Source organism: Kaistia sp. UC242_56 (genome assembly GCF_044452255.1).
GTDB classification, from domain to species: Bacteria; Pseudomonadota; Alphaproteobacteria; order Rhizobiales; family Kaistiaceae; genus Kaistia; species Kaistia defluvii_A.
This window is the reverse complement of record NZ_JBIOAN010000002.1, coordinates 20,001-76,910: the sequence shown is the minus strand read 5'-3', so window position 1 is coordinate 76,910 and position 56,910 is coordinate 20,001. Positions and strand designations below refer to the sequence as shown.

Here is a 56,910-nt window from a genome sequence, read left to right as displayed (position 1 = left end):
GACGAAGGCGGCCGTGCCCGAACCCAGGATGCGCCGGAACGCCTTGTCGAGCCCGTTGGCGTCGCCGAGTGCCACGGCATCCACCGCCTCGTCGGTCGCCGAGGCACCGGCATCGCCGACGACGGCGCGCACCGCCTCCACGTCGATCGAGGCCTCCCCCAGCGCATAGAGGCAGAGCTTGGCAACCTCCGAGCGGCTGGCGAGCCGGTCGGCGCCGAGCAGGCCGCGCAGCAGCGTGCGGGCATCCGGATCCATCTTGATGCCGGTTGATTGCAGCTCGGAATCGATCATGCGATCGAGTGCCGCGTCATTGTCGGCATAGCAGGCGAGCGCCGCCGCGCCGCGCGCATTCTCGCAGAGCTTGCGCAGCCCTACGCCCTTCTTGATGTCGCCCGCCTCCAGGATGATCCAGGCATCCTGCGGCGGGTTGGCTAGCACGGCCTCGACGGCGGCCTGGATCGGCCGGTTGCCGGCGACCTTGACCCAGATGGCACGGGTGCCGCCGAACAGCGCGATGGTGTTGGCCTCGTCGGCCAGGCGGCCGGTGTCGGAGGCGATCTCGGCCGAATCGATCCGGACCAGCGCAAAGGGATCGTCGCTCTTGCCCAGGATCGTCTTGGCGAAGGCGCTGGCGCGCTCGGAGATGAGGCCCGTGTCGCTGCCATGCAGCAGGACGACGCGGATGCCCGGATCCGGCTTGCTGAGGAAGCGGTCGGCGTCCTGGGGCTTGATCTGGACCATGGTGTTGCCGTCCGGGTGGATTGCCCTCTAGGGACTATGAAGTTTAGGCAGCTTGCGTCGTGGCGCAAAGGCCTCGTGTGGCGATGGGCTGAACGCGAGTGGTCTAAGCTGCGCTCCCGGCTAACGCCGCCCTCACCTTGCCGAGGCAAGCCCCAAGCGCGGTTTCGAAAACCGAAGGCCGGCAGGTCTGCGAGGAGAGTGGCCCCAAGGCTCTGCGTCCTTCGAGACGGCTTTCTGCGAAAGCCTCCTCAGGATGTTGAGGATGGGGCTGCTGCACGGCCGCTGTAGGCCACCGTGCAGCTTTATCCCGGGAAGCCGGAGCGCGCGCTAGCCCTTGGCCTCAGCTCGCCTTGCCGCTGGCGAGTGCCGCGGCGAGGCGGAGCTGGATGTCGTCGGCGACGGATTGCGCGGCGCGGTTCTCGGCGTCGATCTTGGCCCGCTGGTTGGCGAAGGCCTGGTTCGAGCGGTCATAGGAGGCGACGCCGCGGTTGAGCGAGCGCAGGATGACCTTGCCGGTTGCGATTTCCCGGAGTTCGTAGGCGACCGTGACGGTGACCGAATAGGCCGGCGCCGTCTCGTCGCGCTCGAAGCCGAGGCGCGCATCGGCGGAGGTGACCCTGAGCGACAGCTCGTAGCGCGGCGGCGCCGGGTTGCCGCCGCCGGTGAAGCCGAAGATCAGGTTGTTGCGGACTTCCTGGCCGACGCGGTCGCTGACGTCCTCGACCTGGACGGCCGAGAGGTCGGCCGCGACATTGGGGCCGTTGGCGATGGTCATGTAGACCGGCTGCACGGTGCAGGCGGAAGCCAGCACGCCGAGCGTCAGGGCGACGAGGCCGCCCCGCACCAGCCGCGACAGGCGCCCGGCGCCCGCCGAGGCGCGCGCCAAATCCAGTCCGCGATCAGACGACGACATTGACGATCCTCTTCGGCACGATGACGATCTTGCGGGGTGCGCGGCCTTCGAGCGCCTTGATGACGCCATCGAGCGCCAGCGCAGCCGCTTCGATCTCAGTTTCCGACGCCGTCGCCGAGATTGTCAATTCGGCGCGCTTCTTGCCGTTGATCTGGATCGGCAGGACCAGCTTATCCTCGACCAGCAGCGCCGGATCAACGGTCGGCCAGGCGGCCTCGGCGGCGAGGCCCTCGCGGCCGAGCACGACCCAGAGTTCTTCGGCCAGATGCGGGATCATCGGGCCGATGGCCGCCACCAGGAACTCGGCCGCTTCGCGCAGCGCGAAGGCGAGATCCGCGGCCGGCTTGCCGCTGCCGCTTTCAACCGACTTGCGGGCCGTGCCGATGGCTTCGGCGAAGACGTTGGCAAAGCCGTGGATGCGGGCGACAGCGACGTTGAAGCGCAGCCGGTCGATGTCTTCCTCGACATGGGCGGCGAGCTTGTGCGTGGCGCGGCGCAGCGCATCGGCCTCAGGGCCGAAGGCGTCCGGCCTGGCGACGTCGCCCTCCGAAAGCTCGACCGCCTCGCCGACCAGGCGCCAGAGGCGCTGGGTGAAGCGCCAGGCGCCCTCGATACCGGCTTCCGTCCATTCGCTGTCGCGCTCGGGCGGGGTGTCGGAGAGCATGAACCAGCGGGCGCAATCGACGCCATAGGTGTCGGCGACGATCTCGGGCGGGACCACGTTCTTCTTCGACTTCGACATTTTCTCCGGCGGGCCGACCGTCACCGGTTCATCGGTGCCGACCTTGACGGACGTGCCGTCGGCGCGCTTCTCGACCTCTTCCGGGAACAGCCACTTGCCGTTCTGGTCCTTGTAGGTCTCGTGGACGATCATGCCCTGGGTGAACAGGCCCGCGAAGGGCTCCTTCACCGAGACGCGACCGGTGTGCTGCAGGGCGCGGGTAAAGAAGCGCGAATAGAGCAGGTGCAGGATCGCGTGCTCGATGCCGCCAATATACTGGTCGACGGGCAGCCAGTGATCGGCCGCTTCCTTGGAAAGCGGCGCCTCGCCGGGTGCGCTGGCGAAGCGGGCGAAATACCAGGACGAATCGACGAACGTATCCATCGTGTCCGTCTCGCGCGTCGCCGCCCCGCCGCATTGCGGGCAGGTGACGTGCTTCCAGGTCGGATGACGATCGAGCGGATTGCCGGGCTGGTCGAAGGTGACGTCGTCCGGCAGCTTGACCGGCAGATCCGCCTTCGGCACGGCGACCGGGCCGCAGCTCGGGCAATGGATGATCGGGATCGGGCAGCCCCAATAGCGCTGGCGCGAAATGCCCCAGTCGCGCAGGCGGAAATTGACCTGGCGCTTGGCCTGCGGCGCATTGCCGAGCACCTGGCTCTCCAGCCGCTGCGCCACGGCTTCCTTCGCCTCGGGAATGGTCATGCCGTTCATGAAGTCGGAACGGAACAGCGTGCCGTCATCGGTATAGGCGACGTCGCCGACCTCGAAGGTGAGCGCATCAGCGCCCTCGGGCAGGACGACGGCCTTGACCGGCAGGTCGTATTTGCGGGCGAAGTCGAGATCGCGCTGATCATGCGCCGGGCAGCCGAAGACGGCGCCGGTGCCATAATCCATCAGGATGAAGTTGGCGACATAGACGGGCAGGTACCAGCCCGGCACCAGCGGGTGCTTGGCGCGGATGCCCGTGTCGAAGCCCTTCTTCTCCTGCGTCTCGATCGCCTCGGCCGAGGTGCCAGTGCGGCCGCATTCGACGATGAAATCGGCGAGCGCCGGATTGGTCTCGGCCACCTTGGCGGCGAGCGGGTGGTTGGCAGCGATGGCGACGAAGGAGGCGCCATAGAGCGTATCGGGACGGGTCGTGTAGACCTCGATCTCGGTCTCGCCGGTCGGGGCGGAAATCGCGTCCAGGCCGAAGCGGACCATCAGGCCCTCGGAGCGGCCGATCCAGTTCTTCTGCATCAGCCGGACCTTGTCCGGCCAGCGGTCGAGTTCGTCCAAGGCGCCCAGCAGCTCCTCGCCGAACTGGGTGATCTTGAAGAACCACTGCGACAGCTTGCGCCGCTCGACCAGTGCGCCGGAGCGCCAGCCGCGACCGTCGATCACCTGCTCATTGGCGAGCACGGTGTTGTCGATCGGGTCCCAGTTGACCTCGCTCTCCTTGCGATAGACCAGATTGGCCGCGAAGAAGTCGGTGAAGATGCGCTGCTGTTCGGCGTAGTAGGAGGGATCGCAGGTGGCGATCTCGCGGCTCCAGTCGAGCGACAGGCCGAGCAGCTTCAGCTGCGCCTTCATCGTCTCGATGTTTTCATACGTCCAGATCTTCGGGTGGCTGTTGCGCTCGATGGCGGCGTTCTCGGCCGGCAGGCCGAAGGCGTCCCAGCCCATCGGGTGCAGGACGTTGAAGCCCTTCATGCGCTTGAAGCGGGCCACCACGTCGCCCATCACATAATTGCGGCCATGGCCGATATGGATGCGTCCCGACGGATAGGGGAACATTTCGAGCACGTAGTATTTCGGACGCGGATCGTCGTTCTTCGTCTCGAAAATGCTCTGTTCGGCCCAGGCACGCTGCCAGCGCGGTTCGGCATCACGAGGGTTGTAGCGTTCTATGGCCATGGTCCGTCGTCGAAAAGAGTGGGAAAAGGGCAGCTTCATGCCGCCGGAACAGGGTGCGACCTTCACCAGAAACGCGCCGCCCGGTCAACCGCTATCGGCGACGCAGGCGCGATCCCAGGCTTCGCGCCGGCTTCGCTCGGTTGAGCGCCACCGCCGGCCATGCTAGGCGCAGCATCCATCTGCTCCGGAGGCGACATGCCCGTTCCCAAGACCGACGATGTCCAATCCCGCCTGGCCTCCGTCCTGGCCCGTATCGCGGCGAAGGAGGAACAGTCCGGCCGCGCGCCTGGCTCGGCCAAGCTGATCGCCGTCTCCAAGACCTTCGAGGTCGACGAGATCCGCCCCGTGATCGCCGCCGGCCAGCGCCGCTTCGGCGAAAACCGGGTGCAGGAGGCGCAGGCCAAGTGGCCGCTGCTGCGCGAGATGGCCGATGATATCGAGCTGCACCTGATCGGGCCGCTGCAATCCAACAAGGCGAAAGAGGCGATCGCGCTGTTTGACGCGATCCATACTGTCGATCGCGACAAGATCGCCGGCGCGCTTGCCGGCGAAATCCAGAAGCAGGGACGGACACCGCAGCTCTTCGTCCAGGTCAATACCGGGCTCGAGCCGCAAAAGGCCGGCATCGCGCCGCGCGAGGCGGCCGATTTCGTCGAGCGCTGCCGCACGGTGCATGGGCTCGCGATCAGCGGGTTGATGTGCATTCCCCCGGCGGGCGAGGCGGCGGGGCCGCATTTCGCGCTGCTGGCCAAGATGGCGGCCGAGATCGGCGTCGAAAACCTCTCCATGGGCATGAGCGGCGATTTCGAAACCGCGATCGCCTTCGGCGCGACGCATGTGCGCGTCGGCGGCGCGATCTTTGGATCCCGCCCGCCGATTGTGGCGGCGACGCCGGAGCCGGAAGCGCCGGCGGCGGCGCCCGAAGGCCCGGGCGAGACGGGCTGAGGATGGCGGCGGCTTGCGTCGGTCTTTCTTCTTTAAGGCAGGTCAGGGCGCCGCCTGCGCCAACCCTCCGGCGTCCCGGGCTTGACCCGTGATCCATTCAGCGGCGTTGGCGCCGCAGAGGATTCGACGGACAAGCTTGCGGAGGCGCGGATCCCTGCTTGCGCAGGGATGACGGCGAGGGTGTGTCGTCTTCCTTCGCCATGTGCATGCCGCCAAATTGCCGCGAGCGCAGCCGAGCCCCCCTACCGCTTGCGGGAGAGGGTTGGGGTGAGGGTCTTGCTTCGAGCGTCCTCCTGCCGACTTCTCCATCCAAAACCTCGACCCTCATCCTGAGGTGCCCGGCGAAGGCGGGCCTCGAAGGAGGGGCCAGGAATCTGATCTGCGTCATGGAGCCATGCTGGAGCCTCCTTCGAGGCTTCGCTTTCGCGAAGCGCCTCAGGATGATGGCGGAGGGGGTGGAGAAAGTTCACTGGTTTGGGGCCATCCCGCCCCTTCAACAGAACCTAACGCACCTCGATGGCCGCGCCGGGTTTCAGGCGTTGCAGGATCTTGCGCATGTCCGCCAGGCGGACGGCGACGCAGCCTTCGGTTGGAAGGAAGCCCGGGCGGGCAAGGTGGAAGAAGATGGCGCTGCCGCGGCCCTGGCTGCGGCGCGTGACGTTCCAGTCGAGGATGACCACGACATCATAGAGGCAATCGTCGCGCCACATGGTTTCGGCGCTCTTCGGATAGGGCATCCGCACCGGGCGGTTGTAGTTGCGGTCGCCGACGGCGTCGCACCAGCCATCGGTCGGGCGGGAACGCCGGAGCGGCAGGCGGGTGGCGGGGCGCGGGATGCGGTCAGGGCGGTAGCGGACATCAAGAATGGCGAAGCGCCCGGCGGGGGTGGCGCCGTCGCCCTCGCGCTTGTTGCGCGTGACGCCGGAGCGGCCGAGCGCGCACGGGAAGCGGCGATCGCCGAGGCGGAGAATTCCCTTCGTCGGCGCGCCGGGGCGTGGCTGGACGATCAACGTCTGGCGGTTGTGCCGCGATTCCGGACGATTTTGCTTCGGCATCCCTATTTTCCGTACATCGATCCATGGATTTGGTGGTGCGGGGCCCGCCTTGCATCTCGCCCTGAATGAGGTCTAAACCTTAGGCCAGCGATGCAGAAGCGTACTTCGGTTGTTCCCGCAGGAACCGAAGAAACCGTCAGGGGGCAAACGCCATGGCCGCACGGCGAATTCTGGTTGTGGATGATGACGATCTGTTGCGCGAAAGTCTCGTAGAGCAATTGTCGCTCTATGAAGAATTCGAACTGATGGACGAGGCGACGGCGACCAAGGGCGTCCAGCGCGCCCGGGCCGAGCCCACCGATCTGCTGATCATGGATGTCGGCCTGCCGGACATGGATGGCCGCGAGGCGGTGAAGCTGCTGCGCAAGGGCGGCTTCAAGGGTCCGATTATCATGCTGACGGGCCAGGATTCGGAATCCGACACCATTCTGGGCCTCGAGGCCGGCGCCAACGACTATGTCACCAAGCCGTTCCGCTTCGCCGTGCTGCTGGCGCGCATCCGCGCGCAACTGCGCCAGTTCGAGCAGAGCGAGGACGCCACCTTCTCGATCGGCCGCTACACCTTCCGCCCGAGCGCCAAGCTGATGCTGGACGAGCGCGGGCAGAAGATCCGGCTGACCGAAAAGGAGACGTCGATCCTGAAATTCCTGTATCGCGCCGGCGAGAAGGTGGTCGGCCGCGATATCCTGCTGCACGAAGTCTGGGGATATAATTCCGGCGTCACGACGCACACGCTGGAAACCCATATCTATCGTCTCAGGCAGAAGATCGAGCGCGAACCGTCGATTGCGGAGCTGCTCGTCACGGAAGCAGGCGGTTACAAGCTGGTTCCGTGATAGAGTCGCCGCGAGGCTGCTTCGTTCGCGGCCAGGGGCAGGAATATCGGCGTGACGCTTGAACAGGATATCGCTCTTCTCTCGACGGTGCCGCTCTTCGCGGAGCTTTCGACGGACCATCTGCGCCTGATCGCGTTCAGCGCGACGCGGCTGGAGCTGCCGGCCGGTCGCGTGCTGTTTCGCGCCGACAGCAAGGCGCTGTCCGGCTTCGTCGTGATGTCGGGCGAGATCGAGATGGCCGATGGCCATGGCGAGAACCACAGGCGACTGGGCCTGTTCGGCCCCGGCACGCTGCTGGGCGAAGTGGCGCTGTTCATCGAGACGCGCCGACCCGCGACAGCGACGGCCACCAGCGATGCGCTGGTGATCGAGATCGACCGCACGCTGATGCGGCGGATCCTGACGGAATATCCGGATGTGGCGGCGCGGATGCATACCCGCATCGCCGACCAGCTGATGGAAACCGTCGGCGCGCTCGGCAGGCTGGAAAGCCGGTTCGAGGGTATCAGCCTTTCCGCGCCGGGCCAGTAGCCGGACAAGCGCTTTTCCCGAAGCGGGTTTCGGTTGGCGTGCAGAAGACGCGAACCGTGAAAGACTTCAGACCGCCAGGCGGGCGATGACCGGCACGTGGTCGGACGGCTTGTTCCAGCCGCGCGCCTCGGTGATCACCTCGATGCCCTGCAGGCGCGCGCGCAGCGGCGGCGTCACCCAGACATGGTCGAGGCGGCGTCCGCGATTGGACGTTTCCCAATCCTTGGCGCGGTAGCTCCACCAGGTGTAGAGCTTCTCGTCCATCGGCACGAACTGGCGCATGGCGTCGATCCAGCCGCCGGCCTCGCGCACTTCTTCCAGCAGCTTCGTCTCGACCGGGGTGTGGCTGACGACGTTCAGCAGTTGCTTGTGCGACCAGACGTCATTCTCATACGGGGCGATGTTGAGATCGCCGACGAGGATCGCCGGCCCGCTGGTCTCGGCGCCGGTCAGCCAGGTCTTCATCTCCTCGAGAAAACCGAGCTTGTGTGCGAACTTTTCGTTGATCGCGGGGTCGGGCTCGTCGCCGCCGGCCGGAATGTAGAAATTGTGCAGCGTGATCGGCAGGTCGCGGTCGGTCAGCGTCACGGAGATGTGACGCGCATCTTCCTTGCCGAAGAAGCCGCGCCGCTTGGTTTCGATGAAGGGCTTGCGCGAGACGGTGGCGACGCCGTGATAGCCCTTCTGGCCGTGCACGGCCTGGTGGACATAGCCGAGCTTGCGGAATGCGCCGGACGGGAAATTGTCCTCGATGCACTTGATCTCCTGCAGGCAGAGCACGTCGGGACGGTGCGCCTCCAGGAAAGCGGTGACGAGGTCGATCCGGAGACGGACCGAATTGATGTTCCAGGTCGCGATGCTGATGGTCATGTGAGGCCCCGGCGGCAGGAGAACCGCGGCGCCCGCAATACGCAATCGCGCCGGATATCGCCAACGAAAAATCGCAGGGGTGGCCGTCCCGCAAGGTCGGCGTGGCCTGGGCGAGACACGGAGGCAGCGGGATGGAGTGGAGGAATCGCGAGCCCCAAAAAGGAACGCCCAGCTCCGGGGGGGAAGCTGGGCGTTGCGCTTTACAGCGCCTTGCGCCCGTCTATGACGCGGCGCTTCGCGGGACCATCTTCGGCGAGACGGGGGGCACTACCGATCGATGGAATGGCCCGCTGTCTATAGATTTGGTGCGCCCCTGAGCGAATTCAAGTCGGCGTGCCATTTCTATCGCACCCGCACGTTCACAAGCGCGCGAGCGGCCTATTTCAGGCTCTTGTTCGGCAGGTAGTAGTTGATCTTGAAATTTTTCGGGTCGGCCGGCTTGCCGATCTCGACGTCGTAGACGGCGACCGAGGTGTCGAGGCCCTGCGAATCGGTCACGACCCACTGGCGCAGCTCATAGGTGCGGGTGTCGAAGATCAGCTTCAGGCTGCCGCCGCCAAAGGCCGAGCCCTGTTCCAGCACCAGCGAGATCAGGTCCGGCTCCTCGATCAGCTTGCGCACGATATTGGAGGAGGTCAGGTCCATCTGGTCGGCAAGAAGATAGCGCAGCGGAGTCTTCTTCAGCGGATAGAGGTCCTGCGTCATCATCTTGTTGTCGCGGATCGCGACCTGGTTGCCGTCGGCGACCACGTCCATCTTGACCGGCGGGCTGTAGTTGAAGCGAATCTTGCCCGGGCGGGCGAGGAAGAACACGCCTTCCGATTGTTCGCCGCTCGGGCCGAACTGGATGAAGCGGCCCTGCATGGTGCGGATCGAGTTGAAATAGGCGTTGATCTTGCGAAGCGCCGCCATCTGCTGCGCGTTGAAGGCCGCTTCCGCGCGGCCGGGCAGGCCGATCGCGCCGAGCGCCACCGTGGCGCCAAGGCCGAGCGTGGTGGCCAGGAAGCGACGCCGGGTCAGGCCGGTCTCCGTATCGATCGTCACGATGGGCATCCTTCGCGTGGTTCGCAGTCTAGCGTCATTCGCGATCAAGGGTCGCGAGCGTCATGCGGTCGGGGCCGGACAGACCGGCGCTGGAAAACGTCTCGCCTCGCGACCTAGTTCCGCTTGATGGCGATTTCGCGACGTCAGAACCGGCTGGCTTCCTCGCCTTCGACGAGAATTTCGCGCTTTCCGGCATGGTTGGCGGCGCCGACAAGGCCTTCCTTCTCCATGCGCTCGATCAGCGAGGCGGCGCGATTGTAGCCGATCGACAGACGACGCTGGATATAACTGGTGGAGGCCTTGCGGTCGCGCAAGACCACGGCGACGGCCTTGTCGTAGAGGTCGTTCGATTCATCGCCGCCCAGCACCGAGCCGCCGGCCTCGCCGCCGCCCGACTCGTCACCCTCGCCATCGTCTTCGGTAATGGCGTCGAGATAATCGGGACGGCCCTGCAGCTTCAGGTGGTTGACGATCTTCTCGACTTCCTCGTCGCTGACGAAGGGGCCATGCACGCGCTGGATGCGGCCGCCGCCGGCCATGTAGAGCATGTCGCCCTGGCCGAGTAGCTGCTCGGCACCCTGTTCGCCGAGAATGGTGCGGCTGTCGATCTTCGACGTGACCTGGAAGGAGATGCGGGTCGGGAAGTTGGCCTTGATCGTGCCGGTGATGACGTCGACCGAGGGACGCTGCGTCGCCATGATGACGTGGATGCCCGCGGCGCGGGCCATCTGGGCCAGGCGCTGGACGGCGCCTTCGATGTCCTTGCCGGCCACCATCATCAGATCGGCCATCTCGTCGATGATGACGACGATGTAGGGGATCGGATCCAGCGGCAGGTCTTCCTGCTCGTAGATCGCCTCGCCGGTTTCCTTGTCGAAGCCGGTCTGGATCGTGCGGGTCAGGATCTCGCCCTTGGCCTTGGCCTGGCCGACGCGGGCATTGTAGCCGTCGATGTTGCGCACGCCGACCTTCGACATCTTGCGATAGCGGTCTTCCATCTCGCGGACGGTCCATTTCAGCGCGACGACGGCCTTCTTCGGATCGGTGACGACGGGCGTCAGCAGATGCGGAATGCCGTCATAGATGGAAAGCTCGAGCATCTTCGGGTCGATCATGATCAGGCGGCACTCTTCCGGCGTCAGCCGGTAGAGCAGCGACAGGATCATGGTGTTGATGGCGACGGACTTGCCGGAACCGGTAGTGCCGGCGACGAGCAGATGCGGCATGCGGGCCAGGTCGACCACGACCGGCTCGCCGCCGATGGTCTTGCCGAGGCCGATCGGCAGCCGCGCCTTCGACTGTTCGAAATCGTTGGCTGCCAGCATTTCGCGCAGGAACACCATTTCGCGGCGCGCATTCGGCAGTTCGATGCCGATGGCGTTCTTGCCGGGGATGACGGCGACGCGGGCGGCGATCGCGCTCATCGACCGGGCGATGTCGTCGGCGAGGCCGATCACGCGGCTCGACTTGATGCCGGGGGCAGGCTCGAGTTCATAAAGCGTCACGACCGGGCCGGGGCGGACATTGATGATGTCGCCGCGAATTCCGAAATCGTCGAGCACGCCTTCGAGCACGCGGGCATTCTGCTCCAGCGCCTCGGTGTTAATCTTGGTGCGCGGATCGACGGCGCGCGGGGCGGCCAGGAAGTCGAGGGTCGGCAGTTCGAACACGTCGTTCTGGCCGCGCGTCGGCTGCGCCTCGCGGGTTTGGCGCTTGCCGGGCCGGGCGCGGGCAGCGGGCTGGGCCGCACGGCCCGCCGGCATCGGCGCGGGGATCGGCAGGTCGTCGTCCTCCTCGTCCGCCCAATCGTCGGGATCCGCCTCGACCGGCGCGGTCTTGACGCGGCCGCTGACCTGGCCGGCGGCCATGCGCGGCTCGACCCGTCCGATGCGGCCCTCGGGGATGTCGGCTGCCGCGGCGCGGCGTTCCGCCTTGTCGGCATTGCCGCGTCCGAAAAGCCGGCCGAGGCTCGCCTTGGCCGAATAGCCGAAATGCGCCAGCGCACCGAGCGGCACGGTCAGGAAGTTGGAGCGATCCTCCTCGCCCATGATGTCGTCGGTGTCGAAATCCTCGTCGCGGCGCGAACGCTTGGGCGCGGCGCGGGTCGGCTCGCGGACCGGCAAGGCCTCTTCTTCCTCGCGGCCGAAGCGGATGAAGCCGGTGGCATGCAGGAACAGGACGATGGCGAGGAGCGCAAACAGCGCGCCGGCGACAAAGGTGGCGTTGCTGCTGACCGGCGTGCCGACCACGAGCGCGGGAAGGCGGGCGAAGATGTCGCCGATCACGCCGCCCATGCCGGTCGGCAGCGGCCATTTGGCCGTCACCGGCACCAGCGCCAGCAGCGCGGCGGCAAAGGCGCTGGCGCCGAGCCAGGAAAGCAGCATCGTCTTGCGGAAGCGGCGGCCGCCGAACAGGCAGCGCCAGCCCCAGATCACCGCCGGCAGCAGCAGCATCGCCACGGCGAGGCCGAAGAACTGCATCAGCAAATCGGCGATGATCGAGCCCGGCAGGCCCAGCATGTTGGCGGCCGGCTTGGACACCGCATAGGAGAGGGACGGATCGTCGACCGTCCAGGTGGCGAGCGCCGTGGCAATGGCCGCGATGCCGGCGAGAAGCGCCAGCCCGACCAGATGTCCCAGATGGCGGCGGACAAGCCGGCTCATGCCGTCCTCGTCCTCGGAGGGCATGGGCATTGAAACCGATCGTGTCGAACGCATGGTCCGGTCATGTCCTTTGCACGTCTAGCGCGGGGGCGCTTCGTGGGGTCGAAACGGTCCCGCACTGTCTCCGTCGTTGGATCGTCGGAGGGCCGAAGCCGGTTCCCCTCCATGGCGATCCGATTAGCCAAGAACCCGCGCCATGCGGGCCAGTGCTTCCTGCGTCGTCGCGAGGTCCTGGACCATGGCGACGCGGATAAAGGGTGTGCCGGGATTGCTCCCGTCCGGCAGCGGCAGCGACAGATAGGCGCCGGGGATCGTGCGTACGCCCGCCTCGCGCCAGAGCCGCGTTGCCGCCTCGACGCCGTCGCCGACCTCGAGCCAGAGGAAAAATCCGCCTTCCGGCCGCGTGGCGCGGACCCGGGGGCCCAGCGTTGCCAGCGCGGCATCATATTTGGCGTTGTAGAGCGCACGGTTCTCGGCGACGTGGCCTTCATCCGAATAGGCCGCCACCGCCACGGCCTGGATCGGGCCCGGCACCTGCGGCGCCGCGACATTGCGGAAGCGGGTCCAGGTCTCGAGGAAATCCGGGTTGCCGGCGACGAAGCCGCAGCGCAGGCCCGGCAGGTTCGAGCGCTTCGACAGCGAATGGAAGGTCAGGATGTTGGCGTAGCCCGCGCCGAGACGGTCGGCCGCCTGCAGCACGCCGGGCGGCGGCGTCTCGCGGTAGATCTCGGAATAGCACTCGTCGGCGAAGACCATGAAGTCATGCGCGCGGGCGATCTGGATGACGCGGCTCCAGTCCTCCAGCGTCGCGACGTCGCCCTGCGGCGCGGTCGGCGAGGCGATGTAGACGGCGATGGTGCGGGTGAGCACCTCGGTGGGCACCTGGCCCAGATCCGGGAAGGAACCCTCCCGGCCGGAGCCGAGCAGGACCACTTCGGCGCCGGCGACTTCCGCGCCGGCGGCATAGGCCTGGTAGAACGGGTTGGGCAGCAGCACGACGGGCTTTTCGAGGCCGGGCTTGCGCTGGCGGGCGGTGAGGGCGGCCAGCGTCAGTCCCTCGCGCGAGCCATTCAGCGGCAGCACCATGCGCTCGGGGTCGATGGTCGCCTGGAGGCCGTAGCGCCGGTCGAGCCAGCGCGCGATCGTCTGGCGGAAGGCATCGGTGCCGCGAATGGGCGGATAGCGGCCAAACAGCGCGACGTTCTCCGCGATCACCGGCGCCACGAAGGCGGGGATCGGATGCTGCGGCTCGCCGATGGTAAGGTTGATCGCGGGCAAGCCGGGTTCGACGCCTGCCAGAAGGCTGTTCAGGCGGGCGAAGGGAGAGGTCTCTTTCTTGGCGCTGGTCGTCACGCTTGCCTTCACACTGGCTGGGTCGCTCGGCGGGCGGAGTCCCACCCGGGTCTGGATTGCAGAAGAGTAACCGTAGCGGCCGTTGGTTAAGCCGGCTTTAACCATGGCGACGGGGGCCAAAAAAAGACCCCGGCGCGAAGGCCGGGGTCTTTCCACTCTGGAAGGCTTGTTTTTGGGGTGGGCGCCCGGGGGCGCCCGCCGATGCTAGTTGTGGTAGGCGCGTTCGCCGTGCTCGACGATGTCGAGGCCTTCGCTCTCGACTTCCTTGCGGACGCGGAGACCGATGATGACATCGACGATCTTGTAGAGGATCGCCGAACCGACGCCGGACCAGACGACCGTGAACAGCACGCCTTCGATCTGGACCCAGAGCTGGTGGCCCATCGCGTAATCGGCGACGCCCGTGCCGCCCAGCGACGGGCTGACGAGGATGCCGGTGGCGATGGCGCCGACGATGCCGCCGACACCATGGATGCCGAAGACGTCGAGGCTGTCGTCATAGCCGAAGCTGTTCTTCACCGTGGTAACGAAGAAGAAGCAGACGATGGCGGCGCCGAAGCCGAGCACGATGGCGCCGACCGGGCCGATGAAGCCGGCAGCCGGGGTGACCGCGACCAGGCCGGTGACGACGCCCGAGATGCCGCCGAGCATGGAGGGCTTGCCGCGGACGATCCATTCGATCAGCGACCAGCCGATGGCGGCGCCCGCCGTGGCGACGAAGGTGTTGATGGTGGCGAGACCGGCGACCGAGCCGGCCGAGAGAGCCGAACCGGCGTTGAAGCCGAACCAGCCGACCCAGAGCATCGCAGCGCCGACCATGGAGAGGGTCAGCGAATGGGGAGGCATCAGATCCTTGCCGAGGCCCGTACGCTTGCCGATGATCAGGGCGCCGACCAGGCCGGCGATACCGGCGTTGATGTGAACGACCGTGCCGCCGGCGAAATCAAGCGCCCCGCGCTTGAACAGCCAGCCCGTCGACTGCCAGACCGAGTGGGCGATCGGCAGATAGACGACCGTGATCCAGAGGATCATGAACAGGATGACGGCGGCGAACTTCGTGCGCTCGGCGAAGGAGCCGACGATCAGCGTGGCGGTGATCGCCGCGAAGGTCATCTGGAACGACAGGAAGACGTATTCCGGAATGGTGCCGGAGAGAGTGTCCGGCGTGATGCCGGCGAGGAAGGCCTTCGACAGGCCGCCGATCAGCGCGCCGCCATCGGTGAAGGCGAGGCTGTAGCCGTAGAACACCCAGATGATCATCGCGACGCAGGCGATCAGGAGAACCTGCATCAGCACCGACAGCATGTTCTTGGTGCGGACGAGGCCGCCGTAGAACAGCGCGACGCCGGGGACGATCATGGCGAGGACCAGGATGGTCGAAACCAGCATCCAGGCGGTATCGCCGGAATTCAGCGTCGGCACCGCGGCGGTGACCGCCTCGACGGCCGGCTCGGTGGCGTCCTGCGCGAAGGCGGCGACCGCCGATGCCAGCAGCGCGCCTCCCGCCGCAGCCAGAGAGAAGGGAGCATTTCGAAGGTTCATTGCAGTTCTCCTGTCGGACCGGCGTTGCCGCCGGTTGCCTGCGCCCGGGGCGAAGCCCTTCTCGCAGCTGTTTTTCGATGGGATGGCGGGTCGACTTGAAGGGTGTGCCACCCGCTGGAGCCAGCGAACGGCGCGAGGCGGAAGGCGCTAGAGCGCGTCGGTGTCGGTCTCGCCCGTGCGGATGCGGACGGCCTGCTCGATCTGGTAGACGAAGATCTTGCCGTCGCCGATCTGGCCGGTCTTGGCGGCGGCGGCGATGGCCTCGACGACCTTGTCGACCGCTTCGCTGGCCACGGCGACTTCGATCTTGAGCTTGGGCAGGAAGCTGACGGCGTATTCGGCGCCGCGATAGATCTCGGTGTGGCCCTTCTGGCGGCCATAGCCCTTGACCTCGGTAACGGTCAGGCCCTGCACGCCGATGCTGGTCAAGGCGTCGCGCACCTCATCCAGCTTGAACGGCTTGATAATCGCCATCACGATTTGCATGTGTTCGGATCCCATTTCTCTCTGCGTCTGGTGGACGGCGGACCTCGATCGCTCGGGGTCCTCAGTAACGGTCGCGGACAAGCGAACGCCTTCGCTGGCAAACACCAATCAAGGTCCGTGCCAACTCTGACGATTGTGCCGAAAAAAATGTGAACAGCGCAAAAGGGCGGCACGCCGCCTGTCAAAACGCAGGCGTCGCCGCGATCTCGCCGCAAATTCTGATCGCGGCATGAGCAAATTTCGAATTTTGCCCAATTAATGGGCTGTGGTGTACGCAATGCCTGGCCAACGGGCGAAAGCGGTAGACGCGACGCTCACCGGCTGACCGGCCGGACCAGTCCTTCCTGCGCCACCGAGGCGACCAGCACGCCCTGGCGGTCGAACAGGCTGCCGCGGTTGAAGCCGCGCGCGCCATGCGCCGAAGGGCTGTCCTCGACATAAAGCAGCCAGTCGTCCATCCGGAACGGCCGGTGGAACCACATGGCATGGTCGAGGCTGGCGACCTGCAGGCCCGGCTCGAACACCGACCTTCCATGCGCCAGAAGCGTGGTATCGAGCAGCGTCAGGTCGGAGGCATAGGCGAGTATGCAGCTGTTGAGCACGGGATCGTCGCCGATCGCGATCTTGGCGCGAATCCAGATGGCGTGGCTGTGGCGCGGCTCGTCGCGGCGGAAATAGGCCTTCTGGTCGACCGGGCGCAATTCGATCGGACGCAGCCGTTCCCAGTAGCGTCGGACGCCCGCCGGGGCGCCGTCGAGCAGGGCCGCGCCGATCTCGCCATCGACCGGCAGGTCTTCCGGTCCCGGCACGTCGGGCATGGATATCTGGTGCTCCAGCCCGTCCTCGCGAATGTGGAAGGACGCCGACATGATGAAGATCGTCTGGCCGTGCTGGATCGCGACGACGCGGCGGGTCGAGAAGCTGCCGCCATCGCGCACCCGCTCGACCTCGTAGACGATCGGCGCGGACGGATCGCCCGGGCGCAGGAAATAGCCGTGCAGCGAATGCACCAGCCGGTCCGTGACGGTTCGCGACGCGGCCACCAGCGCCTGGCCGATCACCTGGCCGCCGAAAACCCGCTGCCAGCCGGGATCGAAGCTGCGACCCCGGAACAGATTGTGTTCCAGCGGCTCCAGATCGAGTATCGAGAGAAGGTCGTTGATCATGCTTGCATCGGTCGCGTTCGGAAAATCGGGATCGGCGGACGTCGCTCAGTTGCGGCCGCCCACCCACCAAGTCAAGCGGCCACCGGGCGTGGCGGCGCATAGCCGGAAGGAATGAGTTCATGGCAGCAGGGATGGAGACGGGTTCGGCCATCGACGTCCTGATCGCCGGCGGCGGCTATGTCGGCCTCTGCACGGCGCTGGCGCTGAAGCAGGGCGCGCCCTCGCTTGCCGTCGCAGTCGTGGATCCGGCCCCCGCCGGTGCCGGCTCGCGCGACGGCCGCGCCTCGGCGATCGCCGCGGCGGCGAAGCGGATGCTGGAGACGCTGGGCATCTGGCAGCAGATCGAGGCGACCAGCCAGCCGATCACCGAGATGATCGTCACCGACAGTCGCCTGCGCGACGCCGTGCGCCCGATCTTCCTCACCTTCTCCGGCTCGGTCGAGAATGGCGAGCCCTTCGCGCATATGGTGCCGAATGGGGCGCTGGTCGGCGCGCTGTCGGACGCCTGCCGCACCGTCGGCGTCGAGCTGATCGCGGGCGATTCGGTCGCCGATTTCACCACGCGCGCGGCCTCGGTCGAGGCAAAGCTTGCCAGCGGCGGCACGATCACCGCGCGCCTGCTGGTCGCCGCCGATGGCGCGAAGTCGCGCCTGCGCGATCTCGCCGGCATTCGCACGGTCGGCTGGTCCTATGGCCAGTCGGGCATCGTCACGACGGTGCAGCACGAACGGCCGCATCACGGCCGGGCCGAGGAACATTTCCTGCCGGCGGGTCCGTTCGCCATCCTGCCCTTGCCGGGCAACCGCTCGTCGCTGGTCTGGTCGGAGCGTACCGAGCATGCGGACAGGCTGGTCCAGGCGGACGAGTTCACCTTCCAGCTCGAGCTCGAGCGGCGCTTCGGCCATCATCTGGGACCGATCGAGGCGATCGGCCCACGGCGCGCCTATCCGATCGGCCTGAAGCTCGCGCGTTCCTTCATCGCGCCGCGCGTGGCGCTGGTCGGCGACGCCGCGCATGCGATCCATCCGATCGCCGGCCAGGGCCTCAATCTCGGCTTCAAGGATGCGGCCGCCCTGGCCGAGACGGTGGTGGACGCCGCCCGCCTCGGGCTCGACCCCGGCACGCTCGACATACTGGAGCGCTACGAGCGCTGGCGCCGCTTCGACACGGTGCAGATGGGCATCGTCACGGATGGGCTGACGCGGCTGTTCTCGAACGACAATCCGGCGCTGCGCATCCTGCGCGATGTCGGCCTCGGGCTGGTCGACCGCCTGCCGCGCCTCAAGGAGAGTTTTATCGGTGCTGCGTCCGATGTCGGCCAGGCCGGCCCGCGCCTGCTGCGCGGCGAAGTGATCTGAGGGGCTTCCCTGTCCTTTCCAGACTATCACCCCGCACTGCCATCATCCTGAGGCGCTTCGCGCCAGCGAAGCCTCGAAGGAGGATCCAGCGGTAAAAATCCGTGCAGCGGTCCGGATCGCGGGTGTTCGCAGGACCCTCCTTCGAGGCCCGGCTTTGCCGGGCGCCTCAGGATGATGGTCGAGTTTTGGGGACGCGGCCTTTGGGTCTGTTGCGCCGACCGGCTTCGCCTGTCGGACGTTGCGATCCGGATCATCGTTCCGCCGCGGTCGGCGAAGGAACGGAATTTTCTCAGAACGGCCGGGCTTCGTCCGGGAGCATGATCGGGATGCCGCTGCGGATCGGGTAGGCGAGACGCGCGGCGCGGCTCACCAGTTCCTGGCGCTCGGGATCATATTCGAGCGTCGTCTTGGTCAGCGGGCAGACCAGCAGCTCCAGCAGCTTGGGATCGACCCGGCTTTCCTCGCGTTCGGCATGCGCCATCGCCCGGCTCCTATTGCAGCTGCGACGAGGCGTTGCCGTCGCCGCGGCGGGCGAGCGAGATCTCGGTCAGCGCGATCAGCGTCTCGGCCCGGGTGCGCAGGTCCGGCGCTTCGAGCAGCGCCTGCTTCTCCGCCATGCCATAGGGGCTCATCATCGACAGCGCATTGACCAGCGTCTCGTTCGACGCCTTCTCGATGCTGTCCCAGTCGGCTTCGAGCTGGTTGGCGTCGAGATAGAGGCGGAACGTATCGAGCAGATGGCTGCGATCGACGGTGTCGGCGCCCGCGTCCTCGACGAAGTCGGACGGGAAATCGATCGCCGTGACCCGGCAGCGGCGGAAGCCCGATTCGGGCTCGACCTCTTCCAGGATGCGGAAGCGGCTGATGCCGGTCAGGCAGATCATGTAGCGGCCGTCGCCGGTCTCCGAATAGGAGGTGATGCGACCGGCGCAGCCGACCGCGAACAGCTCCGCCGCGTCCTCGCCGTCTTCCGTCACCGTCATCGGCTGGACCATGCCGATGATGCGGTCGCCCGCCATCGCATGGTCGACCATGGCCATGTAGCGCGGCTCGAAGATGTTGAGGGGCATCTGGCCGCGCGGCAAGAGCAGCGCTTCGGGGAGCGGAAAGACCGGAATCAGATCGGGAAGATCGTCCGGGGCTTCATAGATGGCATTGCCTGCCTGCATGCGAATGGCGCCTTACGAGAACAGAAGCGAGGAAAGACGGCGGCGCCCGTACAGCGTCACCTCGTCCATCGGGCCCCAGGCCTCGAAGAACTGAACGAGCTGCTTGCGGGCCTTGTCATCCTCCCAACTGCGATTGAGGCGGAAGATGTCAAGGAGCTGGTCGGCGGCATCCTCGCGCTGGTCCTTGGCATTGAGCAGCAGGGCCAGGTCGAAGCGGGCGTCAAAATCCCTAGGATTGCTTTCGATCCGCGCGCGAAGCTCGCCTTCCTCGCCGAGATCAGCCGACTGGTCGGCCAGCGCGATCTGGGCGCGAACGGCGGTGACGCCCGGGTCGTTCGCCTTTTCGGGCGGAAGCGAATCCAGCAGCTCGCGCGCCGCCTCGACATTGCCGGTCGCGACGTCGCAGCGGGCAAGGCCCACCAGCGCCTTGAAGGTATCGGGCTCGGCGGCCAGGATCGCGGCATAGACGTCGGCGGCCTGGGCGAACTGGCCCTGCTCGACCAGCGCGTCGGCTTCCGCCAGCGCCGCTTCGACTTCGGCGCCGCCGGCGGGACCCGCGACCCGCTCGATGAATTCCTTGATCTGGCTTTCAGGCAGCGCGCCCATGAAGCCGTCGACCGGGCGGCCGTCGACAAAGGCGATCACCGCCGGAATCGACTGGATGCCGAGCTGGCCGGCGATCTGCGGATGGTCGTCAATGTTCATCTTGACGAGACGGACCGTGCCGCGCGCCTGCTGGACGACCTTCTCGATCACCGGAGTCAGCTGCTTGCAGGGGCCACACCAGGGCGCCCAGAAATCGACGAGCACCGGCTGGCGGCGCGATTCCTCGAGAACGTCCTTGGTGAAATTGTTGGTGGTCGTGTCCTTGATCAGCGTGTCGGCGCCATTGGCAGCCTGGGTCGCGGCGCTGTCGCCGATGCTGAAGCTGGGCTGGTTCATGCGGATTGCCTCGATCATCAAAGGCCGGCTCCCGCGCCGGCGCGTCGCGGAGAACATGGCGCTTCGAACCCGGTTTTACAAATCCGGACTGGCCGCGGCCTGCGAAAAAGACAGGAGCAGCGGCTCGTGGCCGGTGGCGCGGAGGAAGGCGAGCAGGTCGGCGGCGGCGATCGTCGTGGTGGCCGTATTGACGAGCGGATGGAAATTGACGGCGCCCGCGGTGGCGAGCGCCTCGTCGAGCACGACGGTCAACCGGGCCGGCTGGTCGTTGATCACGCCGAACGGCGTCACTGAACCCGGCAGCACGCCGAGCAGGCTCTGCATCAGCTCGGCCGAGCCAAACGAGACGCGGCCCGAGGCGCCGATCCGCTCATGCAGCCGCTTCAGGTCGATCGCGGCATTTTCCTCGGCGACCACGAGGAAGAGAGCGCCCTTCTTGTCCTTGAGGAACAGGTTCTTGCTGTGCAGGCCGTCAATGGCCCCGCGCAGCGCCTGCGATTCCTCGACCGTGTAGAGCGGCGGATGGGTGACGGTGGTCGTCTCGATGCCAAGGCTTTCGAGAAAGTCGAACAGTTCGTCCTGGCTTGCCGGCATGCGTTTCCCCCTCGGTGGCTGGCAGTCTGTCCCGCGCCCCTGCGCTAAAACCGTCGCCGGGTCTCGCGGGACAGGTCTTTCCTGAAGCATGCCGCGCCGGGAGCAGCAAGCGCGGAGGCGCAGCCGGGCAAAAAGAAAGCCCGGCGCGGGGCCGGGCTTTCTCGTGTCGCAGGCGCGGCGGATCAGAACTTGAAGTTCAGGCCCGCGGTGACCGCATGGGCGGTGACGCCGCCATTCACGACCGGATCGAAATTGCCGATATCCTTCTTGCCGAGGTCGACATAGTCGTATTCCAGGCGGCCGGTCAGGTTCTTGGTGAAGGCGTATTCGACGCCGGCGCCGGCGGTCCAGCCAACCGCCCACTGGCTCTCGTCGGCATATTTCAGATCGCCATAGGCGACGCCGCCCTTGGCGTAGAGCAGGAAGTTGTCCCAGGCATAGCCGGCGCGAACCGTCGTCTTGCCGAGCCAGTCGAGCTCCGCCACGTCCTTCAGCGAGGTGTAGGCGATGTCGGTTTCGACGCCGATCACCCAATGGTCCATCTGGTAGTTGTAGCCGGCCTGGGCGCCGACAAGGCCGCCTGTGCCGCTCAGGCCGTCAAGATCGCCGGTGAAATCGCCGAACAGCGCGCCGCCATGCACACCGACATAGAAGCCGGTCCAGTCAAAGGCGGCTTCGGTGACGATCGGAGCCGGGGCCGGAGCGGGCTCATAGGTCAGATCGGCGGCGGAAGCGGCGCCGGTCAGCGCGATCAGGGCGGCGCCGGCGAGAAGAAGCTTGGTCATTGGTACCTCAAGAGATGCGAGCCCGGGCCAATACGCACCCGAAACTCCGTCTCTCAGCCACCCCTGGCTTACCCGTGGCGAGGGCTTAGCACCGGCTTCTGGACAGAACGATGGCAGCCGCGGCGCGCGCCGTCCCAGGCCCGTATTCCCGGCTGGGCTGCGCCAAAAAGGTCGCTCATCGTGGCGGGGCGGTGGCGGCTTTCTGGCGCAAATCGGCGCGAAAAAACTCTCTTGCAATCGATTCCGGCTTCGGCCATAAGGTGCGCACGCCGGCACCGCCGGGGTTTAAGCGGGTGTAGCTCAGGGGTAGAGCATAACCTTGCCAAGGTTAGGGTCGAGCGTTCGAATCGCTTCACCCGCTCCAATATCTCCGGTCACCCACCGGAGTTTCAAAAAGGCCACGGTTTTCCGTGGCCTTTTTGCTTTTTCGGGGGTTCCCTCCGCCTCCTGCGATTTCCGCCTTCGCTCTCGTCGCCGATCGTTTTCCGCGTCGCGCCGGGCTGTGGAGAACGGGCAGGAAGGCACGCCGGCCTCGCTTGCAATCGATCCGGGCTTGCGCCATAAGGTGCGCATGCCGGCGCGAGCCGGGGTTTAAGCGGGTGTAGCTCAGGGGTAGAGCATAACCTTGCCAAGGTTAGGGTCGAGCGTTCGAATCGCTTCACCCGCTCCAATATCTCCGGTCACCCACCGGAGCTTCAAAAAGGCCACGGTTCTCCGTGGCCTTTTTGCTTTTCGGGCCACCGAGACGCGCTCGGGCCCTCCGCCCTGAAGGGCAGTCTGCGCCGGGTCTGCGCCGCGCCTGCCACTCCTTGTCGCGCACCCTCGAAACGACGCGGCGACACCCTATCTTGCCCGATGTGCAAGCGGCTTCGCGGCCTGACACTCGGGTCGGCCGCAGGCAAAGGCACGCTCCCGTCCCGCGCTGTGACGCCGGCCGGGCAGGGTGGGAGCTTTCGGCGCAGCTGGCGGACCCAGCAAGAGGAGAAGCACCATGGCACGTCATTCCCTCGTTCCCTTCGGCGGCAGCCCCCTGATCGGCGGCGACCCGTTCGTCTCGCTCCAGCGCGGCATGAACCGTCTGATGGAAGACGTGTTCCGCAACGCTGGCATGCCGGCGGCCGGCGCGGAGGGGCATGAAGTTGGCATGCTGATGCCGCAGATCAACGTCTCCGAGACGGAATCAGAGGTGCGCATCACGGCGGAGCTGCCGGGAGTGGCCGAGAAGGACGTCGATGTCACGCTGGACGACGACGTGCTGACCATCCGCGGTGAGAAGCGGATGGAGCAGAAGGAAGACAAGGAGAACTATCACTTCGTCGAGCGGTCGTTCGGACGCTTCATGCGCTCGATCCGCCTGCCGCAATCGGTCAACCGCGACCAGGTCAAGGCGAATGTCGAGAACGGCGTGCTGACCATCGTCCTGCCGAAGAACGCGGCGCAGGAAAAGACCCGCCACATCCCGGTGAAAAGCGGCCAGAGCACGGGCCGCGACACCAGCCACTGAGCGCCCCTGCACCCGACGCCGCCCGATCCGGGGCGGCGCCGGGATTCTGGGGCATCACCCGATGCGGTTGCCGGAGTCGGGATCGAAAAGGCTGATCGAATCCGGCTGGATCGACAGGCCCAGCGTTTCGCCTGTCACGACGGTCAGCTTCGGGCCGAGGCGGGCGGTGATCGTCTGGCTGCCCAGCGCCAGCACCACCAGCGTGTCCGGTCCCGTCGGCTCGACCACGTCGATCGTGCCGGTCAGATCCGGCGTCGTGATCTCGGCGGAGAAGGATTCCGGCCGGACGCCGAGCACCACCTTGCGCCCGAGCAGGGCGTCCAGATTGGCGGCGACGCGGGGTAGGCGGATCGTCGCCGGATTGTTGCCATCCGTCTTGAGAGCGACATGCTCGCCGTCGCGGGCCAGCGTGCCGGTGATGAAATTCATCGAAGGCGAGCCGATGAAGCCGGCGACGAACATGTTGGCCGGCTTCTCATAGGTGGTCATCGGGTCGGCGAGCTGCTGGATGACGCCTCCCTTCATCACGGCGATGCGGGTGCCGAGCGTCATCGCCTCGATCTGGTCGTGCGTCACATAGACGACCGTGGTGCCGAGGCGGTTGTGCAGGCGCTTGATCTCGGTCCGCATTTCGGCGCGCAGTTTCGCATCGAGGTTGGAGAGCGGCTCGTCGAACAGGAAGAGTTCCGGCTCGCGCACGATGGCGCGGCCCATGGCGACGCGCTGGCGCTGGCCGCCCGAGAGCTGGCCGGGCTTCCGGTCGAGCAGGTGGTCGACCTGCAGCATGCGCGCCGCGCCATCGACGGCGCGCTTGCGGGTGTCCGTCTCGACGCCGCGCATTTCCAGGCCGAAGCCGATGTTCCGCTCGACCGGCATGGTCGGATAGAGCGCGTAGGACTGGAACACCATGGCGATGTTGCGGTTCTTCGGATGGACGTCGTTGACCCGCTTGTCGCCGATCAGGATGTCGCCGGCGGTCGGCGTCTCCAGCCCGGCGATGATGTTGAGCAGGGTGGACTTGCCGCAGCCCGATGGCCCCAGCAGCACCAGGAACTCGCCGTCCTCCAGCTTCAGGTCGATGCTCTGCAGCACATCGAGGGCGCCGAAGCTCTTGCGTACGCCGTTCAGCGTCAGTGTCGACATGGTGGTGTCCTCAACCCTTGACCGCGCCGGCGGTGATTCCGTGGACCATGGTCCGCTGCACGATGGCGAACAGGATCATGACGGGGATGATGCTGATGATGCCGCCGGCGGCGAGCACGCCCCAGGGCAACTGGAATTCGCCGACCATCAGCTGCAGGCCGACCGGCCAGGTGCGCGAGCCCTGGCTGGTGGTCAGCATCAGCGCGAACAGGAACTCGTTCCAGGCCGCGATGGCGACGAAGACGGACGTGGCGACGAGGCCGTTGCGGGCGAGCGGCAGCACGATGCGGATCATGGCGCCGAGCCGGGTGCAGCCATCGATGCGGGCGGCACTTTCCAGCTCCTTCGGCGCCGCGTCGAAGAAGCCCTTCAGCATCCAGACGAACAGCGGCAGCAGGAAGCTCGTATAGGCGAGCGCCAGGCCGAAGCGGCTGTCGAGGAGGCCGACCCCGCGCATCAGGATGAAGAGCGGGATGATCATCAGCACGGCCGGGAACATGCGGATGACGAGATAGCCGAGCATCAGCGCGCCGCGGCCGGGATAGTGGAAGCGCGAGAAGGAATAGGCGGCGAGCGTGCCGGTGATCAGGCAGAGCACGACGGTGGTGGCGGTGACGACGAAGGAATTGAACACCAGCGTCGGGAAGCCGGACTGGGTCCAGATCGTGACGTAGTTCTCGAAGGTGATGCGCCTGGGGATGTACTGCATCGTCTGGGTGACGATGTCGGCCTCGTATTTGAGCGAGGTCAGCAGCGTCCAGAGCAGCGGGAAGATGCAGAAGGTCGTCAGGATCAGCAGCACCGCATAGGTGGCGATGTTCCAGCCGAGACGGGCGCGACGGCTTGTCGTGATCATGGGCTGGTCCTCAGTCCTGGTTCACTTTGGAGACGCGCACATAGGCCCAGGCGAACAGCATGAGCAGCACGAACATCACGACCGAAAGCGCGCCGGCATAGCCGAAGTTGAAGTCCTTGTAAGCCTTCTGGAACGCATAGAGCGACAGCACCTGGGTCGACTGGCCCGGCCCGCCGCCGGTCAGGATCAAGAGCAGGTCGGGCGAGTTGACCAGGCCGATGACGCGCAGGATCACGGCGGCGGCGATGACGGAGCGCAGCATCGGCAGCGTGATCAGCCGCAATTGCCGGATCGGGCCGGCGCCGTCGACGGAGGCCGCCTTGTAGAGATCGTCCGGCACGCCCTTCAAACCCGCGAGCAGCAGCAGCGCGAAGAAGGGGAAACCATGCCAGGCCTCGACGAGGATGGCGGCGCCGAGCGCGGTCGAGGGATCGGCGAACCAGGCCTTGTAGGTTTCGAGGAAGCCGAGGCGGACCAGGATGTCGTTGATGACGCCGAGGCGCGGGTCGAGCAGCAGCGCCCACATATGGCCGGCGACGACATTGGGCAGGAAGAAGGGCAGCAGGATCAGCACTCCCATGATCTTGGTGCCGGGCAGGTTGCGGTTGAGCGCCAGCGCCGCGAGCAGGCCGAGCCCGAATTCGATGACGACGGCGAACGTCACCCAGACGGCGGTGTTGCGCAGCGACAGCCAGAAGACCTTGTCGTTCCACATGGCGACATAGTGCTTGAAGCCGACGAAGCCGGTGCCGAGATCGGGCCGGTTCAGCCGCATCTGGCGGAAGGAGAGCTGGAAGCCGTAGACGGTCGGATAGAGCACGACGGCGAGGATCAGGATCGCGCTGGGGACCAGCAGCAGATACATCCAGTACCGGGTTTCGGAGAGACGGCCGAGCGCCGCCGCCGGATCGAGCCGCCGCCAGACGGAGGGGGGATGCTGCGACAGGGCTGACATGCGTTCGGCCATCGGTCTTGTTTCCTCAGACGATCGCGAGCGCGGTGCGCTCGAGATGGTTCCAGTCCGGCTCGAAGCCGAGGCCCGGCGTCTCCGGCACCGTGATGAAGCCATCGACGACAGGCAGTTCCGCCATGGTGGCGAGGCCCTGGATCTGGGCGCTCGACATGACGAGTTGCTCGTAGAAATCATTGTTCGGAATGGCGCCGCAGATATGCGCGTTGGCGACGCCCATGCCATGCACCTGGGCGCGCATGCCATGCGATTCCGCCAGATGCGCCACCTTCATCGCGCCGGTGATGCCGCCCTTGTAGAAGGAGGAGGTACGCATCATGTCGAGCGCGCCCATGTCGATCCAGGTGGCGGCGTTCCAGTGGCAGCCATCCGAGGTCTCGGCGGCGAGCACGGGGATTTCGAGCTGTTCGGTCAGCTTCACATAGCTGCGCAGGTCGAATTCGCGCATCGGCTCCTCGTACCAGAGGAAGCCGGCATCCTCGAGCTGGCGGCCGAACCAGAGCGAGGTGACGAAGTCCCAGCCGGCCGAGCCGTCGAACATCAGCTGCGCGTCGTCGCCGGTCCATTTGCGCAGGTTGTGCGAGAGCTTGGCGTCCTGCTTGGCGTCGCCCCAGGCATGCAGCTTGAAGGCGGTGAAGCCGACATCCATGCATTCCTTGATGTATCGCTCATACTCTTCCATCGTGTCCCAGGTGACCGTGGACGCGTAGGCTTGGATGCGGTTCGAATTGCCGCCGAGCAGCTGGTAGAGCGGCAGGCCGGCCTTCCTGGCCTTGATGTCCCAGGCGAGCTGGTCGATCAGGCCGAGGTTGCGCATGTGCAGTTCCTCGATCCGGTCGATTTCCCAGATCTTGGTCCACAGCCGCTCGGTCATCAGCGGGTTTTCGCCGATCAGCGACTTGAGGCGGCGTCGGGTCAGGCTGGCGATCGCCTCGCCATCGCCGATCTTGATCGCGCCCGTGATCCCCTCGTCGGTATCCATGCGCAGGATCGCCGATTTCGGGCGCTGGTCGAGCGGCGTGCCGTCGCCGGAGCCGGCCAGGCCCGTGCGCCAGCGGAAGGGATATTGCGGGTGGTCGTCCTCGACGATGTAGGCGCGGATGTCGGTGATTTTCACGAGGGGCTCCCGGCGTGATCGGCACGCCTGACAGGATTTCGATGAGCGGTAGGGCTGGAGTTTCAGGAACTGTCCAGATGGTGCGTTGCCCTTACCTCTCCCTGAGGGAGAGGTCGGCTCGCAGAGCCGGGTGAGGGTTTAGGGAAGCATCCGGAGAGGCCGTAAACCCTCACCCGCCGGCTACGCCGTCGACCTCTCCCTCAGGGAGAGGTGAAGGCTTTGCCGTGCAGGACCTACTTGGTCTCTTCGAGACCGGCGATCATCTCGTCGACGGCATCTTCCGCCGTCATCTGGCCGATCAGCACCTTCTGGAAGGCGGCGAGCACCGTGTGCTCGGACCAGCCGGCAATGCCGACGAAATTGGCCGGCAGGCGGCCGAAGGCGAGCGTCTCGACGGCGGGCGCATAGAGCGGATTGCCGGTGATGCGTTCGTCCTTGACGACGGCCGCATTGGCCGGGAAGTAGCCGGTCTTTTCGAGGAAGGCGATGGCGGGCTCGGCCTGACCCCAATAGGAGATCCAGTCCCAGGACGCGTCGGCGTTCTCTTCCTTCATCAGCCCGTTGTAGAGATAGGCGAGGCGGGCGACGCGGGCGGCGGGACCGGCGGGGATCGCGAAGGTCTTGAACTCGACGCCCGGCTTGAGGGCAGCCGAGATTTCCTGGAACGAGCCGGTATGGTGCCAAACCATCGCCGTCTGGCCGGTGCGGAACGCTTCCATGATCTGGCGATAGCCGTCGCCCGGCGCGCTCGGCGGCACGACCTTCTCGGTGGTGAACAGGCCTGCATAGAACTTGACCGCCTCGATCGCCTTGTCACGGTCGAGGCCGATATTGCCCTCGGCGTCGACGACCGGCGCGCCGAAGGACTCCATCATGTCGAGCACGTATTTCTGGCCGCCGGCGCCGCCGCGCATGCCGAAGCCGAAGCGGCCCTTGGCCGGGTCGGTCAGCTTCTTCGCGATGTCGACGAATTCGGCATAGGTGGTCGGCGGGCCGGCGATGCCGGCTTCCTCGAACCAGTCGGAGCGGTAGTAGCCCCAGTCGACGAAGGCGAAGGCGGGCACGCCGTAGATCTTGCCTTCCTTCGAGATGCCGGCCCAGCGATCGGCTGGGAAGTTCGCCTTTTCCGACCAGCCGTCGACGCGGGCCGTGATGTCGACCAGGCCTTCCATGGCCAGCATGTCGGCCAGGCGCTCCGCCGTCACCATGGTGGTGTCGGGCCGGCTGCCGGAAACCACGGCGGCGGTGAACTTGGCCATGAATTCCGGATTCGGGATGTTTTCCTGCGTCACCACGATCTCGGGATTGGCCTTGGCGAAGGCCTCCATCACCGCCTTCAGGCCGGCGAATTCCGCCTGGCTGGTGAAGTGGTGCCAGTAGTTGATGTTGGTGGCGGCAAGCGCGCGCATCGGCGCGAGGGCGGCTGCGGCGGCCAGGGCGGCGCTGCCGGCCATCAGGCTGCGGCGGGTGATGTTGGCGATCATTGGTTCCTCCCAGATCGGCACGTCATATCGGTGAGATTGGCCGCCTCTCCCGCAACCAAAATCCAGAACTGATTATTCACATAGCCACTCTGATAGCAACAGGGTGCCTGTTTCATATATGAAGAACGTGCTATGGATGTCGTCGCAGGAGGATTTCGAGTTATGGCGCAGGCGGCGGAAGCTCCCACCAAATTGAGTCAGATCGCGTATCAGCGCTTCAAGGAGGCGCTGTTCTCGCGCCAGATCCCGATCGGCGCGACGGTCTCGCAGGGCGAGCTGGCGGAGCTTCTGCAGGTCCAGACCGGCGCGCTGCGCGAGGCGATGCAGCTTCTGGAGAAGGAAGGCTTCCTCACCGTCCTGCCCCGCTCCGGCATTCGCATCGTCAAGCCGGACATGAGCCATCTGAAGGACTGCTTCCAGATGCGGCGCGCGCTGGAGGGGGAGGCGGTGCGCCGCTTCGCCGAGCGCGTCACCATGGGCGAACTCGCCGACTGGCGGGCGCGGCATGAGCGGATCATCGACCTTGCGCATGGCGGCACGGTCGAGTCGGCGCTGATCGAGCGCTCCACCGAGGTCGACCAGGCGTTTCACACCGCCTTGTCAGAAAGTACGCGCAACCCGCTGATGATCTCGGCCCATGTGCACATGATGGAGCAGATCGGCGTCATCCGGCTCGACAATATGTACATGCTGTCCTCGCTCGCGATCATCCAGACGATGCAGGAGCATCTGGCCGTCCTGGCCGCGCTCGAGGCGCATGATGCGGATGGCGCCGCCGCCGCCATGGACGCGCATCTCGCCCGCGCCATGCACCGCGCGATGGGCCTCTAGGCCGGTCGGCCGCTACGCAGGGCCTTTTCGCGCGCTTCCGCGTGTCGGGGCGTAGCGGATCGGCGGTTCGATCCCTTTCTGCGGTCGAGCGACGTCTCCCTGGCACCCCGGCAGCCGGTTTCCTCCGAATCCGCAAGAGAGAAGAAAGGATTGTGCGCTAGCGTCCACCCTGGCCGATGGCGTGGTGCGATTTTGCGCCTGCGCTTCCGATCTTCAGCCGGCAGCCGGCGAGACTGCATCGTCCCTTGATGTGTGCTTCCAGGACGGAATCTAGCGCGATGAATAATCTGACCATACGCCAACGCATCCTCGGGAGCTTCGCCGCCGTCCTGGCGGTGATGTCGATCATGGCGGCGCTGTCCTTCCTGTCGCTGGTCCGCACCGCCAACGAGGCAGCCACCATCGAGACCAACACCATGCCGGGCCTGTTCTACAGCCTGCGCATGCGAGCTGGATGGTTCGAGGCGCAGGCGCTGGTCCAGGATCTGGCCCTGTCCGACAGTGATGCGGGCCGGGACGCGGCGGTGACGAAGATTTCCGCCAATGAGGAAAAGCTGCGCGGCTTCATGGTCTCCTATGAGGCGTCGGTCGATTCGCCCCAGGACCGCGCCAATCTCGACGATGTGAAGCGCCTGTCCGAGGCGGTCTTCGCGAAACGCGCCGATCTCGTCGCCATGACGCGGGACGGCCTTTCCGAAGAGGCGCTCGTGCGGCAGCGCGCGCTGATCAAGACCGATATCGAGCCGGCCATTTTCACGGTGCAGGACGCCGTGCGGAAGATGGTCGATTACAACAAGGACGAAAGCGACCGGGCCACGCAGGCGATCAGCGCCAGCGCCGAGACCGGCAAGCTGATCCTGATCGTCAGCTTCGTCGTCGCCGTCGCCCTGTCGCTGCTGTTCGCCTATCTGCTGTTCCGCGCCGTGATGGGCCCGCTCGGCAAACTGGTGGCGGCCGTCGAGGTCATGCGGCGCGGCGACTTCAGCCAGCGCGTCTCGCTGACCCGCCGCGACGAATTCACGACGCTGGCCGACGGCTTCAACGCCATGATCGACGACCTGACGAGCCTGATCGGGCAGGTGCAGAAGTCGGGCATTCAGGTCAACACCTCGATCACCGAGGTCGCCGCTACTTCGAAGCAGCAGCAGGCGACCGCCAACGAGATCGCCACGACGACGACGGAGATCGGCGCCACCGCCAAGGAGATCTCCGCCACGTCGAACGAGCTCGTGCGCACCATGAACGAGGTGTCGACGGTGGCGGAGCAGACGGCGGGGCTCGCCAATGGAGGCCAGGCCGGGCTGCAGCGGATGGAAGCCACCATGCGCCACGTCATGGACGCGGCCGCCGCGATCAACGCTAAGCTGGCGATCCTCAGCGAGAAGGCCGGCAACATCAACCAGGTCGTCACCACCATCACCAAGGTGGCGGATCAGACCAACCTGCTGTCGCTCAACGCGGCCATCGAGGCGGAAAAGGCCGGCCAGTACGGCCGCGGCTTCGCGGTGGTGGCGACCGAGATCCGCCGCCTGGCCGATCAGACGGCCGTCTCGACCTATGACATCGAGCAGATGGTCAAGGACATCCAGTCCGCCGTCGCCGCCGGCGTCATGGGCATGGACAAGTTCTCCGAAGAAGTACGCCGCGGCATGACGGAAGTGCAGCAGGTCGGCGGCCAGCTGTCGGATATCATCGAGCAGGTGCAGGGCCTGGTCCCACGCTTCGAGATCGCCAATGAGGGCATGCAGGCGCAGGCGACCGGCGCCGGACAGATCAGCGATGCGTTGTCGCAACTGAGCGAGGCGGCGCAGCAAACGGTCGAATCGCTGCAGCAGTCGTCGATCGCCATCGACGAGCTCAACCAGGTGTCGAGCGGGCTGCGCAACAGCATCACACGGTTCAAGCTGCGCGCCTGACGGCAGAAACGGCGGGGTCTGACACGATGCTGTTTCTGATGTTCCGGCTCGGCGCGGACCGTTACGTCCTCGATGTCGAGCAGGTCGAGGAGGTGCTGCCCTTCCTCGAGCCGACGCTGCTGCCGGGGGCGCCGCATGGCGTCGTCGGCGCGATCAACTATCGCGGGCAGGGCGTGCCGCTGCTCGATCTGAGCCTGCTGGCGCTCGGCCGGCCTTCGGCGGCGGTGATCAGTACCCGCGTGATCCTGATCCGCTATCCCGTCGAGGGTGGGGAGACTCGCCGGCTCGGCCTGATCGCCGAGCGGGTGATCGAGACGGTGTCGCGTGATCCCAACGACTTCGTGCCGTCCGGCGTCGATGCCGGCATGCCGCCTTATCTCGGCCCCGTCGCGTCGGATGCGGAGGGGTTGATCCAGCTGGTCCGGGCCGAGGCGCTGCTGTCGCCCCAGCTTCGCGAAATCCTGTTTCGCAAGCTTCAGGCGGATTCCTGATGCTGGGCGCCATCGAACAGCTGCTCAAGGAAGAGATCGGCCTCAACAGCCAGTCGGTCGGCCTCTCGGTCATCCGGCATGCGCTGAAGGAGCGGATGACCGCGACCGGCATCGGCGACCTGCATGAATACTGGTCGGTCGTGACCCGCTCGCGCAGCGAGCTGCAGCAGCTGATCAACGCCGTCATCGTGCCGGAGACCTGGTTCTTCCGCGATCGCGACGCCTTTGCCGGCATGACGGGCTATGCCCGCGCCCATATCACCCGGCGTCGCCCGATCCGGCTCCTCAGCCTGCCCTGCTCGACCGGCGAGGAGGCCTATACGATGGCGATGGCGATGTTCGACGCCGGTTATGGCGCCGACGACTTCACCATCGAGGCGCGCGACATCAGCTCGCGCAATCTGGAGCAGGCGCAGCTCGCGCTTTATGGCCGCAATTCGTTTCGCGGCACCGATCTCGCCTTTCGCGATCGCTATTTCGAGCCGGTCGAAGAAGGCGGCTATCGGCCGAACGCGGCGGTGCTCGGGCGCGTCCATTTCAAGCTCGCCAACCTGCTCGATCCGCCTGAGGCGGCCGAACTGGGCGGCTACGACATCGTCTTCTGCCGCAACCTGTTGATCTATTTCGATCGTCCGACGCAGGACCGCGCGCTCGACCGGCTGGAGCAATTCCTGGCGCCGGGCGGATTGCTGCTGGTGGGACCGGCCGAATCGGCGCTGCCGATCGCGCGCGGCTTCGCCTCGGCGCGGCTGCCCATGGCCTTTGCCTTCGTCCGCGCGCCGAAGACCAAACCGGTCGAACCGCCTCGCGCGGCGACCCCGGCCGCCCCGCCTGCCAAGCCGGTCGCACGACCCGCCGCCCCGATGCGTCCGGCGCCGCCTAAAAAGCCGCCGGCGGTGAGCCGGCCCTTGCAGCCGAAGGAAAGCCCCGCGCCGGATCCGCGGGCGGCCAGCCTGGCGTCGATCGAGCGGGCCGCGAATGGCGGCCGGCTGGCCGAGGCGCGCGAGGCGGCGCTGGCGCATCTGGCGCAATTCGGCCCTTCCGCCGATGCCTTCTATCATCTGGGCCTGGTGCAGGATGCCGACGGCCATCCGGCCGAGGCGATCCAGAACTATCGCAAGGCGATCTATCTGGCGCCCGACCACCGCGAGGCGCTGGCGCAGCTGGCGCTGCTGCTGCAGCGGCAGGGCGATGGGGCCGGGGCCAGGGCGTTGAATAGCCGGCTTGACCGGATGGCAAACAGGAGCGGCAGCTGATGTCGGACGCTTCCGATCCGAAGGCGGACGAGGCCGGGATTGCGCATCCGCGCCGGCGCGACCGGAAGGCCTATGAGGAAATCGCGCGCACCCTGCTCGATCGCCCGCTGCCGCCCGAATACCGGGCCGAATGGGCCCGCCACTTCGCTGGCGAGAAGCCGATCGAGACGGGCGTGGAGGAAGAGCGCGCCGCCGCCGTGATCTTCCGGATCGGCGAGGAATGGCTGGCGCTGTCGACCGCCGTTTTCAAGGAAGTGGCGGAACCGCGCCGGGTCCATACCCTGCCGCACCGTCGCAACGGCATCGTGCGCGGCATCGTCAATGTGCGCGGCGAGCTGCTGGTCTGCATCTCCTTCGCGACCCTGCTCGGCATCGACAAGAACGCCGCCACGGAGCGCGGCGACCGCAGCCTGCATTTCGAGCGCATGGTGGTGATCGGGCGCGCCAATGGCCGCATCGCCTTCAGCGTGCACGAGGTGCACGGCATTCATCGCTATGAAAGCGGCGCGCTGACCCCGGTGCCCGGCACGGTCGGCCAGGCCGGATCGTCCTTCACCAGCGCCATGCTGGCCTGGGAGGGACGCAGGGTCGGTCTGCTGGATGACGCCAGGCTTCTCCACGCCATCGATCGGAACATTGCATGAGCGGCGAGGATTTCAGCCAGTTTTCCATGCTCGACCTGTTCAAGGCCGAACTCGAGACGCAATCCGAGGCGCTGACGACGGGCCTGCTGGCGCTGGAGCGAAACCCCGTCGCCGCCGATCATCTCGAAGCCTGCATGCGCGCCGCCCATTCGCTGAAGGGCGCCGCCCGCATCATCGACCTGACGCCCGCCGTCGAAGTCGCGCATGCGATGGAAGAGTGCCTGGTGGCGGCGCAGCGCGGCAAGATCACCCTTCGCCATGACCATATCGATGCGCTGCTCAGGGGTGTCGACCTGCTGGTGGCGATCGCGCTTTCCGAAAACCCGGACGCGCCGCGCGTCAAGGCGGACGTCGCCCAGTTCCAGCGGACGCTGGAGGCCGCGGTGGCAGCAACCAGCGAGCCCGGTTCCTCGCCTGCCACCGCTTCCGCTTCGAAGCCGGCCGAGCCGGCGTCGATCGAGCCTCCGCCGCCCGCCGCCGCTGCGGCCGAGCCGGCGCCCGGTTCCGGGCCGGCGGGCACCGATCGCATGGTGCGGGTGACGGCCGAGAGCCTCAACCGCCTGCTCGGGCTTGCCGGCGAATCGCTCATGGAGGCGCGCCGGCTCCGCCCATTCAACGACAGCCTGCTTCGCCTGAAGCGCTTGCAGGCGGATGCCGCGCGTGCCTTCGAGGATCTGCGCGCCGCGCTGGACAACGCTGCCGAGGAGCGGACGAAGCTCGCCTTCGAGGAGGCGCATCAGCGGCTTCTGGCAAGCCACGCCTTTCTCGCCGCGCGGCTGGATGAGATGGATTCGATCGACCGGCGCGCCACCGACCTCGCCAACCGGCTCTATGACGAGACGCTGGAGAGCCGGATGCGGCCCTTCGAGGATGGCGTACGCCATTTCTCGCGCACGGTGCGGGATCTGGCGCGCAGCCTCGGCAAGCAGGCGCGGCTGGAGATCATTGGCGGTTCGACCTCGATCGATCGCGATATCCTCGAACAGCTGGAAGCGCCGCTCGGCCATCTGCTGCGCAATGCGGTCGATCATGGCATCGAAATGCCGGAAGAGCGTCTCGCCGCTGGCAAGCCCGCCGAGGCGGTCGTGCGCGTCGAGGCCTGGCACAAGGCCGGCCTGCTGCAGATCGTCGTCGCCGACGATGGACGCGGCATCGATCTGGAACAGATCCGCGCGGCGGTGCTTGCGCGAAATCTGACGACGCCGGAGACGGCGGCCGATCTCAGCGAGGCGGAACTGCTCGAATTCCTGTTCCTGCCCGGCTTCTCGATGAAGGCGGATGTCAGTCACATTTCCGGCCGTGGCGTGGGGCTGGATGCCGTCCAGGCGATGGCGAAGCAGGTGCGTGGCTTGGCCAGCGTTGCCTCGCAACTCGGCAGCGGCACCCAGTTCCAGCTGCAATTGCCGCTGACGCTTTCGGTGATGCGCACGCTGCTGGTCGAGGTCGACGGCGAACCCTACGCCTTTCCGCTGGCCGGCATCGTCCGCACCGTGGCGCTCGCGCGCGATGCAATCGAGCTGCTGGAGGGCCGGCCACATTTCCGTTTCGACAACCGGCAACTCGGCCTGCTGACCACGCATGAAGTGCTCGGGCGCGGCGAATCGCATCCGCAGGAGGGCGACCTGCCCGTGGTGGTGGTCGGCGATCGCGGCGAGATGTACGGCATGATCGTCGACCGCTTTCTCGGCGAGCGCGAACTGGTCGTCCGGCCGCTCGATCCGCGGCTTGCCAAGGTCAAGGACATCAGCGCCGCCGCGTTGATGGAGGATGGCTCGCCGGTCCTGATCCTCGATGTCGCCGATCTCGTGCGCTCGGCCGAAAAGCTGGCGGCGGTCGGCGGCCTGCGCACGCTGGAGCGGCGCGGCGCCAGCACCGACGCCCGCCGCCGCAAGCGCATCCTCGTCGTCGACGATTCGCTTACCGTGCGCGAGCTGGAGCGCAAGCTGCTCGACTATAACGGCTATGAGGTCGACGTCGCCGTCGACGGCATGGATGGCTGGAACGCCGTTCGCTCCGACAATTTCGATCTGGTCGTCACCGATATCGACATGCCGCGCATGGACGGAATCGAATTGGTGACGCTGATCAAGAAGGATGTCAGGCTGCGCAGCCTGCCCGTCATGATCGTTTCCTACAAGGATCGCGAGGAGGACCGTGTCCGGGGTCTCGATGCCGGCGCGGACTACTATCTCACCAAGGGCAGTTTCCACGACGAGACGCTGCTCAACGCGGTCAGGGACCTGATCGGAGAGGCGACGGAATGAACGCCGACGGCGGGTTACGGCCATGAGGATCGGCATCGTCAACGACCTGCCGATCGCCGTCGAGATCTTGCGGCGCATCCTCGTCGGCACCGGAGAACACCAGCTTGCCTGGGTCGCCATGAACGGCGCCGAGGCGGTGGCGCAATGCCGGCTCGACCTCCCGGACCTGATCCTGATGGATCTCACCATGCCGGTGATGGACGGCATCGAGGCGACGCGGCAGATCATGCTGGCGACGCCCTGTCCGATCCTGCTGGTGACGGCCAGCGTCGACGACAACGTGCCGGGCGTCTATGAGGCGATGGGCCATGGCGCGCTCGACGCCGTCGACCTTCCTTCCGTCAGCCTCCGCACGGATGGCTCGGTTCGCGCCTCGCCGCTTCTGGTCAAGATCGCCACCCTCGGCCGGCTGATGCGGGACCATACCGCATCGCGACCGTCCCGGATTGCCGTCCGTCCCAGGGCGGGTTCGTCGCCGGCGCTGGTCGCGATCGGCGCCTCGGCCGGCGGCCCTGCCGCTGTCGCCGCCGTGCTCAGCAAGTTGCCGGCGGATTTCCCGGCGGCGCTGGTGCTGGTGCAGCATCTTGACGCTCAGTTCGTCGCCGGCCTCGCCGATTGGCTGGGACAGCAGACGAAACTGCCGGTGCGGGCCGCGCGCGAGGGCGAGCCGCCGCAGCCGGGAACCGTCCTCGTCGCGTCGACCAGCGACCACCTGGTTTTCAAGACGCGCAGTGAACTCGGTTATAGCCCCGAGCCGCGCGATCAGCTTTATCGACCTTCCGTGGATGTTTTTTTTGAAAGCGCCGCACGGTGGTGGCAGGATGCGCTGGTTGGCGTGCTGCTGACTGGGATGGGGCGGGACGGAGCCATCGGCCTCAAGAAGCTGCGCGACCGTGGGCATTTGACGCTGGCGCAGGATCAGGCGACAAGCGCGGTCTACGGCATGCCCAAGGCGGCCGCCGCGCTGGGCGCCGCCGTTGAAATCCTCCCCCTCGATTCGATCGCGCCGCGTCTGGTCGACGTGTGCATGCGAGGCAATACTGAAAAGGCGACCCCATGAAGGGCGAACAGGACCCCGCTCCGCAATCGACGCCGCCGCCCGCCGACAACTACATGGCGCTGGTGCTGCTGGTCGATGATCAGGTGATGATCTGCGAGGCGGTCCGGCGCATGCTGGCCAGCCAGTCGGACATCGATTTCCACTACTGCACCGATCCCATGGAGGCGCTACGGGTGGCCGACCGGGTCAAGCCGACGGTGATCCTGCAGGATCTGGTGATGCCCGGCATCGACGGTATGGAGCTGGTCCGGCATTACCGGCAGAACGCGCAGACCCATTCGGTGCCGGTCATCGTGCTGTCGACCAAGGACGATCCCGCCATCAAGAGCGAGGCCTTCCAGGCCGGCGCCAACGACTATCTCGTCAAGCTGCCGGACCGCGTCGAGCTGATCGCCCGCATCCGTTATCACACCCGCGCCTATCTCGATCACGTCCAGCGCGACGAGGCCTATCGCGCGCTGCGCGAGAGCCAGCGCCAGCTGATGCGCGTCAATCTCGAGCTGGAGCGGCTGACGCGGATCGACGGGCTGACCGGCCTCGGCAACCGGCGCTATTTCGACGAATATCTCGCCGCAGAATGGAAGCGCGGCCTGCGCAATCGCGCCGCCATCTCGGTGCTGATGATCGATGTCGACAATTTCAAGCGCTACAACGACGCCTATGGCCATCTCGCCGGCGACGAGGTGCTGAAGCAGGTGTCGTCGGTGCTGCAGGCCGGCGCCAACCGCTCGACCGACCTGGCGGCGCGCTATGGCGGCGAGGAATTCGTCATCGTGCTGACGGACGTGACGCTGGCCGGGGCGAGCGTGGTGGCCGAGCGTATCTCGCAGGGCGTGCGCGATCTCGCCATTCCGCATGGCGAAGGCCGGGTGACGGTCAGCATCGGGGTTGCGACCATGATCCCCGGCGTCGATCCGGACGAGATCGTCAATGCCGCCGATCTCGCGCTCTTCCGCGCCAAGGCGGCCGGGCGCGACTGCGTCGTGCTGCACGAGCCATCCGCCGATCCCGGAAGCGCGGATCCGCAGTCCCAGCGAGAAGCCTAGCCGGCGTATTTCCGGCGGGGCGATGCGGAATGGTCTCGCCAACACCTTGCGCGGGGCCGCAAAATTCTTTTTCCTGTCGGCAAAGAGCGCCTTCGCTCCGACGGGATCCTTTTCATGGCCTTTGACTACATCATCGCCGGCGGCGGTTCGTCCGCCTGCGTCGCCGCGACCCGCCTGGTTCGCGACCATGGCGCCCGCGTCCTGCTGATCGAGCGCGGCCCGTCGCACTATGCGAAGCTGATGCAGATGCCGGCCGGCTACATGAAATATCTCGGCCGCGAGGACTTCCTCGAAATGCACCACACGGTCGAGCAGCCGCGCCTTGGCGGCCGCGGCCCGATCGTGCCCCAGGCCAGGGTTCTGGGCGGCGGCAGCTCGGTCAACGCCATGGTCTATATGCGCGGCCAGCGCGACGACTACGACCATTGGGACGCGTTTCTCGGCGGCAATACCGGCTGGAGCTATGCCGACCTGCTGCCGCACTTCAAGGCGCTGGAAAAGAACCAGAAGTTCAACGACGCCTATCATGGCATCGATGGCAGCCTGCTGGTGTCCGATCCGGGCCAGCTGTGCGAGATGACGCGCGACTACATCCTCGCCGCCCAAGGCGCCGGCATTCCCTACAATCCCGATTTCAACGGCGCCCGGCAGAACGGCGTCGGCGTCATGCAGCACACCATGGGCGTGGTCGACGGCAAGATGCGCCGCAGCGATGCGGTGTTCTCCTTCCTGTCGCAGGTGATGAACGACAAGAGACTGACCGTCGTCACCGAGGCGCTCGTGACGCGGATTCTCACCGAGGGCAGCCGCGCCGTCGGCGTCGAATATGTGAAGGACGGCAAGCGCCTCGAGGCGCGGGCGGAGCAGGAAGTGCTGGTCGCGACCGGCACCTACAACACCGCCAAGCTGCTCATGCTGTCCGGCCTCGGCCCCGCGGCGCATCTGAAGGAGCACGGCATCGCCGTCCATACCGACCTGCCCGGCGTCGGCCAGAACCTGCAGGATCACCACGAGGTGCCTGTCATCGCCACGACGAAGCGCGCGAGCGGCTATTTCGGCGAGGACAAGGGCTGGCCGATGCTGCGCAACGGCCTGCAATATGTGCTGTTCGGCACGGGACCGGTGACGACGACGGGCATTGAATCCTGCCTGTTCTACGATCCCGACGGCGGCGACCGCCCGACGGTGCAGCTCTATTGCGCGCCGATCGTCTATCTCGACCGCGACGTCACCGACATGCAGCCGACCCATGGCGTCACGCTGACCTCTTGCCTGCTGCGGCCCAAGGCGCGCGGCTCGGTCAAGCTGCGCTCGGCCGATCCGGCCGCCAAGCCGGTGGTCGATTCCAACTTCTTCGGCGATCCCGACGATCTGCGCCTGACCATCGCCTCGATGCGCTTTGCCCGCGAGCTGCTCAAGACCGAGCCGGTCGGCTCCAACATCAAGGGCGAGTTGCTGCCGGGCGCCGACAAGCTCAGCGACGCGGAGCTTTCCGCCTTCTGCGCCAAGACGGTGAAGACCAATTATCACCCCTCCGGCTCGGCCCGCATGGGCCGCGACGACGACCCGATGGCGGTGCTCGACACCCAGATGCGCGTGCGCGGCGTCGAGGGGCTGCGCGTCATCGACTGCGCGGCGATCCCGTTCATCCCGTCGGCCAATACCAACGCGATCGCGCTGGCGCTCGGCAACAAGGCGGTGTCGATCCTGATGAACGAGACGGTTGCGCCCGCGGTGCTCGATCGCTAGCGGAAATCCAGAGCATGCCCGGTCGCCTGCTGGCCCGTTCGATCGACGCGTCGCTCCATGCCACGCATCGCAAGGCGACCCGCGCCTTTCGGGCGGAAATCGGCCAGCTGCCCCGCGTCGCGCTGCCGGTCAGCTATAGCGACAAGATGTTCTGGCGCCGGGTATTCGACCGCAACCCGGCCTTCATCGCCCATTGCGACAAGCTGCAGGCAAAGCGCCTGTTCCAGCAGCAGGAAGTCGCGGTCGCGGAAGTGCTGTGGCAAGGCACGGACCCGGCCGATCTGCCCGCCTCGCTGCAGGATGCGGACGTTGTCGTGAAGATGAACGCCGCCTGCGACCGCAACTGGTTCTTCCGCCATCGGCGCGGCGACGCGGCCCTCTTCCTCGCCACCTGCCAGGGCTGGCTGGAGCAGACCTTTGGCGTCGAGGCGCTGGAATGGGCCTATGGCATGGCGCCGAAGCGCCTGTTTGCCGAACGCACGATCGCTCCGGATCCGCGCGCCATCGACGAGATCAAGGTCCATCTCTTTTCCGGCGAGGTGTTCTACGCGCTGATCTATCGGGGCGAGAAGACGGAGGATGGCCGGTCGGGCATCTTCGATGCGGCGGGACGCCGGCTGCGCGTCACCAATTCCACCGTCGCAAAGGATCCCGGCCGCGCGCTGCCAGCGCAGTACCGCGTGCCGGATTGCTATTCTCGCGCGATCGCCGTCGCGCGGCGGCTGGCGGAGGGGACGGACTATTTGCGGGTCGACTTCATGGTGGTCGACGGCAAGCTCTATGGCGGCGAGATCACGCCGTATCCCTCGGCCGGCTTGATGACCAATTCGGATCCTGCCGTGCTGGCGCAGATGGGGCGTTGCTGGGATCTCCGGCAGTCATGGTTCCTCGCCACGCCGCAAACGGGATGGCGCGCCCTCTACCAGGCGATGCTGCGCCGGCATGTGGAACGGCTGGGCGTCGATCCGATTCCGGAGCTCGCCTGAGCGATCTGCGGCGTCCTCGTCCGGGAGCCGCAACGATCGCTTGATCGGCGGCGCGAGTTCCGCTTGAACGGTAGCGGCGCTGCTCGGGCGGCGGCCGGAATCGCCCGGATTCCGGCGATGAGAATTCGGGGAAGCAATGCGCATAGTCGTGCTCGGCGCCGGCGTGATCGGCGTGACGACGGCCTGGTATCTGGCCGAGGCCGGACACCACGTCACGGTGATCGAGAAGAACCCTTCGGCCGGGCACGGCACCAGCTATGCCAATGCGGCGCAGATCTCGCCGGCGCTGTCCTCGCCCTGGGCCTTTCCGGGCCTGATCGGCAAGGCGGCGTCTTGGATCTTCGCCAAGCATGCGCCGCTTATCGTCAGCCGCATGCCGGATCTTGCCATGAGCCAGTTTCTCTGGCGGATGTGGCGCGCCTCCAGCGTCGAGCAGTATCTGGCCGCCAAGCGCAACATGGTGCGGCTCGCCGAATATTCGCGCGACTGCACCGACGCCATGCGGGCCGAGATCGGCATCGAATATGACGGTCGCCAGAAGGGGCTGATCGTCGCTTTCCGCGAGGCGGCGCAGGCGGAGGGCTACCGGCGCGACCTCGCCGTGCTTGACGAGCTCGGCGTTCCCCATCGCAGCCTCGGCCGCGACGACCTGCTTTCGCTGGAGCCCAACATCGATCCCACCAGCGGGGTGGTGGGCGGCGTGCTGCTGGAAACCGATCAGACCGGCGACTGCTTCCTGTTCACCCAGGCGCTGGCGGAGCGATGCGCGGAACGGGGCGTCAGTTTCCTCTACGGCCAGGCCGCCGAAAAGCTGGTCATCGAACGAGAAAAGGTCATCGGCGTCGTTGCCGGGGGCAAGACGATCGAGGCGGATGCCGTGGTCGTGGCGCTCGGCATCTGGTCGAAGGGCCTGCTGGAGCCGCATGGCATCAAGGTGCCGATCTATCCGGTGAAGGGCTATTCGCTCACCATCGAAGCGCATTCGGATGCGGTCGGCCCGGTCAGCACCGTCTCGGACGAATCGATGAAGGTCGGCCACACCAATCTGGAGAACCGCATCCGGGTCGGCGGCACGGCGGAACTCGCTGGCTATGATTTCTCCCGGCCGGAGAAGCGCTATGAGGGGCTGATCGCTTCGCTCCGCATGCTGTTTCCCAAGGTGCCGCAGGCGGCGATCGATGCAGCGGAGCGCTGGTCCGGCCTGCGTCCCGTCACGCCGGACGGCCCGCCGCGCATCGGCGCCTGCCGCTATCCCAATCTCTATTTGAACAGCGGCCACGGCACGCTGGGCTGGACCATGGCCTGCGGCTCCGGCAAGGCGCTCGCCGACCAGATCTCGGGGCAGCGCCCCGAGGTCGACATCGCCTCCTTCGCCCCGCGCTAGAGCCGACGTCTCTTCGGCAGGCCCCGTGCGGCTCGCACGCCCTCCCCGGGAGGCATTTTCGCGTGGTGCGAGACATGTCCGGGAAGACGTGCCGGTGTTTCACGTGTGACACTCGCCGGGTTTGACTTTCCTGCCAGTGTGCTTATGTCTTGAGCACCATGCTGAGCCATTCGACCTTTCGCCGTTTCCTGCACCACGCAGGTCTTCTGATCGCGGGCCACTAGCCCCGGGTTCGGCGTGCGCCTTCGCCCCGGACACGGGGCTGCTGCCAGCATGACTGCTCTTTCAATCCATTCCATCCGACTCGATCGCCATGCATGATTGCGCAAGGAGATCCTGGAAGCCGCTACCGCCCTTCGCCGCCGAGCGCTGCGGGAGAGGCGGGCTCTGCATCGGATCATTCCCAGGACGATCGCCGCTTCAGCGCGAGCCGTCCCCGACCAAACCTTGGAGACCATCGCCATGACCACCCGCAGCGCCAGCCGCGCGAAGCCCCGGATCACCATCCTCGCTGCCGATCACGAGCGGCTTTCGACGCTCGCCCGCGCGGCCACGCACACGGTTCCCGATGTCGCGGCGGTACTGACGGAGGAACTCGACCGTGCGCGGATCGTCGCCGATGGCAAGCGCGCCCATCCCTTCGTGCGCATGGGCCATGAGGTCGAGTTCCGCGACGATACGGCCGGTACCGTGCGCAAGGTGACGCTGGTCTATCCGGAAGATGCCGATATCGGCCAGGGCCGCATCTCCGTTCTGACCCCGATCGGCGCGGCGCTGATCGGCGTCGGCGTCGGCGAATCGATCAGCTGGGAGACCCGCAATGGCGACATCAAACGCCTGACCGTCCTCCAGATCGGCAACACCGAGGCCGCCGCCTGATGCAGCGCCGGGCCCATCCAGGCCGCGGCCGGACGCTGTCATGAACGATTGGCTGCAGTCCTTCATCGACTTGGTTGCCCAGCACCCGCATTGGGCGGGCCTGCTCGTCTTCGTTACCGCCATGGCCGAATCGATCGCGGTTATCGGCATGTTCGTGCCAGGAACGGCGATCCTGATCGCCATCGGGGCGGTGGTCGGCCTGGGGGATCTGCCGCTTTGGCCGGTCCTGCTCTGGGCGACGCTCGGCGCGATCGCCGGCGATGGCGTCTCCTACTGGCTAGGCCATCGCTACAAGGAGCGGATCCGCGCCACCTGGCCGCTCCGCGAGCGACCCGAGCTGTTCGACAAGGGCGAGGCGTTCTTCCATCGCTTCGGCGCGATGAGCGTGGCGATCGGCCGGTTCGTGCCCGGCGTTCGCGCCATCATCCCGGTGGTGGCCGGGGTCGTCGGCATGAAGCCCCTGCGCTTCTATGTCGTCAACATCCTCTCGGCCCTTGTCTGGGCGCCGGCCCATATCCTGCCCGGCGCCGGCATGGGACTGGCGCTCGGCGTGCTCGGGTCGATCGCCGGACGGCTGGTCGCCCTCGTCGTTGGCGCGCTGATTCTGGCGGGCCTCGCCATCTGGGCGCTCCATCTCGCCATACGCTGGATCGCGCCCAGCCTCGCGCGGCGCTATCGCCATTTCGTCATCGGCTGCAAGCGGCGCGGCACATGGCTCGACCGCGCCGTCGTCTATGTCCTCGATCCCGACGATCCCGGCACCTCGACGCTGATCGTCATGGGCATCGCGGTGATCGCGCTGGCGCGGGCCTTTGTCGGCCTCGCCGAAGACGTTTTCATGCGCGAGCCGATCACCCGCATGGATGCCGCGATCTCGACGCTGGTACAGGGCTGGCGGACGCCGGCGCTCGACAAGGCGATGATCGCCATCACCAGCGTCGGCGACGGTGTTGTCATCACCGCCGTGCTTGCTGCGGCCGCGCTCTGGATCCTGTCGCATGGCAAGCGGAAGCTGGCCGGCGGGCTGGTCGTGACCCTGGCGCTGGCGGCGCTGTCGGTCCCGCTCCTGAAAAGCGTGCTGCTCATTCCCCGGCCGATCGATCTCTATTCCGGGGCCGATGCCTTCAGCTTCCCGAGCGGCCACGCCACGTCCACCGCCGCGCTTTATGCCTCGATCGCCTGGCTGGCGACGCATAATGCCGCGCTGCGCTGGAAGATCGTCGGCTTCGGGCTGGCTGGGCTGCTGATCGCAGCGGTCGCCGCCTCGCGCGTCTATCTTGCCGCGCATTGGCCATCCGATGTGCTGGCCGGCCTGATGCTGGGTTCGGCGCTGGCGGCGATCTACGCGCTGGTTTTCCGCCGCACGGATATCCGCGCCATGCAGCCCTGGCGTTTCGCTGCCGTCGTCGTGGTGGCGCTCGCCGTTGCGGGCGGCGTGCGGATCTACCTGCATTTCCCGACCGCGCTCGAGGCCTACCGGCCGCGCATGCCCGAAACGACGCTGGTCGAGGCCAACTGGCTCGATGGCGGCTGGAGCACGCTGCCGGCGCAGCGCTGGGAGCTGGACGGCTCCGAAGGTGGCGCGCTGCTGCTGCAGGCCGATGTCGATGTCGCGACGTTGCGCGCCGCGCTGGTCGCCGCCGGTTGGCAGGAAGCGCCCTCGGGAGATGCCGTCGCCATGGCGCGGTTCCTGTCGCCGGATGCGACGCTGGCGCAGCTGCCGCCCTTGCCGCTCACCCATGTCGGCCGCTTCGCGGCGCTGACCCTGGTGCGCCCGCTCGGGTCCGACAGCCGGCTGGTGCTGCGCTTCTGGCCGACGACGAATCCCGCCGTCGACGACGCGACCCGGCAGCCGATCCATCTCGGCGCGGTGACGCGGGAGACGATCCGCCACCCGCTGCGCCTCGTCACGCTGCTGCATGACGTGGAAGTTCCGCCCGAGGAGCAACTGGCTGCCATCGGCCCGCTCGCGGGCATCGACGCCCAGCCGCGCAGCCTCGGCGACCGGCGGGTCCTGCTGTTGACCCTGCCGGCGCCGGTCGCGCCTATGCCCCGCGGAGAATCGTCTGACGGTACAACGCCTTGAAGCGCTCGGCATCGACCTCGGTGCAGATCTTGTGCGACGGCCGGTTGTCCCAGTCGCCGGGCGGGAAGGCGTAGCCATCCGGCTTCTGGATGGTCTGGCCGATCGCCATGCCCTCGGTGATGACACGGATCGCGCCGCTTCGCGTCGTGAACAGGGTAGGATCGATCAGGTAGGCGACGGCCGAGGAATCGTGCACGAACATGTTCGGCACGCCGGCCGCATGGTGGAAGGCGACATAGAAGCGGGTGATGTCCCAGATGAACTGGCCGGCTTCGCCGCCGTCGCGTGCCAGCGCTTCCAGATATTCGGTCGTAAGCTGCGTACGCTGGGTGACGTCGAGGCCGACCATGGTGATCGGCCAGCTGCCGCCGGTCACCTCGTCGGCGGCGAGCGGGTCGCCGATGATGTTGGCCTCGGCCGCCGGCGTGACATTGCCGTGGTTGCCATGGAAGCCGAAGGCGCCGCCCATGATGACGACCTGCCTGACCAGGCCGGCGATTTCCGGGTCCTCGCGCAGTGCCAGCGCCAGATTGGTCATGCGGCCGACCGCAACGATGGCGATCTCGCCCGGGCTTTCCCGCACGAGGTCGATGATCAGCCGGTGCGCCGGGCGCGGGTCGACCGTCTTGGCGATGGTATCGGGCAGCGCGATATCGCCCAGCGCATTATGGCCATGGACGTAATGCGGCGGCTCGCCGGCCGGGCCTACCAGCGGCGTGGCCGGGCCCTGCGCGACGGGAACGTCGATGCCGAAGCGCTCGGCCAGGTAGAGCGCGTTGCGGGTGGTCGTCTCGATCGTGCCGTTGCCCAGCGTCGTCGTGATGCCGACCAGCTCGATTTCCGGCGCGTGGTGCAGGAAGAGCAGCGCCATGGCGTCGTCGACGCCGGGATCGGTGTCGAAGATGACCTTGATCTTGTTCATGCGGAGAATTTCCTTTGGCTGTCGGTCCCGTCCGGCCGGGATACGGCGGTCGGGCAAGAACGGAAGGGGTGGCGCCTTCGCCGGGGAATCACGCCCGCGCCAGCTGGCGCTGGCGGCGGCGGGCGTGGACGACGAGGGCGATGACGGGGACGAGATAGGGCACGGTCTGCATCAGCTCGCTGGGCAGGCCCGCGCCTTGCAGCGCGATCGACGCGGCCTCGGCAAGCCCGAGCAGCAGCGAGGCGAACATCGTGCCCGAGGCGCTGCCATGGCCCATCACCTCAGCGGCAAGCGCGATGAAGCCGCGGCCGGCGCTCATGTTCTGCGAGAACCAGCTGACATAGCCCATCGACAGGAACGCGCCCGCAGCGCCGGCGAAGACGCCGGACGTCACCAGCGCGCCGATCTGCACGCGGCGGACATTGATGCCGGCAATGGCCGCCGATTCCGGATTTTCGCCGACCGCGCGCAGCCGCAGTCCCATCGGCGTGCGCATCAGGAACAGGCCGACGCCCGGCACTGCCAGGAAGGCGGCATAGGTCAGGATGTGATGGCCGGATAGCAGCGTGCCGAGCATTGGGATGCCGGCGATGACGGGGATGGTGAGATGGGGCAGCACCTTGCTCGACAGCGAGCCCGACATCCCCTTGTCGCCCGTCAGCATGAAGAGCAGCAGCGTCGTGCCAGCGGCGGCCGCCATGTTGAGGGCGATGCCGGACAGGATCAGGTCGGATTTCAGCACATGCACGGCGAAGGAGAGCAGGGCGCCGAGCAGGCCACCTGCAATTAGAGCGGCGAGGAAGCCTAGCGACGCGCTGCCGGTCGCGGCGCTGACCACGACGCCGGCAAAGGCGCCGGTGAGCATCATGCCCTCGACGCCGATATTGAGCACGCCGGCGCGCTCGGAGATCAGCACGCCAAGGGCTGCGAGCAGGATCGGCGTGGTGACGCGCAGGATGGCCGGGATGAAGGTGATGAGGGAAGCGAGATCGAAATCGGTCATGCGACGCTTCCCTCGACGGCCTTGGTTTCCTGGGCCGGGCTGGCGGCCGGCTTCTTGCCCGCGACGAGGCGGATCAGGCGCGGGTTTCGCATGATCGCCTGGGCGGTGACGACGATCAGGACCAGGGCCTGGATCAATCCGACCGCCTCGCTCGGCACGTCGAAATTGCGGGCGATCAGGTCGCCGCCGACCTGCAGGTAGGAGAGGAACAGCGCGGCCGGGATCAGCAGGATCGGGTTGTCGCGGGCGAGGATCGCCACGACGACGCCTGTCCAGCCATTGCCGGGAAGCGACTGCCAGGAGAAGCGCTGGTAGAGGCCGAGCATCTCGATGCCGCCGGCCCCGGCGGCGATCAGGCCGCCGATTACCTGCGAACGCAGCAGGATCGAGCGGATCGGCAGGCCGAGATGGGCGGCGAAGCTAGGATTGGAGCCGACGATGCGCGCCTCGAAGCCGGCCCGCGTCATGAACAGGTACACGGCGCCGAGGCCGCAGGCGGCCAGCGCGATCAGCGTGCCGAGATGGATGCGTGTGCCGGTGATGAGCTTCGGCAGCTTGGCCTCGGCCGGGATCTTGAACGACACCATGGCGCCGGCGGCGGGATCGCGCAGGAAGTAGTTGACGACGAACAGGCCGATGAACAGGGCGGCGAAGTTCAACATCAGCGACGAGACCAGTTCGGACGCGTCATAGCGGGCGCGCAGATAGCCCGGCACGGCGCAGACGCTGGACCCGACGACGGCGCCGACGAGAATGCCGACCGGCGCCATGGCGAAGGCGGGCAGCGGCACCAGCAGCACGGTCGCGACGGTGGCGAGGCCGCCGAGGAAGAACGCGCCCTCGACGCCGAGATTGAACATGCCGGCCCGGAACATCACGGCGACGGCGAGCCCGCACATCATCGCCGGCGTCGCCATCTCGATGATGTTGCCGGTATGGCGCGGATTGCGGAACGGGCCGAACACAAAGGTATCGAGCACGGCGAGCGGATCGGGAAGGCTCATGGCGATCGGCACGAGCACGATGCCGACGACCAGAACCAGCAGGATGGCGGTGATGACGAAGGACGCGAAAGCGGAGCGGATCATGCGGCGCTCTCCAGCCCGAGCATGTAGGGGCCGAGCCGTTCCGGCGTCAGGCCGGGTTCGTTCTCCAACCGGGCGACGATGCGGCCGGCATAGAGGATGACGATGCGGTCGGAGAGAGTCAGCAGTTCGTCGAGATCGGCAGTGATCAGCAGCACGGCGCCGCCCTTGGCCGCAAGCTCCGCGAGCCGCTCATGCAGGAAGGCGGCGGCGGCGACGTCGATGCCGCGCGTCGGCTGGTCGGCGATCATGAAATGCGGCTCGGTGGCGAATTCGCGCGCTGCGATCAGCTTCTGCGCATTGCCGCCGGAAAGCGCCGAGAGGGGCGCGTTCGGGCCGGGGCAGCGCACCTTGTAGCGCGCGATCATCTCCTCCGTCCGCGTCTCCATCGCGCGGCGCTTCAGGAAAGGGCCGGTCGAGAAGGCGGCGAGGCGGTGGGCGCCGGCCATCGCATTCTCGACCAGCGTCATGCGCTTCGAGCCGCCATCCTGGAACCGGTCGGCCGGCAGGTGGGCGAGGCCAAGCCGACGCAACGCCGCCGTGCCGAGGCCGGCGGTGGGCTTGCCCTCATAGGTGATGGCGCCTGCCGTCGGCTGGGCGCGGCCGGTCAGCAGCGAGACGAGGCCGCGCTGGCCGCTGCCATCGACGCCGGCGACCCCGAGGATTTCGCCGGCATGCACGGTCAGGTCGATGCCCTCCACGCGGTCATTGGCGTCGCGGGCCTTCAGATGAACGCCGGTGACGACGACGCGTGGCGCGCCGGAGGACCGGCCGCCGCGCTTCAGCGCCGGGCCTGCCGCCTGGCCCATGACGAGCCGGGCGATCGCCTCGTCGTCGATGGCGGCCAGCGGCGCGTCGCCGACAAGCTTTCCCGCGCGCAGCACGGTGACATGGCTGGCTAAGGCGCGGACCTCGCGCAGCTTGTGCGAGATGAAGAGGATGGTGAGGCCCGCGGCGCGCATGTCGCGCAGCCGGTCGAACAATTCGTCGGTCTCGGGCGGGGTCAGCACGGCCGTCGGCTCGTCGAGGATCAGCACGCGGACGTCACGCGACAGCGCCTTGAGGATTTCGACCTTCTGCTGCGCGGCGACGGAGAGCGTGCGTACCGTCGCGTCCGGGTCGACGGCGAGATTGTAGCGCCGGGACAATTCCTCGACCCGGCGGCGTGCGGCCACCCGGTCGAGAAACGCACCCCGGCGCGGCTCCTGGCCCAGAACGATGTTCTCGGCGACGGAGAGCGAGGGCACCAGCGAGAAATGCTGGTGAACCATGCCGATGCCCCTTTCGGCGGCGACGCGGGGCGAGGCGATCGCCACCGCCTCGCCATCCAGCTGGATCGAACCCGATGAGGGCTGCTCGAGGCCGAACAGGATCTTCATCAGGGTCGATTTGCCGGCGCCATTTTCGCCGCAGACGGCATGGATGACGCCGGGCCGGATCGCGAACGACACGTCGTCGAGCGCGAGGGTGCCGTTGCCATAGGTCTTGGAGATGCCGGCAAAGGCGATAAGGGGCCGATCGGTCATGCGACCTCCAGGGCTATCGGGCAGGGCTTCGGAACGAAGGCTCAGGGGCGAACGCTGTCGCGCAGCGCGTTGAGCTTGTCCGTCTCCAGGCCGAAGGCCGATGTGACCTTGATCGAACCGTCGATGATGCCGGCGCGGGCCGTCTCGATCTGCTTCTTTAGATCGTCGGAGGCTAGCGTCTTCATGTTGCCGGTCTCGACCAGGCCGACGGCATTTTCCGCCAGGCCAATGGCTTCCACCTTGCCGACCGGAAGCTTGCCTTCCAGGAACAGGTCGTAGGTGCGCAGGATCGAGACGTCGATGTGCTTGACCATCGAGGTCGCCACCTTGGCGGCCATGGCCGGGTCGCTCTCCTTGAAGATCGCTTCCTGGTCGGAATTGACGCCGAGCGCCCATTTGCCGACATCCTTGGCGGCGGCGAGCTGGCCGAGGCCGGTCAGGCCGGCGACGTTGAAGCCGATCGCCGTGCCGGTGCGGTACTGCGCCAGTGCCAGTTCCTTGCCCTTGGCGGCGTCGTTGAACGAGCCGGCATAGGAGATCGCCACCTTGATGTCCGGATTGACCGACTTCGCGCCTTCAACATAGCCGGTGAGGAAATCGTTGATGACGGGGATGTCCATGCCGCCGAGGAAGCCGATCGACGTCCCCTGGTCGGCGGGAATGGTGCCGTCCTTCAGCAGGCCGGCGGCGAGGATGCCGGCAAGGTAGGAGCCCTCGTTCTGCTTGAAGACGACGGAATAGACGTTATCGTAGCCGCCCTTCTCATAGGGCATGACGCCATCGACGAGCACATAGGTCTGGTCGGGATGGTTCGGCGCGACCTCGCTCAGGATGTCGGCGATCTCGAAGGTCGAGGAGACGATCAGGTCAAAACCCTGTTCCGAGACGTCCTCGAAGGTCGGCAGCCACTTGGTCTGGTCGGTGCCCATCTCGATGACCTTGGTCTCGACCGCGTCACCGTATTTCGCCTTGATCTGCTTCATGCCGGTGGCGCCGAGATCGAAGAAGGACTTGTCGCCGAGATTGCCGTTGACGAGGAAGACCACCTTCTTCGGGCCATCGGCCAGGGCAGCGCCGGTCGAGGCAGCGAGGCCGAGCGTCGCGGTCGCGACGGAGGCGAGAAGAAGGGTGGAAAGGCCCCTGCGGGTGATATGCGCCATGATCTGGATTGTCCCTGCTCGTTGTTCGCTCTGGTTCGGGCGGATTTTCTTGGCCGGTCGCCACGGCCCGGATGACGACCGAATTGAAATCGGTTAAACGTTTTCCATGAGCTTAATCGAGGTTGTCGGCGCGTCAAGACGATTTCTCAGGCGAACATCGCCGAAGAAGCGGGCAGGGAAGGATGCGACGAGGCGTGCCTCGGTGGCTAAGGGACTGGACAGGCGGCGACGAGACGGCATGATCGCGCGAATGGGGTGGCGGGCATGAGCACGATCAAGGATGTAGCGGCGCTGGCGGGCGTATCGATCGCCACGGTCTCGCATTACATGAACAAGACCAAGGCGGTCAGCGAAGCGACGGCCGAGCGCATCGGCAAGGCGATCGCCGATCTCGACTACAGCAAGGATTCGATGGCCGCCTGGTTCAAGACGGCCCAGGTCCCGGTCATCTTCCTGGCGGCGCCGCACGCCGATACCTCGTTTTTCGACGACGTTTCGGCGGCGATCGAGGCGCGTTTCGAGCGGCACGATCTGAGCGTGTTGCGGGTGCAGATCGCGACGCTGGAAAAGATGCGGCGCGGCGGCGCCCTGGCCTCGCTGCTGCAGCGCGCGGCCGGCGTCGTCGTGCTCGGCCATTCCGACGAATGGATCGAGGACGAGGCGACGCTGGCCGCGCAATTGCCCTGCGTGATGCTGAACTGGGACCGATTGGCCGAGTTTCGCGAGCAGGGCCTGGTCGAGCATCTCGACCTCGGCGCCGAGATGGCGCTGACCTATCTGGCCGAGCGCGGCCATCGCGACATCGGCCTGATGACCGGCCCGAGCCTGCCGCGCGCGCAGGGATTGCTGGCCGGCTCGCGCAAGGCCGCCGCACGCCTCGGCCTCAATCTCGACCCGCGCTGGATGGTCGAGACGGGTTATGATTTTCTCGATGCGCGCGACCGGGCGCGGGCGATGCTGGAGAAATCGCCCCGCCCGACGGCGGTCTTCACCTATGGCACCCAGTTTGGTTTCGGCGTGCTGCAGGCCGCCTACCAGCTCGGCATCAACGTGCCCGGCGATCTCTCGGTGCTGAGCTATATCGACTGCAAGCAGACGGAGCAGTGCGCGCCGCGCCTCACCACCGTATCGCCCTCGATTCCGCAGATCGCCACGCATGTCGTGGCGCGGATTCTTACCCTGATGACCGATCCCGAGGCGACCGACGTCACCTCGCTCGACGTCGAACTGACCGAGCGCGACAGCGTGCGCGCGATCTAGGTGTCTGGCCGATGATGCAGGGTTGAAGGTGAGGTACTATCTCGAACCTCCCCAGCAGCAGGGCCCGAAGCCTTCCTTCACCTCTCCCTCAGGGAGAGGTAAGGCGCAGCGTGGCTTGAGCGGGAAGGCCCGCTTGTCGCATTGCGGGCCAGCCACTGAGACGACGGCCGCCGACGCTATTTGACGCCGAGCTGGCGCAGGCGCTCGTCCATGTAGGATTCGGCCGTGTAGCGCTCCGACAGCACCACGTCCGGGCGCGGCTGCAAAAACAGCGGAATCGAGACGCGCGAGCGGCGGGCGCCGTCGCCGGAGGGGTTCACCACGCGGTGCGTCGTCGATTTGTAGAAGCCGCCGGAAGCCTCCTGCAGCATGTCGCCGACATTGATCACCAGCGTGCCGAAATCGGACGGGACGTCGGCCCATTCGCCGGTCGCGGTCCGCAATTGCAGGCCGCGTTCGTTCGACGCCGGCAGGACGGTCAACAGGTTGATGTCCTCATGCGCCGCCGCCCGCACGGCGCCGGGCTCTTCCTCGCCGGTCAGCGGCGGATAGCGCAGGATGCGCAGCAGGGTCGCCGGACTGTCCTCGATCATCTTGGCGAGCGGCATGGAGAATTTGGCGCTGACTTCCGGTGGCGTGTGCGCCTCGACCCAGGAGAGCAGTTCCCCGGCGAATTCGCTCGCCAGCGCATAATAGCGCCGCGCCGCATCCGACACCTCGGTCGGATAGCGCCCCCAGGGGAAGACGTGGAAAAATTCCTTGAGATCGCGCTTGGTATTGCCCTTGGCCGTCTCCGAAACCGCCGAGGAAAAGAAACCGTCATGCTTCGCCTTGTCGAAGGCAAAGGCATGCTTGGCGTCGCCGTTAAAGAAGTCCAGCCATTCGGCATAGACCTCCTCGACGAGGGCCTGCGGAATCGGGTGGTCGCGAACGACGCCAAAGCCGGTGCGGTGCAGCGAATCGGTAAACAGCGCCGGCGCGGCGGGATCCTTATAGGAGACAGCGGCGACGCCGTCCTGGCTGGCCGTCGGGTCGATCGTATCCATGCGCGAGATCCCTCCTGGATAAACGTTTAACTCTCCGGCTCCACGCCGATTTCAGCAGCTTGCGTCGGCTCTCTCGTTTCGACAAGCGGGAAAATCGGGCCGGCATTTTCCCGCAATGCCGCGCTAGCGTTCGGGCCTGTTCGACAGCCGCTTCCCGCCGGCGTTGCGACGCCTGTCGGGCAGCCCTGTGGACCCCGTGCAACAGCGGCCCCGAATGGTGGATTGTCGGTCTGGCTCAAACCATTCGTTAACGCTGTTCTTCGTATTCCTGAGCGACCAGCAACGGTCGGCCAGACCGCGTACCAGGGTCAGCGACAAACATGCGTTCTTCCAATCGGCCTCCCAATCCTCTCGCCTTCATTCCCGCCGAACCGGCTGTGCCGAATTCGATGGATCGGGAGGCGCCCCGCTATGCCACTTCGTCCCGTGCGCCGGTAGCGCCCCCGGTTCCGCCGGCGCACCAGCCCGCGCCGGCCGCGCCCCGCGATGCGCCGGTGCTCGGCCCCGATGGCGAGCCGCTGCCCTCCTGGCTGCAGCCCTTCACCGCCGGCATGAACGCCCGCTTCACCCGCACGCCCGACTATCTGCGTCGCCCGCGCGGCCCCGCATCCGAGGGCGAGGGCGCGGATGGCGACGCGCCCGAGGCAGCGGCCCCGGCCGAAGTCGTTCCCGAGGTGCCCGAAACGGCCGCCCCCGAGACGGTCGAGCCAATCGCAGCGTCGGTCGAAGCGCTGGTCGAACTGGCGCCGCCGCCGCCGCCGGCCGAGACGCCGGTTTCGGACGCCGACGCGCATCAGGCCGAGATCGTCGCCGCATCGCGGCCTTCCAACATTCGCAGGCTCGAGCGTCTGATTCAGGTCGGCCGCGCCGTGCCGCCGCCGCGTGTCATCGGGCTCGAAGAGGCGCCCGTCGCCGCGCCGCGCATTCCGGCCGCCGACCTTGCCCCGGGCCGGGTTTCCCGTCCGGTCCGTCCGGAGCCCAAGGCCGAGGCGCCGGCAGCGCCCGTCACCGCCGAGGCGAAGCCCGAAGCGGTCGCGGCTCCGCTCGCCGCGGCGCCTGTCGCAACCGTGCCGCAGATCATCGCCCCGGTCCTGCGCACGCCCGAAACCCTGCTGCCCGGCTTCGTCCAGGCCTCGATTCAGGTCTGGTTCGAATGGCCGATCTGGGTCACGCCGGCGCAAAGCCTGAGCGCCCGTTCGCGCGAGCAGCGTCGCCTGCGGCGCGAGAGCTTCCTCGACTCCGTCGCCAGCGAGCCGGTGGAAGCGGCGGCGCCGCAGCCCGCTCCTGCAGCTCCCGTCGAAGTCGTTGCCGAGGCCCAGCCCGCGCCGGTTCGCGCCGAGACGGTCGTCAGCTTCCATGCCGGCGAGTACGAGTTGCCGCCGCTCGAGCTGCTGGCCGAGCCGCCGGTCACCGAGCCGCCTTTCGAGCTCTCGGCCGAATATCTCGACCAGAACTCGACCTTCCTGCAGCAGACGCTGCGCGATTTCGGCGTTCGCGGCGAGATCATCGACGCCAATCCCGGCCCGGTCGTCACGCTCTATGAGCTGGAGCCGGCGCCCGGCACCAAGTCGAGCCGCGTTATCGGCCTTTCCGGCGACATCGCCCGCTCGATGAGCGCGGTATCCGCGCGCGTCGCTGTGGTCGAAGGCCGCAACGTCATCGGCATCGAGCTGCCCAACCAGACCCGCGAAACGGTCTGGCTGCGCGAACTGATGGCCAGCCAGGATTTCGCCGAAGCCAAGGCCAAGCTCGGCCTCTGCCTCGGCAAGACCATCGGCGGCGAACCGGTGATCGCCGATCTCGCCCGTATGCCGCATCTGCTCGTCGCCGGCACCACCGGCTCCGGCAAGTCGGTCGCGATCAACACCATGATCCTGTCGCTGCTCTACCGGCATCGCCCGGAAGAATGCCGCCTGATCATGATCGATCCGAAGATGCTGGAGCTTTCGGTCTATGAGGGCATCCCGCATCTTCTGACCCCCGTCGTCACCGACCCGAAGAAGGCGGTCACCGCCCTGAAATGGGCCGTGCGCGAGATGGAGGAGCGCTACAAGAAGATGTCGCGCCTCGGCGTGCGCAACATTGACGGCTTCAACGTCCGCGTCGCCGAGGCTCGCGCCAATGGCGAGGTCATCACCCGCACGATCGATACCGGTTTCGACCGGACGACGGGCGAGATGACCCAGGAAGAGCAGGTGATGGATCTGACCCATCTGCCTTTCATCGTCGTGATCATCGACGAGATGGCGGATCTGATGATGGTCGCCGGCAAGGAGATCGAAAGCGCCGTGCAGCGTCTGGCGCAGATGGCCCGCGCCGCCGGCATCCATCTGGTGATGGCGACGCAGCGTCCCTCGGTCGATGTCATAACCGGCACGATCAAGGCGAATTTCCCGACCCGCATCTCGTTCCAGGTTACGTCGAAGATCGACAGCCGCACTATCCTCGGCGAGATGGGCGCCGAACAGCTGCTCGGCCAGGGCGACATGCTCTACATGGCCGGCGGCGGCCGCATCACCCGCGTGCACGGCCCGTTCGTGAGCGATCTCGAGGTCGAGCATGTCGTGGCGCATCTGAAGCGGCAGGGCCGTCCGGAATATCTAGACGCCGTCACCGCCAGCGACGAGGAGGCCGATGAGGCCGCCCCGGTCGAGGAAGACGTCGCCGTGTTCGACAAGAGTTCCATGGGCGAGGAAGGCGGCGACGCCTATGAGCAGGCGGTGGCCGTCGTGCTGCGCGACCGCAAGGCTTCCACGTCCTACATCCAGCGCCGCCTGCAGGTCGGCTACAACCGCGCCGCCTCGATCATGGAGCGGATGGAGCAGGAAGGCATTGTCGGCCCCGCCAACCACGCGGGCAAACGCGAGATCTTTATGGAGCGCTAGGGGAAAGTCATTTCCCCGGTCTCTATCCCAACACCTTCAGACGGCGGCCTTCGGGCCGCCGTTTCTGTTTCGCGGCCGCCCCATTCTCGATCTCCGCTCGGGATGGTCTCGTAGGCAGCTGGCCCGCGGGCTGTCTTTCCTCATCCTCTCTGAGGGACCCGGATCAATCCGAGCCTCGAAGGTTGCACCGACCTGTGAATGTGGACAGAGGGAAGGGCGCCCAGGAGGCGAGGCACACACCTGCCGGTGGCGTACCCTCTGCCTCATCCTGAGGTGCCGCCGCAGGCGGCCTCGAAGGACGCACGATTCTGGCGTGCGCTGCGCTGCAAAGGCAGGGATCGAGACGTTCGCAGGCCAGCCTGCTGCTTCGCGTGCTCCGGTTTTGCCGATGGACGCGGCCTCGTCTCGGCGGTTGCTTGCCGGTGTGGCGTTGATTAACGAACGTTAATCTTTTCAGTCGCTTAGCTGTAAGCGGCGGGATCCCGGGGGTTCCCGTGGATCTGGCTGTGCCTTGTCCACAGGTTGGGCTTTGGCTTTCGGGATGTGTTTCGGAAGGTTCGGATTTGGGTTGACGGTTGTTGGGTTGGGGCCTATAACCCGGCTCAAGAACGCGGGCGGCACCGCTGCCGGCGAACGGAAAACTCGTCTCTGAGTTTTGTTATTTGGGTGCTTGACGGGTTGTCTTTGGATGACTAGATAGGCGCCTCTGGTTCGGCCGGGTCTGATGGTTCTTGGGGTTCTCGT

At 66.7% G+C, this 56,910-nt stretch carries 47 protein-coding genes and 2 tRNA genes (1 of these 49 cut by a window edge); 22 read left to right on the top strand and 27 right to left on the bottom strand.

The annotated features are described in order from the left end of the window. The 3 genes from holA to leuS all read right to left on the bottom strand — a co-directional run. Positions 1-741: the 5' portion of a DNA polymerase III subunit delta gene (gene holA, locus ACHMWQ_RS03110; protein WP_396306365.1), read on the bottom strand. 291 nt of this gene lie to the left of the window's left edge; the window shows 741 of its 1,032 coding nt (coding positions 1-741); it begins with the start codon at positions 739-741; the stop codon falls past the left edge of the window. Positions 742-1,081: 340 nt separating this feature from the next. Then, on the bottom strand, positions 1,082-1,654 hold the full coding sequence (gene lptE, locus ACHMWQ_RS03105; protein ID WP_396306364.1) for an LPS assembly lipoprotein LptE: 573 nt from the start codon (positions 1,652-1,654) through the stop codon (positions 1,082-1,084). Then, entirely contained in the window at positions 1,641-4,274 is a 2,634-nt protein-coding gene (gene leuS, locus ACHMWQ_RS03100) for a leucine--tRNA ligase (RefSeq protein WP_396306363.1), read from the bottom strand. Before leuS ends, lptE begins: the two co-directional genes overlap by 14 nt. Before the next feature lie 195 nt (positions 4,275-4,469). On the opposite strand from leuS, the gene ACHMWQ_RS03095 reads away from it, so the two are divergent. After that, on the top strand, positions 4,470-5,219 hold the full coding sequence (locus ACHMWQ_RS03095) for a YggS family pyridoxal phosphate-dependent enzyme (protein WP_396306362.1): 750 nt from the start codon (positions 4,470-4,472) through the stop codon (positions 5,217-5,219). Positions 5,220-5,722: 503 nt separating this feature from the next. Here the strand turns inward: ACHMWQ_RS03095 and ACHMWQ_RS03090 are convergent. Then, positions 5,723-6,274, bottom strand: a complete 552-nt coding sequence (locus ACHMWQ_RS03090) for a L,D-transpeptidase (RefSeq protein WP_396306361.1) — start codon at positions 6,272-6,274, stop codon at positions 5,723-5,725. 152 nt (positions 6,275-6,426) lie between these two features. Here ACHMWQ_RS03090 and ACHMWQ_RS03085 point away from each other — a divergent pair, with 152 nt between their 5' ends. Together ACHMWQ_RS03085 and ACHMWQ_RS03080 are read left to right on the top strand one after the other, a co-directional pair. After that, entirely contained in the window at positions 6,427-7,110 is a 684-nt protein-coding gene (locus tag ACHMWQ_RS03085; protein ID WP_266333909.1) for a response regulator transcription factor, read from the top strand. A gap of 51 nt (positions 7,111-7,161) precedes the next feature. Then, a complete protein-coding gene (locus ACHMWQ_RS03080) occupies positions 7,162-7,641 on the top strand; it encodes a cyclic nucleotide-binding domain-containing protein (RefSeq protein WP_354552919.1) in 480 nt (159 codons plus the stop codon). A 66-nt stretch (positions 7,642-7,707) separates the two neighbouring features. Here the strand turns inward: ACHMWQ_RS03080 and xth are convergent, their stop codons facing one another. From xth to tesB, 7 genes are all read right to left on the bottom strand, one after another. Beyond that, positions 7,708-8,511, bottom strand: coding sequence for an exodeoxyribonuclease III (gene xth / locus ACHMWQ_RS03075; protein WP_396306360.1), 804 nt, complete (start codon positions 8,509-8,511; stop codon positions 7,708-7,710). Between the two features lie 378 nt (positions 8,512-8,889). Then, positions 8,890-9,564 (bottom strand): outer membrane lipoprotein carrier protein LolA, encoded by a 675-nt coding sequence (locus ACHMWQ_RS03070; protein WP_354552916.1) that lies wholly within the window; start codon positions 9,562-9,564, stop codon positions 8,890-8,892. Between the two features lie 134 nt (positions 9,565-9,698). Next, on the bottom strand, positions 9,699-12,272 hold the full coding sequence (locus ACHMWQ_RS03065; protein WP_396306359.1) for a DNA translocase FtsK 4TM domain-containing protein: 2,574 nt from the start codon (positions 12,270-12,272) through the stop codon (positions 9,699-9,701). 123 nt (positions 12,273-12,395) lie between these two features. Continuing rightward, positions 12,396-13,571 carry an aminotransferase class I/II-fold pyridoxal phosphate-dependent enzyme gene (locus ACHMWQ_RS03060; protein WP_396306358.1) on the bottom strand — a complete coding sequence of 392 codons (1,176 nt, stop codon included), beginning with the start codon at positions 13,569-13,571 and terminating at the stop codon, positions 12,396-12,398. 204 nt (positions 13,572-13,775) lie between these two features. Beyond that, the gene (locus tag ACHMWQ_RS03055) at positions 13,776-15,113 is read right to left on the bottom strand and encodes an ammonium transporter (RefSeq protein ID WP_354552910.1); all 1,338 of its coding nucleotides are present in this window, start codon (positions 15,111-15,113) and stop codon (positions 13,776-13,778) included. Between the two features lie 147 nt (positions 15,114-15,260). Further along, positions 15,261-15,599, bottom strand: coding sequence for a P-II family nitrogen regulator (locus ACHMWQ_RS03050; RefSeq protein WP_354552909.1), 339 nt, complete (start codon positions 15,597-15,599; stop codon positions 15,261-15,263). Positions 15,600-15,913: 314 nt separating this feature from the next. Next, positions 15,914-16,765: an acyl-CoA thioesterase II gene (gene tesB / locus ACHMWQ_RS03045; protein ID WP_354552907.1), complete on the bottom strand. Its 852-nt coding sequence runs from the start codon at positions 16,763-16,765 to the stop codon at positions 15,914-15,916. Positions 16,766-16,884: 119 nt separating this feature from the next. Here tesB and ACHMWQ_RS03040 point away from each other — a divergent pair, with 119 nt between their 5' ends. Then, positions 16,885-18,123 (top strand): ubiquinone biosynthesis hydroxylase, encoded by a 1,239-nt coding sequence (locus ACHMWQ_RS03040; RefSeq protein WP_396306357.1) that lies wholly within the window; start codon positions 16,885-16,887, stop codon positions 18,121-18,123. A gap of 289 nt (positions 18,124-18,412) precedes the next feature. Here ACHMWQ_RS03040 and ACHMWQ_RS03035 read toward each other — a convergent pair whose 3' ends face one another. The 5 genes from ACHMWQ_RS03035 to ACHMWQ_RS03015 form a co-directional block, all read right to left on the bottom strand. Next, positions 18,413-18,604: a Trm112 family protein gene (locus ACHMWQ_RS03035; RefSeq protein WP_354552903.1), complete on the bottom strand. Its 192-nt coding sequence runs from the start codon at positions 18,602-18,604 to the stop codon at positions 18,413-18,415. Positions 18,605-18,614: 10 nt separating this feature from the next. After that, on the bottom strand, positions 18,615-19,292 hold the full coding sequence (locus ACHMWQ_RS03030; protein WP_266333931.1) for an LON peptidase substrate-binding domain-containing protein: 678 nt from the start codon (positions 19,290-19,292) through the stop codon (positions 18,615-18,617). A 12-nt stretch (positions 19,293-19,304) separates the two neighbouring features. Then, the gene (gene trxA, locus ACHMWQ_RS03025; RefSeq protein WP_396306356.1) at positions 19,305-20,252 is read right to left on the bottom strand and encodes a thioredoxin; all 948 of its coding nucleotides are present in this window, start codon (positions 20,250-20,252) and stop codon (positions 19,305-19,307) included. A gap of 57 nt (positions 20,253-20,309) precedes the next feature. Then, a complete protein-coding gene (locus ACHMWQ_RS03020) occupies positions 20,310-20,828 on the bottom strand; it encodes a prolyl-tRNA synthetase associated domain-containing protein (RefSeq protein WP_396306355.1) in 519 nt (172 codons plus the stop codon). A 182-nt stretch (positions 20,829-21,010) separates the two neighbouring features. Further along, on the bottom strand, positions 21,011-21,613 hold the full coding sequence (locus ACHMWQ_RS03015; protein ID WP_396306354.1) for an outer membrane protein: 603 nt from the start codon (positions 21,611-21,613) through the stop codon (positions 21,011-21,013). 289 nt (positions 21,614-21,902) lie between these two features. On the opposite strand from ACHMWQ_RS03015, the gene ACHMWQ_RS03010 reads away from it, so the two are divergent. From ACHMWQ_RS03010 to ACHMWQ_RS03000, 3 genes are all read left to right on the top strand, one after another. Then, positions 21,903-21,977: transfer RNA gene (locus ACHMWQ_RS03010), tRNA-Gly, on the top strand. A 231-nt stretch (positions 21,978-22,208) separates the two neighbouring features. Next, a tRNA-Gly gene (locus ACHMWQ_RS03005) sits at positions 22,209-22,283 on the top strand. Positions 22,284-22,604: 321 nt separating this feature from the next. Beyond that, entirely contained in the window at positions 22,605-23,117 is a 513-nt protein-coding gene (locus tag ACHMWQ_RS03000; RefSeq protein ID WP_396306353.1) for an Hsp20/alpha crystallin family protein, read from the top strand. A 54-nt stretch (positions 23,118-23,171) separates the two neighbouring features. Here the strand turns inward: ACHMWQ_RS03000 and ACHMWQ_RS02995 are convergent, their stop codons facing one another. The 5 genes from ACHMWQ_RS02995 to ACHMWQ_RS02975 form a co-directional block, all read right to left on the bottom strand. Beyond that, a complete protein-coding gene (locus tag ACHMWQ_RS02995; RefSeq protein WP_396306352.1) occupies positions 23,172-24,260 on the bottom strand; it encodes an ABC transporter ATP-binding protein in 1,089 nt (362 codons plus the stop codon). Between the two features lie 10 nt (positions 24,261-24,270). Further along, positions 24,271-25,116, bottom strand: coding sequence for a carbohydrate ABC transporter permease (locus tag ACHMWQ_RS02990; protein ID WP_354552892.1), 846 nt, complete (start codon positions 25,114-25,116; stop codon positions 24,271-24,273). Between the two features lie 10 nt (positions 25,117-25,126). Next, positions 25,127-26,083, bottom strand: coding sequence for a sugar ABC transporter permease (locus ACHMWQ_RS02985; protein ID WP_354552890.1), 957 nt, complete (start codon positions 26,081-26,083; stop codon positions 25,127-25,129). A 13-nt stretch (positions 26,084-26,096) separates the two neighbouring features. Next, positions 26,097-27,203, bottom strand: a complete 1,107-nt coding sequence (locus ACHMWQ_RS02980) for an enolase C-terminal domain-like protein (protein ID WP_396306351.1) — start codon at positions 27,201-27,203, stop codon at positions 26,097-26,099. A gap of 233 nt (positions 27,204-27,436) precedes the next feature. Then, positions 27,437-28,687, bottom strand: coding sequence for an extracellular solute-binding protein (locus ACHMWQ_RS02975; protein ID WP_396306350.1), 1,251 nt, complete (start codon positions 28,685-28,687; stop codon positions 27,437-27,439). Positions 28,688-28,879: 192 nt separating this feature from the next. Here ACHMWQ_RS02975 and ACHMWQ_RS02970 point away from each other — a divergent pair, with 192 nt between their 5' ends. The 13 genes from ACHMWQ_RS02970 (at position 28,880) to ACHMWQ_RS02910 (ending at position 45,279) form a co-directional block, all read left to right on the top strand. Then, positions 28,880-29,518 (top strand): GntR family transcriptional regulator, encoded by a 639-nt coding sequence (locus tag ACHMWQ_RS02970; protein ID WP_354552885.1) that lies wholly within the window; start codon positions 28,880-28,882, stop codon positions 29,516-29,518. Positions 29,519-29,796: 278 nt separating this feature from the next. After that, positions 29,797-31,434: a methyl-accepting chemotaxis protein gene (locus ACHMWQ_RS02965; RefSeq protein ID WP_354552883.1), complete on the top strand. Its 1,638-nt coding sequence runs from the start codon at positions 29,797-29,799 to the stop codon at positions 31,432-31,434. A gap of 26 nt (positions 31,435-31,460) precedes the next feature. Next, entirely contained in the window at positions 31,461-31,925 is a 465-nt protein-coding gene (locus ACHMWQ_RS02960; RefSeq protein ID WP_396306349.1) for a chemotaxis protein CheW, read from the top strand. Next, positions 31,925-33,181, top strand: coding sequence for a CheR family methyltransferase (locus ACHMWQ_RS02955; protein WP_396306348.1), 1,257 nt, complete (start codon positions 31,925-31,927; stop codon positions 33,179-33,181). Before ACHMWQ_RS02960 ends, ACHMWQ_RS02955 begins: the two co-directional genes overlap by 1 nt. Then, positions 33,181-33,825 carry a chemotaxis protein CheW gene (locus ACHMWQ_RS02950; protein WP_396306347.1) on the top strand — a complete coding sequence of 215 codons (645 nt, stop codon included), beginning with the start codon at positions 33,181-33,183 and terminating at the stop codon, positions 33,823-33,825. Before ACHMWQ_RS02955 ends, ACHMWQ_RS02950 begins: the two co-directional genes overlap by 1 nt. Beyond that, positions 33,822-36,089: a hybrid sensor histidine kinase/response regulator gene (locus tag ACHMWQ_RS02945; protein WP_396306346.1), complete on the top strand. Its 2,268-nt coding sequence runs from the start codon at positions 33,822-33,824 to the stop codon at positions 36,087-36,089. Before ACHMWQ_RS02950 ends, ACHMWQ_RS02945 begins: the two co-directional genes overlap by 4 nt. A gap of 22 nt (positions 36,090-36,111) precedes the next feature. Next, entirely contained in the window at positions 36,112-37,149 is a 1,038-nt protein-coding gene (gene cheB / locus ACHMWQ_RS02940) for a chemotaxis-specific protein-glutamate methyltransferase CheB (RefSeq protein ID WP_396306345.1), read from the top strand. After that, positions 37,146-38,195 carry a PleD family two-component system response regulator gene (locus ACHMWQ_RS02935; RefSeq protein WP_354552872.1) on the top strand — a complete coding sequence of 350 codons (1,050 nt, stop codon included), beginning with the start codon at positions 37,146-37,148 and terminating at the stop codon, positions 38,193-38,195. The genes cheB and ACHMWQ_RS02935 overlap by 4 nt, the downstream gene beginning before the upstream one ends. A 114-nt stretch (positions 38,196-38,309) precedes the next feature. Then, the gene (locus ACHMWQ_RS02930) at positions 38,310-39,944 is read left to right on the top strand and encodes a GMC family oxidoreductase (RefSeq protein ID WP_396306344.1); all 1,635 of its coding nucleotides are present in this window, start codon (positions 38,310-38,312) and stop codon (positions 39,942-39,944) included. A 14-nt stretch (positions 39,945-39,958) separates the two neighbouring features. Continuing rightward, on the top strand, positions 39,959-40,930 hold the full coding sequence (locus tag ACHMWQ_RS02925) for an ATP-grasp fold amidoligase family protein (RefSeq protein WP_396306343.1): 972 nt from the start codon (positions 39,959-39,961) through the stop codon (positions 40,928-40,930). 136 nt (positions 40,931-41,066) lie between these two features. After that, positions 41,067-42,314 carry a D-amino acid dehydrogenase gene (locus ACHMWQ_RS02920; RefSeq protein ID WP_396306342.1) on the top strand — a complete coding sequence of 416 codons (1,248 nt, stop codon included), beginning with the start codon at positions 41,067-41,069 and terminating at the stop codon, positions 42,312-42,314. 462 nt (positions 42,315-42,776) lie between these two features. Next, positions 42,777-43,193, top strand: a complete 417-nt coding sequence (rnk, locus tag ACHMWQ_RS02915; RefSeq protein ID WP_354552865.1) for a nucleoside diphosphate kinase regulator — start codon at positions 42,777-42,779, stop codon at positions 43,191-43,193. A gap of 40 nt (positions 43,194-43,233) precedes the next feature. Then, on the top strand, positions 43,234-45,279 hold the full coding sequence (locus ACHMWQ_RS02910; protein ID WP_396306341.1) for a VTT domain-containing protein: 2,046 nt from the start codon (positions 43,234-43,236) through the stop codon (positions 45,277-45,279). Here ACHMWQ_RS02910 and ACHMWQ_RS02905 read toward each other — a convergent pair. The 5 genes from ACHMWQ_RS02905 to ACHMWQ_RS02885 form a co-directional block, all read right to left on the bottom strand. Beyond that, positions 45,239-46,201 (bottom strand): nucleoside hydrolase, encoded by a 963-nt coding sequence (locus ACHMWQ_RS02905; protein ID WP_396306340.1) that lies wholly within the window; start codon positions 46,199-46,201, stop codon positions 45,239-45,241. The two genes, ACHMWQ_RS02910 and ACHMWQ_RS02905, sit on opposite strands and share 41 nt — an antisense overlap. Before the next feature lie 88 nt (positions 46,202-46,289). Next, complete coding sequence (locus ACHMWQ_RS02900; RefSeq protein ID WP_396306339.1) at positions 46,290-47,204, bottom strand: ABC transporter permease; 915 nt, start codon at positions 47,202-47,204, stop codon at positions 46,290-46,292. Next, positions 47,201-48,292: an ABC transporter permease gene (locus ACHMWQ_RS02895; RefSeq protein ID WP_354552858.1), complete on the bottom strand. Its 1,092-nt coding sequence runs from the start codon at positions 48,290-48,292 to the stop codon at positions 47,201-47,203. Before ACHMWQ_RS02895 ends, ACHMWQ_RS02900 begins: the two co-directional genes overlap by 4 nt. Then, the gene (locus tag ACHMWQ_RS02890; RefSeq protein ID WP_396306338.1) at positions 48,289-49,815 is read right to left on the bottom strand and encodes an ABC transporter ATP-binding protein; all 1,527 of its coding nucleotides are present in this window, start codon (positions 49,813-49,815) and stop codon (positions 48,289-48,291) included. Before ACHMWQ_RS02890 ends, ACHMWQ_RS02895 begins: the two co-directional genes overlap by 4 nt. 41 nt (positions 49,816-49,856) lie before the next feature. Beyond that, positions 49,857-50,975 carry a BMP family ABC transporter substrate-binding protein gene (locus tag ACHMWQ_RS02885; RefSeq protein WP_396306337.1) on the bottom strand — a complete coding sequence of 373 codons (1,119 nt, stop codon included), beginning with the start codon at positions 50,973-50,975 and terminating at the stop codon, positions 49,857-49,859. A 264-nt stretch (positions 50,976-51,239) separates the two neighbouring features. On the opposite strand from ACHMWQ_RS02885, the gene ACHMWQ_RS02880 reads away from it, so the two are divergent. Beyond that, on the top strand, positions 51,240-52,235 hold the full coding sequence (locus ACHMWQ_RS02880) for a LacI family DNA-binding transcriptional regulator (RefSeq protein ID WP_396306336.1): 996 nt from the start codon (positions 51,240-51,242) through the stop codon (positions 52,233-52,235). A 176-nt stretch (positions 52,236-52,411) separates the two neighbouring features. On the opposite strand, the gene ACHMWQ_RS02875 is transcribed toward ACHMWQ_RS02880, so the two are convergent. After that, positions 52,412-53,281 carry a 2OG-Fe(II) oxygenase family protein gene (locus ACHMWQ_RS02875; RefSeq protein WP_396306335.1) on the bottom strand — a complete coding sequence of 290 codons (870 nt, stop codon included), beginning with the start codon at positions 53,279-53,281 and terminating at the stop codon, positions 52,412-52,414. Between the two features lie 320 nt (positions 53,282-53,601). Here ACHMWQ_RS02875 and ACHMWQ_RS02870 point away from each other — a divergent pair, with 320 nt between their 5' ends. Then, entirely contained in the window at positions 53,602-56,166 is a 2,565-nt protein-coding gene (locus tag ACHMWQ_RS02870) for a DNA translocase FtsK (protein ID WP_396306334.1), read from the top strand. Positions 56,167-56,910: the final 744 nt, after the last annotated feature.

Excerpts from the sequence above, each read along its gene's own strand:
- lptE (WP_396306364.1), bottom strand. The coding sequence starts at position 1,654 with ATGTCGTCGTCTGATCGCGGACTGGATTTGGCGCGCGCCTCGGCGGGC.
- leuS (WP_396306363.1), bottom strand. The coding sequence starts at position 4,274 with ATGGCCATAGAACGCTACAACCCTCGTGATGCCGAACCGCGCTGGCAG.
- ACHMWQ_RS03095 (WP_396306362.1), top strand. The coding sequence starts at position 4,470 with ATGCCCGTTCCCAAGACCGACGATGTCCAATCCCGCCTGGCCTCCGTC.
- ACHMWQ_RS03090 (WP_396306361.1), bottom strand. The coding sequence starts at position 6,274 with ATGCCGAAGCAAAATCGTCCGGAATCGCGGCACAACCGCCAGACGTTG.
- ACHMWQ_RS03085 (WP_266333909.1), top strand. The coding sequence starts at position 6,427 with ATGGCCGCACGGCGAATTCTGGTTGTGGATGATGACGATCTGTTGCGC.
- xth (WP_396306360.1), bottom strand. The coding sequence starts at position 8,511 with ATGACCATCAGCATCGCGACCTGGAACATCAATTCGGTCCGTCTCCGG.
- ACHMWQ_RS03070 (WP_354552916.1), bottom strand. The coding sequence starts at position 9,564 with ATGCCCATCGTGACGATCGATACGGAGACCGGCCTGACCCGGCGTCGC.
- ACHMWQ_RS03065 (WP_396306359.1), bottom strand. The coding sequence starts at position 12,272 with ATGCGTTCGACACGATCGGTTTCAATGCCCATGCCCTCCGAGGACGAG.
- ACHMWQ_RS03055 (WP_354552910.1), bottom strand. The coding sequence starts at position 15,113 with ATGAACCTTCGAAATGCTCCCTTCTCTCTGGCTGCGGCGGGAGGCGCG.
- ACHMWQ_RS03050 (WP_354552909.1), bottom strand. The coding sequence starts at position 15,599 with ATGCAAATCGTGATGGCGATTATCAAGCCGTTCAAGCTGGATGAGGTG.
- tesB (WP_354552907.1), bottom strand. The coding sequence starts at position 16,765 with ATGATCAACGACCTTCTCTCGATACTCGATCTGGAGCCGCTGGAACAC.
- ACHMWQ_RS03040 (WP_396306357.1), top strand. The coding sequence starts at position 16,885 with ATGGCAGCAGGGATGGAGACGGGTTCGGCCATCGACGTCCTGATCGCC.
- ACHMWQ_RS03035 (WP_354552903.1), bottom strand. The coding sequence starts at position 18,604 with ATGGCGCATGCCGAACGCGAGGAAAGCCGGGTCGATCCCAAGCTGCTG.
- ACHMWQ_RS03030 (WP_266333931.1), bottom strand. The coding sequence starts at position 19,292 with ATGCAGGCAGGCAATGCCATCTATGAAGCCCCGGACGATCTTCCCGAT.
- trxA (WP_396306356.1), bottom strand. The coding sequence starts at position 20,252 with ATGATCGAGGCAATCCGCATGAACCAGCCCAGCTTCAGCATCGGCGAC.
- ACHMWQ_RS03020 (WP_396306355.1), bottom strand. The coding sequence starts at position 20,828 with ATGCCGGCAAGCCAGGACGAACTGTTCGACTTTCTCGAAAGCCTTGGC.
- ACHMWQ_RS03015 (WP_396306354.1), bottom strand. The coding sequence starts at position 21,613 with ATGACCAAGCTTCTTCTCGCCGGCGCCGCCCTGATCGCGCTGACCGGC.
- ACHMWQ_RS03000 (WP_396306353.1), top strand. The coding sequence starts at position 22,605 with ATGGCACGTCATTCCCTCGTTCCCTTCGGCGGCAGCCCCCTGATCGGC.
- ACHMWQ_RS02995 (WP_396306352.1), bottom strand. The coding sequence starts at position 24,260 with ATGTCGACACTGACGCTGAACGGCGTACGCAAGAGCTTCGGCGCCCTC.
- ACHMWQ_RS02990 (WP_354552892.1), bottom strand. The coding sequence starts at position 25,116 with ATGATCACGACAAGCCGTCGCGCCCGTCTCGGCTGGAACATCGCCACC.
- ACHMWQ_RS02985 (WP_354552890.1), bottom strand. The coding sequence starts at position 26,083 with ATGGCCGAACGCATGTCAGCCCTGTCGCAGCATCCCCCCTCCGTCTGG.
- ACHMWQ_RS02975 (WP_396306350.1), bottom strand. The coding sequence starts at position 28,687 with ATGATCGCCAACATCACCCGCCGCAGCCTGATGGCCGGCAGCGCCGCC.
- ACHMWQ_RS02965 (WP_354552883.1), top strand. The coding sequence starts at position 29,797 with ATGAATAATCTGACCATACGCCAACGCATCCTCGGGAGCTTCGCCGCC.
- ACHMWQ_RS02960 (WP_396306349.1), top strand. The coding sequence starts at position 31,461 with ATGCTGTTTCTGATGTTCCGGCTCGGCGCGGACCGTTACGTCCTCGAT.
- ACHMWQ_RS02955 (WP_396306348.1), top strand. The coding sequence starts at position 31,925 with ATGCTGGGCGCCATCGAACAGCTGCTCAAGGAAGAGATCGGCCTCAAC.
- ACHMWQ_RS02950 (WP_396306347.1), top strand. The coding sequence starts at position 33,181 with ATGTCGGACGCTTCCGATCCGAAGGCGGACGAGGCCGGGATTGCGCAT.
- ACHMWQ_RS02945 (WP_396306346.1), top strand. The coding sequence starts at position 33,822 with ATGAGCGGCGAGGATTTCAGCCAGTTTTCCATGCTCGACCTGTTCAAG.
- cheB (WP_396306345.1), top strand. The coding sequence starts at position 36,112 with ATGAGGATCGGCATCGTCAACGACCTGCCGATCGCCGTCGAGATCTTG.
- ACHMWQ_RS02935 (WP_354552872.1), top strand. The coding sequence starts at position 37,146 with ATGAAGGGCGAACAGGACCCCGCTCCGCAATCGACGCCGCCGCCCGCC.
- ACHMWQ_RS02930 (WP_396306344.1), top strand. The coding sequence starts at position 38,310 with ATGGCCTTTGACTACATCATCGCCGGCGGCGGTTCGTCCGCCTGCGTC.
- ACHMWQ_RS02925 (WP_396306343.1), top strand. The coding sequence starts at position 39,959 with ATGCCCGGTCGCCTGCTGGCCCGTTCGATCGACGCGTCGCTCCATGCC.
- ACHMWQ_RS02920 (WP_396306342.1), top strand. The coding sequence starts at position 41,067 with ATGCGCATAGTCGTGCTCGGCGCCGGCGTGATCGGCGTGACGACGGCC.
- rnk (WP_354552865.1), top strand. The coding sequence starts at position 42,777 with ATGACCACCCGCAGCGCCAGCCGCGCGAAGCCCCGGATCACCATCCTC.
- ACHMWQ_RS02910 (WP_396306341.1), top strand. The coding sequence starts at position 43,234 with ATGAACGATTGGCTGCAGTCCTTCATCGACTTGGTTGCCCAGCACCCG.
- ACHMWQ_RS02905 (WP_396306340.1), bottom strand. The coding sequence starts at position 46,201 with ATGAACAAGATCAAGGTCATCTTCGACACCGATCCCGGCGTCGACGAC.
- ACHMWQ_RS02900 (WP_396306339.1), bottom strand. The coding sequence starts at position 47,204 with ATGACCGATTTCGATCTCGCTTCCCTCATCACCTTCATCCCGGCCATC.
- ACHMWQ_RS02895 (WP_354552858.1), bottom strand. The coding sequence starts at position 48,292 with ATGATCCGCTCCGCTTTCGCGTCCTTCGTCATCACCGCCATCCTGCTG.
- ACHMWQ_RS02890 (WP_396306338.1), bottom strand. The coding sequence starts at position 49,815 with ATGACCGATCGGCCCCTTATCGCCTTTGCCGGCATCTCCAAGACCTAT.
- ACHMWQ_RS02885 (WP_396306337.1), bottom strand. The coding sequence starts at position 50,975 with ATGGCGCATATCACCCGCAGGGGCCTTTCCACCCTTCTTCTCGCCTCC.
- ACHMWQ_RS02880 (WP_396306336.1), top strand. The coding sequence starts at position 51,240 with ATGAGCACGATCAAGGATGTAGCGGCGCTGGCGGGCGTATCGATCGCC.
- ACHMWQ_RS02875 (WP_396306335.1), bottom strand. The coding sequence starts at position 53,281 with ATGGATACGATCGACCCGACGGCCAGCCAGGACGGCGTCGCCGCTGTC.
- ACHMWQ_RS02870 (WP_396306334.1), top strand. The coding sequence starts at position 53,602 with ATGCGTTCTTCCAATCGGCCTCCCAATCCTCTCGCCTTCATTCCCGCC.